The 53,133-nt window shown below is 67.5% G+C and carries 66 protein-coding genes and 2 other RNA genes (2 of these 68 running past the window's edge); 30 read left to right on the forward strand and 38 right to left on the reverse strand.

Translation table 11 applies throughout. The features are described from left to right. The 4 genes in view from mtaB to FFS08_RS03985 are tightly spaced (at most 9 nt apart) and all read left to right on the forward strand, a layout consistent with a single transcriptional unit that may run on beyond the window. On the forward strand, positions 1–347 hold the final stretch of the coding sequence (gene mtaB / locus FFS08_RS03970; RefSeq protein WP_137863307.1) for a tRNA (N(6)-L-threonylcarbamoyladenosine(37)-C(2))-methylthiotransferase MtaB. 871 nt of this gene lie to the left of the window's left edge; the window shows 347 of its 1,218 coding nt (coding positions 872–1,218); its start codon lies beyond the left edge, outside the window; the stop codon is at positions 345–347. Continuing rightward, on the forward strand, positions 344–1,279 hold the full coding sequence (ftsY, locus tag FFS08_RS03975; RefSeq protein WP_137863308.1) for a signal recognition particle-docking protein FtsY: 936 nt from the start codon (positions 344–346) through the stop codon (positions 1,277–1,279). Before mtaB ends, ftsY begins: the two co-directional genes overlap by 4 nt. Then, complete coding sequence (ispZ, locus tag FFS08_RS03980; protein ID WP_249341128.1) at positions 1,272–1,886, forward strand: septation protein IspZ; 615 nt, start codon at positions 1,272–1,274, stop codon at positions 1,884–1,886. Before ftsY ends, ispZ begins: the two co-directional genes overlap by 8 nt. A 9-nt stretch (positions 1,887–1,895) precedes the next feature. Next, on the forward strand, positions 1,896–3,641 hold the full coding sequence (locus FFS08_RS03985; protein WP_137863309.1) for a chloride channel protein: 1,746 nt from the start codon (positions 1,896–1,898) through the stop codon (positions 3,639–3,641). Position 3,642: 1 nt separating this feature from the next. On the opposite strand, the gene FFS08_RS03990 is transcribed toward FFS08_RS03985, so the two are convergent. The 3 genes from FFS08_RS03990 to pspF form a co-directional block, all read right to left on the reverse strand. Continuing rightward, complete coding sequence (locus FFS08_RS03990; RefSeq protein ID WP_137863310.1) at positions 3,643–3,990, reverse strand: hypothetical protein; 348 nt, start codon at positions 3,988–3,990, stop codon at positions 3,643–3,645. Between the two features lie 153 nt (positions 3,991–4,143). Continuing rightward, positions 4,144–4,767 (reverse strand): superoxide dismutase, encoded by a 624-nt coding sequence (locus FFS08_RS03995; protein WP_137863311.1) that lies wholly within the window; start codon positions 4,765–4,767, stop codon positions 4,144–4,146. A 317-nt stretch (positions 4,768–5,084) separates the two neighbouring features. Continuing rightward, on the reverse strand, positions 5,085–6,128 hold the full coding sequence (gene pspF, locus FFS08_RS04000) for a phage shock protein operon transcriptional activator (RefSeq protein ID WP_137863312.1): 1,044 nt from the start codon (positions 6,126–6,128) through the stop codon (positions 5,085–5,087). Positions 6,129–6,525: 397 nt separating this feature from the next. Between pspF and pspA the strand changes: the two genes are divergently transcribed. The 10 genes from pspA (at position 6,526) to FFS08_RS04045 (ending at position 10,009) form a co-directional block, all read left to right on the forward strand. Continuing rightward, on the forward strand, positions 6,526–7,194 hold the full coding sequence (gene pspA, locus FFS08_RS04005; protein ID WP_137863313.1) for a phage shock protein PspA: 669 nt from the start codon (positions 6,526–6,528) through the stop codon (positions 7,192–7,194). Positions 7,195–7,197: 3 nt separating this feature from the next. Beyond that, positions 7,198–7,470 (forward strand): envelope stress response membrane protein PspB, encoded by a 273-nt coding sequence (gene pspB, locus FFS08_RS04010; protein ID WP_137863314.1) that lies wholly within the window; start codon positions 7,198–7,200, stop codon positions 7,468–7,470. Continuing rightward, positions 7,470–7,847, forward strand: coding sequence for an envelope stress response membrane protein PspC (pspC, locus tag FFS08_RS04015; RefSeq protein ID WP_137863357.1), 378 nt, complete (start codon positions 7,470–7,472; stop codon positions 7,845–7,847). Before pspB ends, pspC begins: the two co-directional genes overlap by 1 nt. 33 nt (positions 7,848–7,880) lie before the next feature. Further along, entirely contained in the window at positions 7,881–8,189 is a 309-nt protein-coding gene (locus tag FFS08_RS04020) for a hypothetical protein (RefSeq protein ID WP_137863315.1), read from the forward strand. A 25-nt stretch (positions 8,190–8,214) separates the two neighbouring features. Beyond that, positions 8,215–8,535, forward strand: a complete 321-nt coding sequence (locus FFS08_RS04025) for a hypothetical protein (protein WP_137863316.1) — start codon at positions 8,215–8,217, stop codon at positions 8,533–8,535. 13 nt (positions 8,536–8,548) lie between these two features. Then, positions 8,549–8,821: a hypothetical protein gene (locus tag FFS08_RS04030; RefSeq protein ID WP_171012470.1), complete on the forward strand. Its 273-nt coding sequence runs from the start codon at positions 8,549–8,551 to the stop codon at positions 8,819–8,821. A 50-nt stretch (positions 8,822–8,871) separates the two neighbouring features. Then, on the forward strand, positions 8,872–8,997 hold the full coding sequence (locus FFS08_RS24190; RefSeq protein WP_283214630.1) for a hypothetical protein: 126 nt from the start codon (positions 8,872–8,874) through the stop codon (positions 8,995–8,997). A gap of 31 nt (positions 8,998–9,028) precedes the next feature. Further along, entirely contained in the window at positions 9,029–9,304 is a 276-nt protein-coding gene (locus FFS08_RS04035) for a hypothetical protein (protein WP_137863317.1), read from the forward strand. Between the two features lie 86 nt (positions 9,305–9,390). Then, complete coding sequence (locus tag FFS08_RS04040) at positions 9,391–9,576, forward strand: hypothetical protein (RefSeq protein WP_171012471.1); 186 nt, start codon at positions 9,391–9,393, stop codon at positions 9,574–9,576. A gap of 25 nt (positions 9,577–9,601) precedes the next feature. Then, positions 9,602–10,009, forward strand: coding sequence for a SufE family protein (locus tag FFS08_RS04045; protein ID WP_137863319.1), 408 nt, complete (start codon positions 9,602–9,604; stop codon positions 10,007–10,009). A gap of 24 nt (positions 10,010–10,033) precedes the next feature. Here FFS08_RS04045 and FFS08_RS04050 read toward each other — a convergent pair whose 3' ends face one another. From FFS08_RS04050 to FFS08_RS04100, 11 genes are all read right to left on the reverse strand, one after another. Continuing rightward, on the reverse strand, positions 10,034–10,357 hold the full coding sequence (locus FFS08_RS04050) for a (2Fe-2S) ferredoxin domain-containing protein (protein ID WP_137863320.1): 324 nt from the start codon (positions 10,355–10,357) through the stop codon (positions 10,034–10,036). Continuing rightward, entirely contained in the window at positions 10,342–10,878 is a 537-nt protein-coding gene (locus tag FFS08_RS04055) for a J domain-containing protein (RefSeq protein ID WP_137863321.1), read from the reverse strand. Before FFS08_RS04055 ends, FFS08_RS04050 begins: the two co-directional genes overlap by 16 nt. Positions 10,879–10,936: 58 nt before the next feature. Further along, an RNA gene (rnpB, locus tag FFS08_RS04060) (RNase P RNA component class A) lies at positions 10,937–11,302 on the reverse strand. 40 nt (positions 11,303–11,342) lie between these two features. After that, a complete protein-coding gene (locus FFS08_RS04065) occupies positions 11,343–11,636 on the reverse strand; it encodes a hypothetical protein (protein ID WP_137863322.1) in 294 nt (97 codons plus the stop codon). A gap of 78 nt (positions 11,637–11,714) precedes the next feature. After that, positions 11,715–12,416: an N-acetylmuramoyl-L-alanine amidase gene (locus FFS08_RS04070; RefSeq protein WP_137863323.1), complete on the reverse strand. Its 702-nt coding sequence runs from the start codon at positions 12,414–12,416 to the stop codon at positions 11,715–11,717. A gap of 34 nt (positions 12,417–12,450) precedes the next feature. Then, positions 12,451–13,296, reverse strand: a complete 846-nt coding sequence (locus tag FFS08_RS04075; protein WP_137863324.1) for a CheR family methyltransferase — start codon at positions 13,294–13,296, stop codon at positions 12,451–12,453. Next, on the reverse strand, positions 13,293–14,270 hold the full coding sequence (locus FFS08_RS04080; RefSeq protein WP_249341134.1) for a chemotaxis protein CheB: 978 nt from the start codon (positions 14,268–14,270) through the stop codon (positions 13,293–13,295). Before FFS08_RS04080 ends, FFS08_RS04075 begins: the two co-directional genes overlap by 4 nt. Positions 14,271–14,401: 131 nt before the next feature. Next, positions 14,402–14,767 (reverse strand): response regulator, encoded by a 366-nt coding sequence (locus FFS08_RS04085; RefSeq protein WP_086129096.1) that lies wholly within the window; start codon positions 14,765–14,767, stop codon positions 14,402–14,404. 80 nt (positions 14,768–14,847) lie between these two features. Then, complete coding sequence (locus FFS08_RS04090; protein ID WP_137863325.1) at positions 14,848–15,273, reverse strand: chemotaxis protein CheW; 426 nt, start codon at positions 15,271–15,273, stop codon at positions 14,848–14,850. After that, positions 15,273–17,597: a chemotaxis protein CheA gene (locus FFS08_RS04095; protein ID WP_137863326.1), complete on the reverse strand. Its 2,325-nt coding sequence runs from the start codon at positions 17,595–17,597 to the stop codon at positions 15,273–15,275. The genes FFS08_RS04090 and FFS08_RS04095 overlap by 1 nt, the downstream gene beginning before the upstream one ends. Before the next feature lie 59 nt (positions 17,598–17,656). Further along, positions 17,657–18,775 (reverse strand): serine hydrolase domain-containing protein, encoded by a 1,119-nt coding sequence (locus FFS08_RS04100; protein WP_212741954.1) that lies wholly within the window; start codon positions 18,773–18,775, stop codon positions 17,657–17,659. 214 nt (positions 18,776–18,989) lie between these two features. Here FFS08_RS04100 and FFS08_RS04105 point away from each other — a divergent pair, with 214 nt between their 5' ends. Continuing rightward, positions 18,990–20,339, forward strand: a complete 1,350-nt coding sequence (locus FFS08_RS04105) for a glycosyl hydrolase family 28-related protein (protein ID WP_137863327.1) — start codon at positions 18,990–18,992, stop codon at positions 20,337–20,339. Between the two features lie 48 nt (positions 20,340–20,387). Here FFS08_RS04105 and FFS08_RS04110 read toward each other — a convergent pair whose 3' ends face one another. Beyond that, positions 20,388–21,032 carry a histidine phosphotransferase family protein gene (locus FFS08_RS04110; RefSeq protein ID WP_137863328.1) on the reverse strand — a complete coding sequence of 215 codons (645 nt, stop codon included), beginning with the start codon at positions 21,030–21,032 and terminating at the stop codon, positions 20,388–20,390. Positions 21,033–21,149: 117 nt separating this feature from the next. Between FFS08_RS04110 and FFS08_RS04115 the strand changes: the two genes are divergently transcribed. After that, positions 21,150–22,424 (forward strand): serine hydrolase domain-containing protein, encoded by a 1,275-nt coding sequence (locus FFS08_RS04115; protein WP_171012460.1) that lies wholly within the window; start codon positions 21,150–21,152, stop codon positions 22,422–22,424. A gap of 7 nt (positions 22,425–22,431) precedes the next feature. On the opposite strand, the gene FFS08_RS04120 is transcribed toward FFS08_RS04115, so the two are convergent. Beyond that, positions 22,432–22,578 carry a lmo0937 family membrane protein gene (locus FFS08_RS04120; protein WP_137863330.1) on the reverse strand — a complete coding sequence of 49 codons (147 nt, stop codon included), beginning with the start codon at positions 22,576–22,578 and terminating at the stop codon, positions 22,432–22,434. A gap of 151 nt (positions 22,579–22,729) precedes the next feature. Between FFS08_RS04120 and FFS08_RS04125 the strand changes: the two genes are divergently transcribed. The 3 genes from FFS08_RS04125 to FFS08_RS04135 all read left to right on the forward strand — a co-directional run bounded on the left by FFS08_RS04125 (position 22,730) and on the right by FFS08_RS04135 (position 26,094). Next, entirely contained in the window at positions 22,730–24,715 is a 1,986-nt protein-coding gene (locus FFS08_RS04125; RefSeq protein ID WP_137863331.1) for a sensor histidine kinase, read from the forward strand. Positions 24,716–24,903: 188 nt separating this feature from the next. Beyond that, entirely contained in the window at positions 24,904–25,407 is a 504-nt protein-coding gene (locus FFS08_RS04130; protein ID WP_171015324.1) for a hypothetical protein, read from the forward strand. A gap of 243 nt (positions 25,408–25,650) precedes the next feature. Continuing rightward, entirely contained in the window at positions 25,651–26,094 is a 444-nt protein-coding gene (locus FFS08_RS04135; protein WP_171012461.1) for a hypothetical protein, read from the forward strand. Between the two features lie 3 nt (positions 26,095–26,097). Here the strand turns inward: FFS08_RS04135 and FFS08_RS04140 are convergent, their stop codons facing one another. Next, the gene (locus tag FFS08_RS04140; RefSeq protein WP_249341129.1) at positions 26,098–26,496 is read right to left on the reverse strand and encodes a M67 family metallopeptidase; all 399 of its coding nucleotides are present in this window, start codon (positions 26,494–26,496) and stop codon (positions 26,098–26,100) included. An 18-nt stretch (positions 26,497–26,514) separates the two neighbouring features. Between FFS08_RS04140 and FFS08_RS04145 the strand changes: the two genes are divergently transcribed. From FFS08_RS04145 to FFS08_RS04160, 4 genes are all read left to right on the forward strand, one after another. Continuing rightward, positions 26,515–27,462 (forward strand): RluA family pseudouridine synthase, encoded by a 948-nt coding sequence (locus FFS08_RS04145; protein ID WP_137863334.1) that lies wholly within the window; start codon positions 26,515–26,517, stop codon positions 27,460–27,462. A gap of 55 nt (positions 27,463–27,517) precedes the next feature. Then, positions 27,518–28,420: an RNA polymerase sigma factor RpoH gene (gene rpoH, locus FFS08_RS04150; protein WP_137863362.1), complete on the forward strand. Its 903-nt coding sequence runs from the start codon at positions 27,518–27,520 to the stop codon at positions 28,418–28,420. 246 nt (positions 28,421–28,666) lie between these two features. After that, positions 28,667–29,374 carry a monofunctional biosynthetic peptidoglycan transglycosylase gene (gene mtgA, locus FFS08_RS04155; protein WP_171012472.1) on the forward strand — a complete coding sequence of 236 codons (708 nt, stop codon included), beginning with the start codon at positions 28,667–28,669 and terminating at the stop codon, positions 29,372–29,374. After that, positions 29,374–29,766, forward strand: coding sequence for an NUDIX hydrolase (locus FFS08_RS04160; protein WP_137863335.1), 393 nt, complete (start codon positions 29,374–29,376; stop codon positions 29,764–29,766). The genes mtgA and FFS08_RS04160 overlap by 1 nt, the downstream gene beginning before the upstream one ends. A 3-nt stretch (positions 29,767–29,769) precedes the next feature. Here the strand turns inward: FFS08_RS04160 and FFS08_RS04165 are convergent, their stop codons facing one another. The 9 genes from FFS08_RS04165 to FFS08_RS04205 all read right to left on the reverse strand — a co-directional run bounded on the left by FFS08_RS04165 (position 29,770) and on the right by FFS08_RS04205 (position 35,435). Then, positions 29,770–30,012, reverse strand: a complete 243-nt coding sequence (locus FFS08_RS04165) for a hypothetical protein (RefSeq protein WP_137863336.1) — start codon at positions 30,010–30,012, stop codon at positions 29,770–29,772. Between the two features lie 60 nt (positions 30,013–30,072). After that, complete coding sequence (locus FFS08_RS04170; RefSeq protein WP_137863337.1) at positions 30,073–30,396, reverse strand: YbaB/EbfC family nucleoid-associated protein; 324 nt, start codon at positions 30,394–30,396, stop codon at positions 30,073–30,075. 9 nt (positions 30,397–30,405) lie between these two features. Then, complete coding sequence (locus FFS08_RS04175; protein WP_137863338.1) at positions 30,406–32,037, reverse strand: DNA polymerase III subunit gamma/tau; 1,632 nt, start codon at positions 32,035–32,037, stop codon at positions 30,406–30,408. An 11-nt stretch (positions 32,038–32,048) separates the two neighbouring features. Then, complete coding sequence (locus FFS08_RS04180) at positions 32,049–32,297, reverse strand: hypothetical protein (RefSeq protein ID WP_137863339.1); 249 nt, start codon at positions 32,295–32,297, stop codon at positions 32,049–32,051. 96 nt (positions 32,298–32,393) lie between these two features. Next, positions 32,394–32,491, reverse strand: an RNA gene (gene ffs / locus FFS08_RS04185) — signal recognition particle sRNA small type. 67 nt (positions 32,492–32,558) lie between these two features. Continuing rightward, positions 32,559–32,783, reverse strand: a complete 225-nt coding sequence (locus FFS08_RS04190; RefSeq protein WP_137863340.1) for a hypothetical protein — start codon at positions 32,781–32,783, stop codon at positions 32,559–32,561. 155 nt (positions 32,784–32,938) lie between these two features. Beyond that, positions 32,939–33,274 (reverse strand): 2Fe-2S iron-sulfur cluster-binding protein, encoded by a 336-nt coding sequence (locus tag FFS08_RS04195; protein ID WP_137863341.1) that lies wholly within the window; start codon positions 33,272–33,274, stop codon positions 32,939–32,941. Next, positions 33,271–34,362, reverse strand: coding sequence for a cysteine desulfurase family protein (locus tag FFS08_RS04200; protein WP_137863342.1), 1,092 nt, complete (start codon positions 34,360–34,362; stop codon positions 33,271–33,273). Before FFS08_RS04200 ends, FFS08_RS04195 begins: the two co-directional genes overlap by 4 nt. Beyond that, entirely contained in the window at positions 34,359–35,435 is a 1,077-nt protein-coding gene (locus FFS08_RS04205; protein ID WP_137863343.1) for a cysteine desulfurase family protein, read from the reverse strand. The genes FFS08_RS04200 and FFS08_RS04205 overlap by 4 nt, the downstream gene beginning before the upstream one ends. A 97-nt stretch (positions 35,436–35,532) precedes the next feature. Here FFS08_RS04205 and FFS08_RS04210 point away from each other — a divergent pair, with 97 nt between their 5' ends. Together FFS08_RS04210 and FFS08_RS04215 are read left to right on the forward strand one after the other, a co-directional pair. Continuing rightward, the gene (locus tag FFS08_RS04210; protein ID WP_137863344.1) at positions 35,533–36,189 is read left to right on the forward strand and encodes an alpha/beta hydrolase; all 657 of its coding nucleotides are present in this window, start codon (positions 35,533–35,535) and stop codon (positions 36,187–36,189) included. A gap of 6 nt (positions 36,190–36,195) precedes the next feature. Next, positions 36,196–37,101: an ADP-ribosylglycohydrolase family protein gene (locus FFS08_RS04215; protein ID WP_249341130.1), complete on the forward strand. Its 906-nt coding sequence runs from the start codon at positions 36,196–36,198 to the stop codon at positions 37,099–37,101. Here the strand turns inward: FFS08_RS04215 and FFS08_RS04220 are convergent. The 5 genes from FFS08_RS04220 to FFS08_RS04235 all read right to left on the reverse strand — a co-directional run bounded on the left by FFS08_RS04220 (position 37,088) and on the right by FFS08_RS04235 (position 39,615). Further along, complete coding sequence (locus tag FFS08_RS04220) at positions 37,088–37,306, reverse strand: DUF2093 domain-containing protein (protein WP_137863345.1); 219 nt, start codon at positions 37,304–37,306, stop codon at positions 37,088–37,090. The two genes, FFS08_RS04215 and FFS08_RS04220, sit on opposite strands and share 14 nt — an antisense overlap. Positions 37,307–37,335: 29 nt before the next feature. Then, on the reverse strand, positions 37,336–38,178 hold the full coding sequence (locus FFS08_RS04225; protein WP_137863346.1) for an alpha/beta hydrolase: 843 nt from the start codon (positions 38,176–38,178) through the stop codon (positions 37,336–37,338). Between the two features lie 120 nt (positions 38,179–38,298). Continuing rightward, entirely contained in the window at positions 38,299–38,466 is a 168-nt protein-coding gene (locus tag FFS08_RS23385; protein ID WP_171012462.1) for a hypothetical protein, read from the reverse strand. Further along, the gene (locus tag FFS08_RS04230; RefSeq protein WP_249341131.1) at positions 38,466–38,642 is read right to left on the reverse strand and encodes a hypothetical protein; all 177 of its coding nucleotides are present in this window, start codon (positions 38,640–38,642) and stop codon (positions 38,466–38,468) included. The genes FFS08_RS23385 and FFS08_RS04230 overlap by 1 nt, the downstream gene beginning before the upstream one ends. A gap of 4 nt (positions 38,643–38,646) precedes the next feature. Continuing rightward, entirely contained in the window at positions 38,647–39,615 is a 969-nt protein-coding gene (locus FFS08_RS04235) for a threonine ammonia-lyase (RefSeq protein ID WP_137863347.1), read from the reverse strand. A gap of 151 nt (positions 39,616–39,766) precedes the next feature. Between FFS08_RS04235 and FFS08_RS04240 the strand changes: the two genes are divergently transcribed. After that, positions 39,767–40,990, forward strand: coding sequence for a type III PLP-dependent enzyme (locus FFS08_RS04240; RefSeq protein ID WP_137863348.1), 1,224 nt, complete (start codon positions 39,767–39,769; stop codon positions 40,988–40,990). A gap of 189 nt (positions 40,991–41,179) precedes the next feature. Then, positions 41,180–42,259 carry a 1,9-bis(guanidino)-5-aza-nonane synthase gene (locus FFS08_RS04245; RefSeq protein WP_137863349.1) on the forward strand — a complete coding sequence of 360 codons (1,080 nt, stop codon included), beginning with the start codon at positions 41,180–41,182 and terminating at the stop codon, positions 42,257–42,259. 69 nt (positions 42,260–42,328) lie between these two features. On the opposite strand, the gene FFS08_RS04250 is transcribed toward FFS08_RS04245, so the two are convergent. Both FFS08_RS04250 and FFS08_RS04255 read right to left on the reverse strand, forming a co-directional pair. Further along, positions 42,329–43,084 carry a hypothetical protein gene (locus FFS08_RS04250; RefSeq protein ID WP_137863350.1) on the reverse strand — a complete coding sequence of 252 codons (756 nt, stop codon included), beginning with the start codon at positions 43,082–43,084 and terminating at the stop codon, positions 42,329–42,331. 28 nt (positions 43,085–43,112) lie between these two features. Next, positions 43,113–44,609 (reverse strand): serine hydrolase, encoded by a 1,497-nt coding sequence (locus FFS08_RS04255; protein WP_137863351.1) that lies wholly within the window; start codon positions 44,607–44,609, stop codon positions 43,113–43,115. A gap of 137 nt (positions 44,610–44,746) precedes the next feature. Between FFS08_RS04255 and FFS08_RS04260 the strand changes: the two genes are divergently transcribed. From FFS08_RS04260 to FFS08_RS04270, 3 genes are all read left to right on the forward strand, one after another. After that, the gene (locus FFS08_RS04260) at positions 44,747–45,520 is read left to right on the forward strand and encodes a winged helix-turn-helix domain-containing protein (RefSeq protein WP_137871814.1); all 774 of its coding nucleotides are present in this window, start codon (positions 44,747–44,749) and stop codon (positions 45,518–45,520) included. A 66-nt stretch (positions 45,521–45,586) separates the two neighbouring features. After that, a complete protein-coding gene (locus FFS08_RS04265) occupies positions 45,587–46,168 on the forward strand; it encodes a TetR/AcrR family transcriptional regulator (RefSeq protein WP_137864955.1) in 582 nt (193 codons plus the stop codon). A 59-nt stretch (positions 46,169–46,227) separates the two neighbouring features. Continuing rightward, on the forward strand, positions 46,228–46,659 hold the full coding sequence (locus FFS08_RS04270; RefSeq protein WP_137864954.1) for an MAPEG family protein: 432 nt from the start codon (positions 46,228–46,230) through the stop codon (positions 46,657–46,659). 351 nt (positions 46,660–47,010) lie between these two features. On the opposite strand, the gene FFS08_RS04275 is transcribed toward FFS08_RS04270, so the two are convergent. From FFS08_RS04275 to FFS08_RS04295, 5 genes are all read right to left on the reverse strand, one after another. Next, complete coding sequence (locus FFS08_RS04275) at positions 47,011–48,903, reverse strand: XrtA/PEP-CTERM system amidotransferase (RefSeq protein ID WP_137864953.1); 1,893 nt, start codon at positions 48,901–48,903, stop codon at positions 47,011–47,013. 88 nt (positions 48,904–48,991) lie between these two features. Beyond that, a complete protein-coding gene (xrtA, locus tag FFS08_RS04280) occupies positions 48,992–50,545 on the reverse strand; it encodes an exosortase A (RefSeq protein WP_331483897.1) in 1,554 nt (517 codons plus the stop codon). Between the two features lie 80 nt (positions 50,546–50,625). Further along, positions 50,626–51,876, reverse strand: coding sequence for a TIGR03087 family PEP-CTERM/XrtA system glycosyltransferase (locus tag FFS08_RS04285; RefSeq protein WP_137864952.1), 1,251 nt, complete (start codon positions 51,874–51,876; stop codon positions 50,626–50,628). Continuing rightward, positions 51,876–52,949: a FemAB family XrtA/PEP-CTERM system-associated protein gene (locus FFS08_RS04290; protein ID WP_137864951.1), complete on the reverse strand. Its 1,074-nt coding sequence runs from the start codon at positions 52,947–52,949 to the stop codon at positions 51,876–51,878. Before FFS08_RS04290 ends, FFS08_RS04285 begins: the two co-directional genes overlap by 1 nt. Beyond that, a protein-coding gene (locus FFS08_RS04295; RefSeq protein WP_137864950.1) for an XrtA system polysaccharide deacetylase crosses the window boundary here: on the reverse strand, positions 52,946–53,133 show its 3' portion. Its footprint extends 670 nt past the window's final position; the window shows 188 of its 858 coding nt (coding positions 671–858); its start codon lies beyond the right edge, outside the window — the gene reads right to left on this strand; it ends in the stop codon at positions 52,946–52,948. The genes FFS08_RS04290 and FFS08_RS04295 overlap by 4 nt, the downstream gene beginning before the upstream one ends.

The raw sequence follows: 53,133 nt of genomic DNA on the forward strand, positions 1-53,133 counted from the left end.
GCGAGGCGATGTTCGAGAACACGCTGGCGCTGATCGCGGACTGCAGCATCGTCCATGCCCATATCTTTCCCTACAGCCCGCGCGCCGGCACGCCCGCCGCGAAGATGCCGCAGGTCGGGCCCGAACTGATCAGGGCCCGCGCCGCACGCCTGCGCGCCGCGGCCGCCCGGGTCCGGGACAATTGGCTGCAAAGCCTGGTAGGCAGCACGCAGCAAGTGCTGGTAGAGCGCCCCGGCGACCGCGGCCATGCCGGCAATTTCGCCGAGGTCCGCCTCGCCCCAAGCCAAGTCGGAGAGATTGTGAGCGTTAAGATCGTGGACGTCCGGGACGGGAAGCTGATCGCATGAGCGGCCCCAGCTGGCACGAGCGCCTTCTCGGCGGCTTCCGCAAGACGTCCGACCGGTTGATCGGCAACCTTGCCGGCCTGGGCCTGGCACGGCTGGACGACGCGACGCTCGACGAGATCGAAGAGGCGCTGATAGCTTCCGACCTGGGCCCCGAAACGGCTGCCCGCGTCCGCCGCCGCCTCGCCGACGGCCAGTTCGAGCGCAACATGGAGGAACTCGGCATCCGGCTGGTGGTGGCCGAGGAAGTCGCCAAGGTGCTCGAGCCGGTGGCGAAGAAGCTGGAGATCGAGGCCTTTCCCCGTCCGCAGGTGATCCTGGTCATCGGCGTCAACGGCTCGGGCAAGACCACGACGATCGCCAAGCTCGCCAACCTGCTGATGGAGCAGGATTATTCGGTGATGCTCGCGGCCGGCGACACTTTCCGCGCCGCTGCCATCGGTCAGCTCAGGACCTGGGCCGAGCGGATCGGCGTGCCGATCGTCTCGGGCGCCGAGGGCGGCGATGCCGCGGGCATCGTGTTCGAGGCAGTGAAGAAGGCGACCGAGATCGGCACCGACGTGCTGATCGTCGATACCGCCGGGCGCCTGCAGAACAAGCGCGAGCTGATGGACGAGCTGGCCAAGATCCGCCGCGTGCTGGGCCGGCTCAACCCGGCGGCGCCGCACGACGTGGTGCTGGTGCTCGACGCGACCACCGGCCAGAACGCCTTGAACCAGATCGAAGTGTTCAAGGAAGTCGCCGGCGTCACCGGCCTCGTCATGACCAAGCTTGACGGCACCGCGCGCGGCGGCGTGCTCGTCGCGGCGGCGGAGAGATACGGCCTGCCGATCCATGCGATCGGCGTGGGCGAGAAGGTGGACGATCTGCGTCCGTTCAACGCGCAGGAAGTGGCGCGCATCATTGCCGGCGTGGAGGAGCTTACCAATGGCTGAGAAGAAGGCCGCCACGCCCGGCGTGCGGATGCTGATCGACTATGGCCCGCTCGCGGTGTTCTTCCTGGTCAATTCGCTGGCCCAGGGGCCGGTGCTGGCGCGCATCTTCGCCGCCACCACCGCGTTCATGGTCGCGATGGCCGCCGCGATCGCGCTGAGCTGGTGGAAGACCCGCCACGTCTCGCCGATGCTGTGGATCACCGCAGCCTTCGTGCTCGTGTTCGGCAGCCTGACGCTCTACTTCCACGACCAGACCTTCATCCAGATCAAGCCGACGATCATCTATGCGATGTTCGCCATCGTGCTCGGCTATGGTGTGATCGCCGACAAGCCGCTGCTCCAGATGCTGCTCGAACAGGCCTATCCCGGCCTCTCGGCCAAAGGCTGGCGGCTGCTGACGATCAACTGGGCGCTGTTCTTCGTCGCCGCCGCGCTGGCCAACGAAATCGTCCGCCAGTTCGTCACCTGGGACCAGTGGGTGCTCTTCAAGACCTGGGTGATGATCCCGGTCACGTTGGTCTTCGCGATGCTCAACATCCCGTTGCTGCTCAAGCACGGCCTGCAGCTGGAAAAGCCCGAGGACGCGCCGATTCCGCCCCAGGAGTGAGCGGGCGCGGTGTCGCACGCTCGCTATCGCACGGTCCGCGCGGCCAATTGGCTGCGCCGCCAGATCCGGTCCAACGCCCTGTGGTTCCTGGCGCTGGCATTGCTCGTCGGGCTGGGCGCCGGTCTCTGCGCGATCGCGCTCGGCCAGATCGCGCGCGGCACCCAGCGGCTGCTGTTCGGGCTGGCGCAGGGCGAGCATCTGAGCGCCGCCGAAGCGATCGCGCCCTGGCGGCTGATCGCCCTGCCCATCGGCGGCGCGCTGCTCGGCCTGGTCCTGTGGTTCCTGCGCCGCCGCCAGCCAGTCGACATCGTCGAGGCGAACGCGCTGCATGGCGGCCGCATTCCCGCGCGCGATACGGCGACGGTGGTCGGTACCACCTTGCTCTCCAACGGCTTTGGCGCATCGGTGGGGCTCGAAGCGGCCTATGCCCAGGCAGGCGGCGGGCTGGCATCGTTGCTCGGGCAGCGGATCAAGCTGCGACGAAGCGACCTGCGCACGCTGATGGCGGCAGGCGCAGGCGCAGCGGTCAGCGCGGCGTTCGGCGCGCCGCTCGCCGGCGCCTTCTACGCTTTCGAAGTGGTGCTCGGCGCCTATAGCACCGCCACCGTCGCGCCGGTGATGCTCGCCGCGCTCGCCGCCGCAGTGCTTGCGCGGGCGATGGGCATGACGCCCTATGTGATCGCAACCGGCGGCATGCATCCGATCGGTACTGCCGATTATGCGCTCTACGCGATTCTCGGGCTGCTCTGCGCGGGGCTGGGGATCGCCTTGATGCGGCTGGTCTCGCTGGTGGAGCGCGCCGTGCATCGCTCCCCCCTGCCCGCGCACTGGGCGCCGCTGGTCGGCGGGCTGCTGCTCGTGCCGCTCGGCCTGCTTTCGCACCAGACGCTCTCCGGCGGGCACGGCGCGCTCAACCTCAACCTGATCACCGAAGTGACGGTCGCCGGCCTGGCGCTGACCATCCTGCTCAAGATGCTCGCCTCGGCGGTGTCGCTCGGCTTCGGCTTCCGCGGCGGCCTGTTCTTCGCCTCGCTGTTCCTCGGCTCGCTCGTCGGGCGCCTCTATCAGGTGGTGCTGGCGCAAATTCCGGGCCTCCATGTCCTCGCCCCCGACGACGCGACCGTGGTCGGCATGGCCGCGCTTGCCGTGGCAGTGGTCGGCGGGCCGCTCACCATGTCGCTGCTGGTGCTGGAGGTGACGCATGATTTCAGCATCACCGGCGTCGCGGTGGCCGCCACGCTGATCTCCTCCACCGTAGCACGCGAGACTTTCGGCTACAGCTTCTCCACGTGGCGGCTGCACCTGCGCGGCGAGACGTTGCGCAGCGGCCGCGACGTCGGCTGGATGCGCGCGCTCACCGCCGGGCAGATGATGCGCCGCGACGTCCCGCAATGCGCCGCCGCTGCCAGCGTCGCGGCGTTCCGCGAACGTTTTCCGCTGGGATCGACCACGCGCGTGGTGCTGCTCGATGTGCAGGGCCATTATGCCGGCATCGCCGAGACGGCGGCGGCCTGGTCGCCCGAAGTGGAGCCGGCGGCCGAGATCGGCACGCTGGGGAAGCTTCCCCAGGCTCGGCTTGCGCCGGAAATGGGGATCGGCGCAGTGCTCGAGGTATTCGACCGGGTCGCGGCGGACGATCTGGCGGTGGTCGCGCCGGACGGCAGCGTCCTTGGGCTGATCACCGAACGGCACGCACGCCGCCGCTATGCCGAGGAACTGGAGCGCTCGCAGCGGGAACTCTACGGCGAGGCCTGATCTATCTGCGTTGCCCGCTGCGCTTGGCGATCACATCGCTGCGCAGCGCTTCGCGGCGAGCGAACAGTTCGGCCTCTTCCGCAGGCGAGAGCCCACCGGCGGCGTAGCGCTCCTCCAGCGTATCGATCTGATAGGCCTCGCGCTTGAGCTGCCTGGCCTCGCGCGGGGTCAGCTGCCCGCTGTCGCGGCCGGCGCGGATATCGCTGCGGATCTTTGCAGTCTCGGCGGCGCTCTGGTCGTGGCGCATCGCACTGCCCGACGGACCCTGCATCGCCGGCCCGCCCCAGATCTGCGCCGAAGCCGGCATGGCAGCGAACAGCAAGGGCGCGAGGATCAGATGGCGGCGCATCACGGCTTTCCCCCAAAAGGTGCGGCGGTCAAAGGCTCGCCCATCCCGGTTGAACGCCGACTGAACACCTCCATCGCCACAAGGCGCAGCCCAGGAAAAAGGGGCGCCCGATCGCCCGGACGCCCCCCTTTTCCAGATTCCGTTCGCGAAGGATCAGCTGTCCTGGTCCGCGCGGCTCACGCCGGCGCCGTCGAGGTTCTGCGACACGAAGTCCCAGTTGATGATGTTCGCGGTGATCGTCTCGAGATATTTCGGACGCAGGTTGCGATAGTCGATGTAATAGGCGTGCTCCCACACGTCGATCGTGAGGAGCGGCTTCATGCCCTCATAGACCACCGGCGTGTCGGCATCGTGCAGCGACGTGACCTTGAGCGCGTCGCCGTCGAGCACCAGCCAGCCCCAGCCGTTCGAGAAGTGGTTGATCGATTCCGCGATCAGCTTCTTCACCAGCTCGTCGGTCGAGCCGTATTGCGAAGTGATCAGCTCGGCGAGCTTGCCGCTCGGCGCGGTCTTCTCGCCGGTCAGGCCCTGCCAGAAGAAGCTGTGGTTCCAGATCTGCGCCGAGTTGTTGAACAGGCCCTTGTCGCCGGTGGCCTGCGCATGGGCGATCACTTCGCTGAGCTTGCGGCCCTCCAGGCCCTTCTCCGCGATGAAGCCGTTGGTCTTGTCGACATAGGCCTTGTGATGCTTGCCGTGATGGAACTCGAGCGTCTCCGCCGACATGTGCGGCGCCAGCGCGTCCTTGTCGAACGGAAGCGGGGGAAGTTCGAAAGCCATGCGGGTCTCTCCAGGTCACCAGGGGGTTCACCCGGCCAACGAACCGCCGGGCGATGCGGTCCCTCCCCTAGCGCGCAAAATTCGCCGCTGTCGCGGAAAAATCGTTGCGTCGCGCAAATGAAAATTCCGATCGCGGACGATTGGCGGAATTACTGTTGCAAACGCTAATCATTAGCTTGATTTGCAGGGGCTTGTCTTACGCCGTCATCCCCGCGCAGGCGGGGATCCAGGGCAGCCGAGTGACCTCCTTTGTAACTCTGGATCCCCGCCTGCGCGGGGATGACGAAGAGTAGAATGGAGATGACGACGGGCCGAGGTCACCCCCCCGCCTGGAGCAGCTCATGCCGCTTCAGTGCGTGGCGAAGCTGGTCATAGGTGAGCCCCAGCGCCTCGGCCGTGGCGCGCTGGTTGAACCGATGATCGGCGAGCGCGCGCTGGAGCAGCTCCCTCTCGAAGCGCGCCACCCGGCCCTTGAAGTCGGTCGCCCCCGCAACGATCGCGGGCTGCTCGTCGAGCAAGGCCTGTGCAAGGACGGCCCCGGCGGCGGGCGCCGGCGCGGACGAGGCGCTGCCTTGCATCGGGCGCATCCGCCAGGGCGACTGGAAGGGATCGATCTCGATCGCGTCGATCGGCCCGTCCTGTTCCCAGCGATAGACGGCCCGCTCGACGACGTTGCGCAACTCGCGAACATTGCCGGGCCAGTCATAGTTGGTGAGGATGTCGAGCGCGTGCGGCCCCCAGCCCGGCCAGTCGACCCAGCCGATCTCGCTGGCCATGCGGCGGCCATAGAATTCCGCCAGCACCTCGACATCGTCGCCGCGGTGCCGGAGCGGCGGCAACGTCACCACTTCGAAGCTCAACCGATCGAGCAGATCGGCACGAAAGCTGCCCTTCTCCACGCGATCGGGCAGATGCTCGTTGGTCGCCGCGACGATGCGGACATCGACCTGCACCGGCCGCGACGAGCCGATCCGGGTCACTTCGCCATATTCCACCGCACGCAGCAGCCGCTCCTGCGCGCCCATCGAAAGCGTGCCCAGCTCGTCGAGGAACAGCGTGCCGCGATGCGCTTCCTCGAACCGGCCTATCCGCGCCTTGGTCGCACCCGTGAAGGCGCCCGCCTCATGGCCGAACAGCTCGGCCTCGATCAGCGTCTCGGGCAAGGCCGCGCAGTTCATGGTGACGAGCGGCTGGTCCCAGCGCGGGGACAGGCGGTGGAGGCGCTCGGCGACCAGCTCCTTGCCGGTGCCGCGCTCGCCGATCACCAGCACCGGGCGATCGAGCGCGGCCGCCCGGCTGGCACGTTCCAGCGCATCGAGGAATGCCGAGGACTGGCCGATGACCTGGGTGATGCGCTCCATGCCAAATCCTTGGTGTATTTTCCCAACACTTGGCAAGTGCAATCCCGCACCTGAATGCCGAATGAATGGCAAAAACGGCAGATTTCTGCGGTTTTCATAAATTGGCACGCCCCCTGCAGTGCTTAGAGCAAGCCCGCTGACGGGCCCGGATAAACACCAAGGTTCAGGGAACAGGAACATGAACGCCAACGCCGTCTACTACCGCAACGCCCTCTTCTCGGTGGCTCTTTCGGTAGCCGCCAGCCTGGTCATCATGGCCGGCACGGTCGGACCGGTGATGGCCTGAACGAAAACAGGGTCCCCCCGCTCGCTACCCCTCGCGAGCGGAAACCCACCGGGAGGGGCCACCCCCTAGGCTCCTCCCGGCGGGAAACAGAAACGAAGGAGTAACTACGAAATGGGTATCTTCTCGCGAACCCGGGACATCATCGCCGCGAACGTCACCGATCTGCTCGACAAGGCGGAGGACCCGGCGAAGATGGTCCGCATGATCATCCTCGAAATGGAGGAAACCCTGGTCGAGGTCCGCGCTTCCGCGGCCCGCACCATCGCGGACCAGAAGGAGATGCGCCGCCACATCGCCAAGCTCGAGAAGCTCCAGGAGAGCTGGACCGAGAAGGCGGAGCTGGCGCTCTCGAAGGGCCGCGAGGATCTGGCCAAGGCCGCGCTGGTCGAGAAGCAGAAGGCCGTCGACATGTGCGAGCAGCTTTCGGAAGAGATTTCGGTGCTCGACGAGGCGCTGCGCGCTTCGGAGGAGGACATCAACAAGCTCCAGACCAAGCTGCGCGAGGCCCGTGCCCGCCAGAACTCGATCGTCACTCGCATGGAGAGCGCCAACAACCGGGTGCGCCTGCGCGAGATGACCAATGGCAGCCGCATGCAGGACGCCTTCTCGCGCTTCGACGTGCTGGAACGCCGGGTCGACCTGGCCGAGGGCCGCGCCGATGCCGCCGGCCTGGGCGCCGCGCCCAAGACGCTCGACGAGGAAATCGCCGAACTCCGCTCGTCGGAGAAGGTGGATGCCGAACTCGAAGCCCTGAAGAAGCGCCTCGGCAAGGGAGAGTAAGCGATGGAAGACGTCTTCCTTCCCATCGTCATCGTCGGGATGCTCTTCATCGGGCTCCCCTGGGTGATCATGCACTACATCACCAAGTGGAAGCAGTCGGGCACGATCACCAACGAGGACGAGAAGCTGCTCGACGAGCTGCACTACACCGCTCGCCAGCTCGAGGAGCGCCTGCTCACGATCGAGCGGATCATTGCCGCCGACAACCCCGATTTCCGCCCTGTCCGCGACGTTCGCCCCGAACAGAGCCCCTACGACATTTCCAGGAGGAACTGATCATGTCGAGCCGCACCAAATTCTACCTCGACAAGGCCAACGGCAAGTGGCTGGGCGTGTGTTCGGGCCTGGCGGATTATACCGGGATCGACGTGATCTGGCTCCGCCTCGGCATGGTGCTGGTCACCTTCAGCACCTTCCCGATGGGTCTGGTCGCCTATCTGCTGATCGCCTGGCTGGCCCCGGCCAAGCCCTATGGGCTCTACGAGGGTCCTGAGGAAGCCAAGTTCTGGCAGGGTGTCCGCTCGAACCCGACGCGCACGACCACCGAGGTCCGCTCGAAGTTCCGCGACATCGACCGCCGCCTGGCCGATATCGAGATGTACTATACGAGCCGCAACACCCGGCTCGCCGACGAGATCGACAGCCTGCGCTGAGCCCATCGCCAGGCCGTCAACAGGGAGGATGAAATGAGGGAGTTGAGTTGGCTGGTACCGGTACTGATCGTCGCTGCGGTGATGGCGTCCCGGGCCTTCCAGACCTGGGTCCGCGCCAAGCACGGCTACCCGATCGAGGATGAGGATGGTCGCCGCGGCCGCCGCAGCTTCCGGGGCCAGAAGGGAGACCTGGAGGCAGACCGCAAGATCGCGCTGCTCGCCTCGGAGAATGAGCGCCTGACCGGACAGATCAGCCGGCTGGAGGAGCGGATCGCGGTTCTGGAACGGATCGCCACCGATCCCGCCGAGCGGGTGGCCCGCGAAATAGACAATCTGCGCTGAACGAAGGCCGAAGGAGAGAATGGAGATGGAAAAGGTTCAACTCTTCACCGCCTTCGCCCCGGTGGTCACCATCGTCGGCATCGCGGCGATCCTCGGCTGGGTGTTCAACACCTGGATGCGAATGCGGCATGGCTACCCCCTCGACGGCAGCTGGGGCCAGGCGATCTACCCGCAGAAGAACGACGAGGCGATGGAGCGGATCAAGCTCCTGAGCCAGGAAAATGCCCAGCTTCGCGCCGAACTGGGCGCGGTCAAGGACCGGCTCGCCAATGTCGAGCGGATCGTGACCGACGGTGCGCACATGCTCGACCGCGAGATCGAGCAGCTGCGCGGCCAGCGCAACTGAGGAGGTATCGATGATGGAGATCAGCCCCCTGCTCATCCCGATCCTGGGCATCACCTGTGGATTGGTCGCGATATTGGGTGGCGTGTTCATCAAGCCCTGGATCGCGCTGCAGCAGCGCAAGCTGGAGCTCGAGGCGCAGATGGTCGCTGAAAAGGCCGCCCAATATGCGGCCCAGACCGAACGGCTCGAACAGCGGGTCCGGGTGCTGGAGCGGATCGTGACCGACAAGGGCATCGACCTCTCCGACGAGATCGAGAAGCTGCGGGATGCTCCGCCGCTGAACTGAAGCGTTCCCACGCGGCGCACCGTGCGCCGCCAGTAAGAGGAAAGTCCGACATGATTGCCATCATAATTTTCGCAGTGCTGGCGGCACTGTGCGGGGGAGCTATTGTCCTCGCCGAAAAGCGGGACCGCCCCGTCCGCCGCGCCGAGCGGCTCGCCCGGGCCGCCCAGCAGAACTGATCCGCCGAAGCGCGTTTGAAGGAGTAGTGGAATGAACCCGTTCGAGATGGTTTTCGCGATTATCGTGATCGTCACGATCGGCAGCGTGCTCAAGGCGCGCTACGGCATCCACAAGGACAAGGACGGCAACGAGGTCCATCGCGGCAGCGCCGCCGCGGAAGCCGCCTCCGCCGCCGACAATGCCCGGCTCCGCGACGAGATCCGCGCGCTCAAGGAGCGTGTCCAGGTCCTCGAGCGCGTGATCACCGACACCGAAGGCAGCCTTCGTCTCGACCGCGAGATCGAATCGCTGCGCGACAAGAACTGAATGCGTCAGACCAAGGGAGGCATGACGTGACCCAGGATCCGACTCTCTACCTCACTCTCGCCCTATCCGGCCTAGCCGGGCTGGGCATGGTCGTCGCCGCCGGGCTTTCGGGCTGGCGCGGCTGGCTGGCCCTGAAGCACCAGGAGCTGGATGCGCACCACGCGCCGCAAGCGGCGCCGGCGATGCCCACCGCGGCCTCGCGGATCGAGATCGCCGATCTCAAGGAGCGCATCCGCAAGCTCGAAGCGATCGCGGCCGGGGTGGACCTCTGAGGTCCACCCGGCTAGCGGGCGGGGCATGACCAGCCTCGCCGACCTGCAGGACGAATATGCGTTCCTCGAACCCGATGACCGCTATCGCCTGCTGATCGATCTGGGCCGCGGGCTGGAGGAAATGCCCGATGCGCTCAAGACCGACGCCACGCTGGTCCGCGGCTGTTCCGCCGCGGTGTGGGTCTACCCCACCAGGCGCGACGACGGCCGGCTCCACTTCCTCGCCGATTCGAACGCGGCGATCACCAAGGGCATCATCGCGCTGGTGCTGCTCACGGTGCAGGACAAGGCTCCGGCCGAGATATTGGCGACGGATATCGAAGCCGCGCTGGCGCCCTTCGATCTCAGGAACCAGCTCAGCTCGAACCGGACCCAGGGCATCCCGAACATGATCGCCTTGGTACGCGAGACGGCGCGGCGCTATGCGGGCTGAATTCTCGCGGATGTCGAGTGACTGCTAGGACAGGTTGCGCCCCAGCCCCAGTTCCTCCGCCACCACGTCCAGCTCCGTCCCCTTCGGCACGATCAGCCATTCCCTAGGGCCGCCGGCATCGACCACCGTCACGGCGCCGCGCGGGCAGGCGCCCATGCACTTCGCCTCGACGATCCCCAACTCGGCCTGGCGCCCCTTCTTCAATCCGAGATGCTTGCGCAGCGCCTTGGCGAGCGGGGTACGTCCCTTGGATCCGAAGCCGCCCTTCAGCTTCTTCGAGCATTTCGCGCAGACGAGGACGGTCCGATCCCAGTTGGAGGGAACGCGAAGCTTCAATCGCCCTTCCATGTCCGCCGTTCCTCGGCGGCCTTGAGCACGTCATAGGCCGCCTGGATCGCCTGGAAGCGCTGGGCGGCTTCGGCATCGCCCGGCTTCACATCAGGATGATTCACCTTGGCGAGCCGCCGCCACGCCCCGCGTACCGCTTCGAAATCCGCATCGACTTCGAGCTCGAGCACTTCGAGCGCGCGCATTTCATCACGCGAGCGGCTGCCGTCGCCCGGCCCGGCCCAGCCATTATACTTGGCCTCGGCAAAGCCCGACGCGTCGCGCCGCTCGTCCGCCTCGCGCTTGGCCGCTTCCTCCGCGGTCAGCCCGGCGAAATAGTCCCAGTTGCGATTATATTCGGCGGCATGCGTCTCGCAGAAATACCAGCGCTCGCGGCTGTTGGGCGATTTGGGCGCGGGCCGGTCGCCCGGCTGCTCGCAGCCATGGCGATCGCACAGGCGCACCTTCACGGTCTCGCGCTCGGCGCCATATGCGCGCCAGCGCGGGAATCCCCAGTCGGTCGATCGCGTCTGCCTTGCCATGCCGCCCAGATAGCCCCTCGTTCGGGCGGCGCAAGCGCGACTCCGCTTCGCCGGGTGAAATGCCAGAGGGTCTATAAGCCGGGTTCTGTCCTCGCCTGACGGCGATGTGCGACCATTCCTCTAGGCGACGGATCGCTCCGCCGCTCCAGCAACCAACCCGGGCGACGGGCCGGAACCAGGCCCATGCGCCGCCCCTATTCGGTCTTGCTCCCGGTGGGGTTTGCCATGCCGCTTCCGTTGCCGGTCGCGCGGTGCGCTCTTGCCGCACCCTTTCACCCTTGCCGCTCCCGAGGGAGGTAGGCGGTCTGCTCTCTGTGGCACTTTCCCTGGGGTCGCCCCCGCCGGGCATTACCCGGCACCGTGTTTCCGTGGAGCCCGGACTTTCCTCGCGTGCTTGCGCACCCGCGGCCGCCCAACCCTCTGGCGCAGACCGCTCTAGCGCCCCCGCGCGCGACTGCAAGGGCTCACGGCGCCTCGCGTGGTTCGGCGGCGCGCAGCACGGCGGTGCCCCAGGCCATCACCTCGACGCGCCACATCACGTTCAGGCCCGAGGCGAGTGCCGTCTTGCGATAATCCGATCCCAGGCCGACCACGCCATCGGCTCCGCGCACCTGCGCGATCCGCTGCACGGCTTCGGTCGCCTCGCTGACGGTGGGGATGTTGACGGAAGCGGGCACCCCGCCCCGCGCATCGGCGCGGGCAACGCCGGAAAGATAGGCCTGGACCGGGCCCAGCGATATCGAACCGATATTGCTCAAGACGAAACCACCTCCCCCTTCCTATAGATCATCCTATACTTGCAGAACCCTGCATGGGAATGGTGGACGGCCGCGTAACTATTCGTCCCCCTGGGGCTTGGGCAGCAGCAGGGCGAGCAGGAGGCAGCGGCACTCCATGTCGATCTCGCCATCGATCATCTCGGGACGGAAGCGGCGCTGGAAGGCGATCACCGCGGCCTGCTCGTCGCTCACATCATAGCCGAAGCGCTCGAGCGCCATGATGAAGCCGGCGTCCGGCCAGCCGGGGTCCATCAGGTTCTTCGTGGGCCGGGGCAGTGCCAGGCGCAGCCGGGCGAGCGCATGCCAGTTGAACAGCTCGCCCGGATCCTGCTTGCGCGCCGGCGCCACGTCCGAATGGCCGACAACGTCGCCGCGCGTGATACCGTAGCGCGCCTTGATCTCGGCGACGAGCGGGATCAGCGCGCCCATCTGCTCGGCCGGGAACGGACGATAGCCATGCTCATGGCCGGGATTGACGATCTCGATGCCGATCGAGGCGGAATTCACGTCCGTGATCCCGCGCCAGTGCGAGCGGCCGGCATGCCAGGCGCGCTTCTCCTCCGGCACCAGCCGTCGGATCGTGCCGTCCTCGTCGACCAGATAATGGGCGGAGACCTTCGCCGCGGGATCGCGCAGCCGGTCGAGCGCAGCCGCCGCGCTCTCCATGCCGGTATAGTGCAGCACGATCATGGTGACCGGCAGCGCCCGCTCGTCGAAATTGGGCGAAGGCGCGTCGAGAAAGGCCAGGCCGTTGAACATCGTGCACGACGCTAGCCGGGCAAGGCCGCCGCAATCAACCCGCCGCGCGCAGCGTCCCCGGCCCATCGACCGGGCGATAGAAGCCGCGATAGCGCTCGCAGGGCGTGAAATGATCGGTCTGGCCGATCACCGTCTCGCCCGCACCCAGTGCGAGCAGCCCGCCGGGCCGCATCGCCGAAGCCAGGCTGTCGAACACCTTGCGGCGTACCGCGAGCGAGAAATAGAGCATCACGTTGCGGCACAGGATGATGTCGAACATGCCCGCCGGGGCGGGATCGAGAGTCAGGTTGTGCTGGCGGAACTGCAGCTTGCGGACCAGTTCGGGCTTGGCGGCCCAGTCGGCGCCCACGGTGTCGAACCAGGTCATCATCCGGCGCACGGGCAGGCCGCGCTGAATCTCGAACTGCGAGAAGCGGCCGCTCCGGGCGCGCGCCAGCGCCGCCGGCGAGACGTCGGTCGCCACGATCTCGGGATCGGGCAGCCCCCGCTCGGAGAAGAGCATGGCGAGGCTCAGCGGCTCCTGCCCCGTCGAGCAGCCGGCGGACCAGATGCGCAGCCGGCGAGTACCGATCTCGGCCTGCATCGCCTCTGCTGCGTCCACGATCATGTCGAGCACGGCTGCGTCGCGGAAGAAGCTGGTCTCCTGGTTGAGCAGTGCATCGACCACCAGATCGGCCAGTTCCCCCGTTCGCGCCGCGATGAGCTGGGCCACCAGTTCGTCCAGGCTGGCCAGCCCGCGCGCGCGCAGGATCGGCTTCAATGCGGTTTCGATCCGCCAGGTGCGGTTCGCCGCGATCTGCTGGCCGGCCCGCTGCTCGAGCAGCGCCGCGATCATGTTCATCGCGCCTGCCGAGGCGATCGGCGTGGAGCCCGGGATCATGCCCCGCCTCCGCCGCGGGCGATCAGCCGCCCGATCTCGTCCGGCGGCAATATCGCGCTCGCGCGGCCTGCATTGGCCACCGCGCCGGGCATGCCCCACACCACCGAGCTGGCGCGATCCTGCGCCAGCACGCGCGCACCGGCATCGACCAGGCCCCTGGCCCCTTCGCAGCCATCGCGGCCCATGCCGCTCAGCACCACGCCGAGCGCGCGGCTCCCGAACACTTCGGCGACGCTCTCGAACATCGGATCGACCGAGGGCATGCAGCCGCTCGACGCCTTTTCATGGGTCAGGCGGATCGCCGCGCCGTCGGAAGTGCGGACTACGCGCAGATGCGCATCGCCCGGGGCAACGATGATCCGGCCCGGCCGGATGCGCATGCGGTCGGTCGCGACTTCGCAGGGTCGCCCGCCGAGCACGGCGAGTTGCGCGGCGAAATAGCTCATGAACGAGACCGGCAGGTGCTGCGTCACCAATATCGGCACCTGGAAGCCCGCCGGGAGGGCGCGCAACAGCTGGCTGAGCGCATGGATGCCGCCGGTCGAGGCGCCGATCGCGACCACGTCGAAATCCTCCGGCGCCTGGGCCGGGAACTGATAATGCGCCTGCGGGGCCGCCGGCTCGGGTTGCGCATGCGCATGCGCCTCGAGCAGGCGCGAGAGCCGCTCCTCGAGCACTTCGGCGAAGCGCCCCCCAAAGGCGCCGATACCGGGCTTCACCAGCGTGTCCGCCGCGCCCAGCGCCAGTGCCTGCACAGTCACCGCCGCGCCCTGTTCGGCCGCCGAGGAGACGATCAGCACCTTGGCACCCCGCCCGGCCGCGATCATGTCGGGCAGTGCGGTGATGCCGTCGATCCCCGGCATCTCGATATCGAGCAGGATGATGTCGACGCTGTGCGTCTTGAGATAGTCGAGCGCCGCGCGCACATCGCTATAGGCGGCGGCGACGCGGAAACGCCGCGTGCCTTCCACCATTCGCCCCAGCACCGATCGCGCGACGACCGAATCGTCGACGATCAGTACCTGCGCCGGCCCGGCGGGAGTGCCGCCGAACCCGGTGTCCGCAAGAGATGCGTGCGCCACATGTGGCTCCTTGAGTGCGCCGCTCAGGCGACGCCGACGATCTGCAGCTTGCTTTCCAGCGTCTCGCGGTCGAACGGCTTCATGACATATTCGTCGGCACCGGCCTCGATGGCGGCGCGGATATAGGCCATGCCGTTCTCGGTGGTGCAGAATACCACCTTCGGGCGTTGCGGCAGCCCGGAATCCTTGAGCGCGCGCAGGAAGTCCATGCCGCTCATCACGGGCATGTTCCAGTCGAGCAGGATCACGTCCGGCGGCGTCTGCAGGCAGGAGTCGAGCGCCTCGCGGCCGTCACCGGCCTCGCGCACTTCGAAGTCGAGCGTTTCCAGGATGTGCCGGGCGACCTTCCGGATCACCTTGGAATCGTCGACGACCAGACAAGTCTTCATTTTCCCCTGTTCCCCGCTTTCAGCGCTCTAGGTGGAGTGGACAGTGCACGAAAGGCGTAAGCGCCACGTTAATCGCCAGATTAATTCGGCCCGGCATGGCCGGGCACCAGGCTGGCGAGGTCGATCGCGAGGATCGGCTCTCCGTCGCGCTCGACGATCCCCCGCCCGGCCCCGCGCCAGGCGGGGTCGAGCGTCACGCCATGCGCGAGCGGCAGCAGGTCGAACGGCGCGACATCGTCGAGCGCATCGACCAGCATCGCATAGTGATGCCCCTCGACATGCGTGATCACCGCGCGGCGCGCCGGGCTGCCGCCCGCCATGCCGAGCGCCGACTGGGTGTCGACCACCGTCACCACCCGGCTGCGCAGCGCGGCCAGGCCGCGGACATGCGCTGAGGCACGCGGCACCGCCGTCACCTCGCCGATATCGACCACCGATTCCACCTGCTCGGAATCGATCGCCACGGCGCGCCCGGCGATCTGGGCAATGAGATAGAGATGCGACATCAGCGACCTGCCTTGCCGGAAACCCGGGCTTCGAGCGCGGAAAGCAATCCCGCACGATCATATCTATAGACGCTGTCGTCGCCCGAGCCGCCCGCAGCGCGCTTCTTTCGCAGCCGGACGATCGGCGCCGGCACGGCGACAGTCTCCTGGCCCTCCTCGGTCGAGAGGATCACGGCGGGAGTCTCGCCCGGCGCCAGACGAAGCGCGACGCGGTAGCCCGACGCCTCCAGCAGAGGCTTTACGAACGAGGCCATCCAGCCATCGTCGTCGCCCGCGATCAGGCAGAGCGGCGGGCTGTCCTCCACGTCGCGCTCGGCATGCTCGTCGAAGATCCACAGCATGTCGACCAGTTCGATCTGCTCGCCCTCCACCAGCACCACGCCGGCGATCGGCCCCGGCTCGCGGGCCGGCGCGATCTCTTCGGGCAGCATCACGATGTCGGCGGCTTCGTCGATCGCATAGCTGACTTCGTTGGTGCCGTCCTTCAGGCGCAGCACGTTGATCCGCTCCAGTCCGTCCAGGTCGCCATGCGCGGCAAGCGGCAGGATGCGGTCGTCGATCGTCACCCGGAAACGGCCGGCGGCGAAGCGGACATTGCCGGCATCGACCTGCTCCACCCGGTCGACCGCCGCCAGCGGCACCGCGCGGCGCACGCCGTCCAGGTCGCGGAACAGCAAGGCGGGCAGGCCCGGCGCGGCCTCGGCCTCCTCTTCCTCCTCGAAGATCTGCTGGGCGTCGCGGCTGAAATCCAGGCTCGCCGCCTTGGCCATGCCGGCGCAATCGAGCAGCAGCATCGGCAGGCCCGAATCCGGCAGCGTCTGGCCGGCATAGAGGCCGGTCGACATCACCGCGGGCGAGGCCGGCTTGATCACCAGTTCCTCATTGTCCAGCACCGTATCGACCGCGAGCGCATAGCTGCCCTCGCTGACGCTGACGATGGCGAGCATCTGGCTGCCCTCGTCGCGCGCGACGGCGGCAGGGAGGCCGAGCATGTCGGCGAGATGGATCAACGGCATGCGGCGCTCGCGCACGGTCGCCACCGGGGAGCCGCCGACCAGATCGACGCGGATCGCCTCGCCCCGCTCGGTGACGATCTCTTCGATCGACTGGCGCGGAATGGCGAAGCGCTGGCCGTCCACCCCGACCACGATCGTCGAGATGATCGAGAGCGTCAGCGGCACATGGATAGCGATGCGCAGACCCTTGCCCGGCGTGCTGTCGAGCTCGACGCGCCCGCCGATCTGCTCGATCGCGGCGCGCACCACGTCCATGCCCACGCCCCGGCCCGAAATCTCGGTCACCACGTCCCTGGACGACAGCCCCGGCTCGAACACCAGGTCGAGCTTGGCGCGCGCCGAAAGGCTGCGCAGCTTGGCCTCGTCGCGGCCATTGGCGGCGAGCTTCTGGATCAGCCGCTCGGTATCGATGCCGCGGCCATCGTCCGCGATCTCGATGATGATCTGGTTGCCCGACTGGCGCGCGGAGACCGACAGCCGGCCATTCTCGCGCTTGCCGGCCGCGCGGCGCTCGGCCGGCGTCTCGACGCCGTGGTCGATCGAGTTGCGGATGATATGGACCAGCGGGTCGCGCATCACTTCGATCATCTCGCGGTCGAGCTCGACGTCCGAACCGTCGATCTGGAGCATCACCGACTTGCCCAGCCCCGCCGCCGTGTCGCGCACCATGCGCGGCAGCGCGGAGAAGAGCGCGTCGATCTTCTGCATGCGGGTGCGTGTCACCGTGTCGCGCATCTCGCCCACGGTGAGCGACAGGCGCTCGAGCGCCGCTTCGATCGCGGGATCGATCTCGCCGTTCCGCAGCCGGCGGGCCAGCTCGTTGCGGGCAAGCACCATGTCCGACATGCCGGACATCATCCGGTCGAGCAGGTCGACGTTGAGGCGCACGCTGCGCGAAGGTGCGCGGCTGACGATCGGGCCGGCATGCGCGATTTCCTCGGCACCCTCGGCCAGCGCGGCAACCAGCAGATCGTCGCCGCTGTCATCCAGGCTCGTGCCCGATTCGATCGCTTCCACCAGCTCGCCGATCCGGTCGACCACCGCGAGCACCGCGTTGACCAGCCCGCGATCGGGCGCCCGCCTGCCCTCGCGCACCTGGGCCAGCACGTCCTCGGCAGCATGGCTGAGCCGGCCGAGACGCGGCAGGTCGAGAAAGCCGCAGCTTCCCTTCACCGTGTGCACGAAGCGGAAGATCGCATCGAGCCTGGCGCGGTCCGCGGGATGCGCCTCCCACGCGACGATCTCGCCCGAAAGCGCTTCGAGCGTCTCGCGCGTCTCGGCGATGAATTCCTGCAGCAGGTCGTCCATGGGGCCCCGGAAAAGCAAATTTGCGGGGCCGTTCTGCGGGATGGGTGGTTAAAAGGGCGTTAGTGCTCGGAGAAACAGCCGGTCGCGCATCGCGACATCTGCTCCCCGGCGCCATAGCTCGCATCGAGCAGTGCGGTACCGAGGTCGCCGAGCTCCCGATAGTCGTAGCTTGCATTGGTGAAAACGATCACCGTGTGCCCGTCGGCGAGCACGCGACGGGCGAGCATGCGGAAACCGCCGTTCGAGCCATCCTCCCAGGCCGCCTCGCGCTCCACGCCCCCGATCCTCTCGGTCCGCACCCGGCCGCCAAGGGCATAATGCTGATCGGGCATCAGAGTCGTCATCAACGCCTTGCGCGCGGCCGCACTGAGCAGCTTGCCATCAAGCACTGCGTCCATCAGCTTCATCAGGTCGGGTGCGCTAGTATAGTAGCCGCCCGCCATCGCCATGAAATCCGGCACCGGATTGGATTTGCGCACCGGCTCGGGGAGCAGCCCGGCATAGCCCTGCGCCATCCCCCTCACCGCACCGGAATCGCCGTGGTAGATGCCGCTGTCCTTCAGCCCGAGCGGCCTGACCAGCAGCCGGTCGACCAGCGCGGCATAGGGCTGGCCGGAGACTCGCTCGACGATCGCCTTGGCGATCAGCCAGTTGGAGTGCGAATAATCCCATTCGGTGCCGGGTGCGAAGGCGAGGTCGCCACTGGCGTAGCGCCGCACCGCCGCCATCTGGTCCATCTCGATACCGCGCGTCGCGGGATCCTTGCGCGCCGCCTGGATATCGTTGGGCACGCCGCTCGAATGGCTCAGCAACCGCCGGAGCGTGAGGCGTGCGCCAGTGTCGGCGCGATAGTCGGGCAGATAGCGGGTGATTGGCGTGTCGAGATCCAGCCTGCCCTGGTCCACCAGCTTGAGGACGACGATCGAGGCGATCCATTTGGACACCGATCCGGTCTCGAACCGAGTGTTCGCCAGCATCGGCACGCCATTCGCGGCATCGGCCCGGCCGATTCCCTCGACGAAGCGCACCTGCTTGCCGGTGCCCACCAGCACGACACCGTTGAAGCCTTCACGCGCATCCACCAGGTCATGATAGGCCGGATTGCCTTGGGATTGCGCCGCGCGGGGCATCGACACCCCGAGCGCCAGCATCGCCGCCGCGATCTTCAAGCAACGCATGCGCATCTCCCACGTCCCCGGAAACCGCGAACATGTCATGCCGGGGTCCAGCGATCAACTACAACTGTAGTCAATTCTTCCCGGCGCGCTCCGGTCCGGCGCCACGCGATTTGGGGATGGCAATGTAGGATTCTGCCCCATAGTTCCTCTTTTGTTCCAGTTCGATGCCGAGCCTCGGCACGGATTTCAGGACCATTGCACGGAGGATTCGAGGATGATCTCAGTCAAGGATTTCGGCGCCGTGGGTGACGGCACGACTGACGACACCGCGGCGCTCAACGCCGCATTTTCGCAAACCGGGCACAGCATCTACATTCCGAAGGGATGCTATCGCCACGACGAGCTCGATCCGCCGGTCTGCGCACAGATTATCGGCGAGAGCGAGTATCACGCGATCCTCAAGCCGACATCGGGTGTCACTACGGCGCTGTCCATTGCCGGAGGCGTAAACTACCCCGCGAAGCTGGCGTCGTTCCAAATCGACGGTTCCGCGACGTCCGGCGCCACGGGGCTGTTCCTGGGGCAAACGTCCAGTGCGGTTCAGATCGACGGCGTTCGAGTGGCGAACTTCAAAGGCACCGACGGCGTGGGCCTGCGCGTGGGCGATCTGCTCAAATCGACCATCCGCAAGTTCACTTCCGAGAAGAATACCCTGAACCTGCTCCTCGAGAAGGTGACGGATCTGTTCCCGACCACCCTCCATTTCGATTCCTGCGTGTTCAACGAGGCGGAAACCCAGGGCGCCAAGCTGATCGACGGGTGGAACATCCTGTTCACCAATTGCGATTTCGAGAGTTCCGGAGAGGAGGGAACGCTGCTCCTGCCGTCCGCCGGGGGCCATTTGGAACAGATCATCTTCGACAGCTGCTGGTGGGAACACAATCACGCCGCCGGCACAACTGCCCATCAGTTCGTGGCAGGCGATGGTACGGCACGCGGCGGGGCGGTGATCCACACCGGCTTGCGCAACCCGCGCTTCTCCACCGATCAAAACTCCGCCAAGGCCGTGCGAATGAATGGCCCGGCCGTGCAGGGCTTCGTCATCACGAACCCCAGGATCTACTCGGCCGTGATCGGCGCGGTCTCGATCGAAAACGGCGCCTTTGGCGAAATCAACGAATGGCAGACGATCGAAGGCATGCTGTTCGAAGACATCGTGCATGACGCCCAGAACAAGTGCGCGTCGCGCGGTTCCGCGGGATTCCGCTCCTGGAGCCCGACTCTCGCTGCGCTCGGCTCGGGCGTCGCCTCGTCGAGCATTTCGACTGCCGATTACCGACAGGAGGGCGCCACGGCCATCCTTCAGCTCGACTTCTCCGTCGTCCTGGCATCGGCCGGCACGCCGTCGGCGATCACCGCAACCTTGCCGGCGGGGCTTACCCCCTCGCAGCCCAGGATATGCTACGGCTTCGTCACCGAAGACAGCGGAGGTAGCCTGACATACAGCCCCGGCATCCTCGCTCCGTACACCGATGGCATGCTGTACGCGCGCAAGGCCGACAATTCGCCGTTCGCCGCCGGCACCACGGTCAATTTCCGCGGCGTGGCGATCTACGAGAGGTAACCTGCATTCTCGGAGCGGCTGCCTTCCCCGGATCGGGAGGGTGGCCGTTCACCCTACCCGGAACGACGCCCCGAACAGCAGCACCTCGGCATCGGGCGGGCTCACCTGGAGCATGCCGCCGCCCTGGGTGACCAGCGCGTGGATGAGATAGGCCGCCGCGGCGCGCGGCGTGATCGGCATGTCGTCCTTGCCGCCGGCAAGGGCGCCGCGAAGCTCGGGATCGAGCACGATGCGCGGGCCGTCGGCGCGCACGACGATCTCGATCTGGCCATCGATGATCTCGGCACCGATATCGAGCTGACCGCCGCGGATCAGCGCGTCGCCGCCGATCAGCGCCAGATTCATCAGCACCTTGATCGCCTGCTTGGGCAGCACCGGATCCTCGACCATCCAGCCGACATTGACGCGGTGGTTCTCGCCGAACAGCCCCTCGATCGCCGCCTGCGCCTCGCGCGTGTCGACCGTCTCGCCAAACCCGCCCGCCGCGCCGAAGGCCAGACGGAAGAACTTCAGCTTGTTGGCGCTCGCCTTGGCGCTCTCGTTGAGCAGTTCCAGGCAGCGGGCCCGCATCTCCGGGTCATGCTCGTCGGCGAGCAGCTCCAGCCCGTTGTTGAGCGCGCCCACCGGGCTCAGCAGATCGTGGCAGAGCCGCGAACAGAGCAGGCTGGCGAAATCGGTCGGGCTGATGTTCAACGTGCTTGCTCCCCGGCAGGTGCAGCCTCTTTGGCGCAGGGCGCGCAATGCTGCAAGCGCATGCCTGTACGCGCTGCCCGGGTAACGCTACCATCCCCGGAAAACACGGGAGTGACCATGCGATCGGCCCTGCCTTTCCTCGCCGCCCTGCTGCTGGCCGCGCCCCTGCCCGCAGCGGCGCAGGAAGAGCCCGCGGCGAGCCCCGATTTCCGCATCGACAGGGCCCGCATCGATCGCGCGCTGGCCGAGATGGTGTCGAGCGGCCGCGCGGCGGGCGTCTCCGCCCTGATCTGGAAGGACGGGCGCGAAGCCTATTTCGGCGCCACCGGCCTCGCCGATCGCGAAGCGAGCCGCGCGATGCGGCGCGACACGCTCGTCCAGATCTATTCGATGACCAAGCCCATCACCGGCGTCGCGCTGATGCAACTATGGGAACAGGGCAGGTTCGGGCTGGACGATCCCCTATCCGGCTATCTTCCCGAATTCGCGACCATGCTGGTGCAGGACGGCAGCGACGCCGCCGGCCGGCCGGTGTGGCGCCCCGCGAAGCGCCCCGTGACGATCCGCGACGTGCTGCGCCACACCGCCGGCTTCGCCTATGGCGGCGGGCCGAGCGCGGCGGAAAGGGCCTTCGCCGCCGCCGATCCGCTCGGGCTGGACCACGGCCTCGCCGAATTCGGCCGCCGCCTCGCCCGCGCGCCGCTGCTCTTCGACCCCGGCAGCGCGTGGCGGTACAGCGCGGCAGTCGATGTGCAGGCGCTGCTGGTCGAGCAGCTTTCGGGCGAGAAGTTCGAAGACTATGTCCGCCGCCACGTCCTTGATCCGCTCGGCATGCAGCAGGCCGGCTGGACCCAGCCGGCGGAGCGGCTCGAGCGCTTCGCCGCCACCTATGTGCTCGGCGCGAACGGAAAGCTGGTCCGCGAGCCCGACGCGGTCACCCGCGCGCGCAACTTCCCCAAGCCCGCGATGACGATGGGCGGCGCCGGCATCGTCGCGCCGATCGACGATTACATGCGCTTCGCCCGCATGCTGCTCGGCCAGGGGAGCCTGGACGGCGCGCGCATCCTCAAGCCTTCCACCGTGCGGCTGATGGCGACCGACCAGCTCGATCCGCGCATTGACGACAGGTCCTGGCTGCCGGGCAAGGGCAATGTCGGCTTCGGCATCGACTTCGCCGTGCGCACCGGCCGGCCGAAGACGCCCGAGGAAAATCGCGGCGCGGTCGGCGAGTTCTTCTGGGACGGCGCCGCCTCGACTCTGTTCTGGGTCGATCCGGCGAACCGGCTCGCCGCGGTGTTCTTCGTCCAGACCAAGCCCTTCCAGGCAACGCTGCACCGCGACTTCCGCCGCGCCGTCTATGGCGACGCCTATCTGGGGCCGCGAGGCGACTGAGCGCCCGTTAGATCACCTTGCGGCCGGTGAAGAGCTGGATCAGACCGATCACGATGGCGATCACCAGCAGGAGGTGGATGATCCCGCCGGCGACGTGGAAGGTGAAGCCGAGCAGCCAGAGGATCAGGAGGATGGCGACGATGGTCCAAAGCATCTTGATATGCTCCGTTTAGCGTTCGTCCATCAACGGGTTGCGTGGCCGAAACGTTCCCCGGCCGCCTGCGGTTTTTCCGGATTACGCACCATGCGGCACTTGCTGCTACAATGCTGCCGGGCAGGCGCTGGCCCGGGACCTGGAACGATCCATGACAAGCAGGGCCGCAGACGGAAAGCACGAGACGATCCCGGGCCTGGGTCAGGTCGGTATCGGCATGGCCGCCCTCCCGCAATGGATGACCGGGATCGGCTGCATCATCCTGTCGCTGCCGCTGCTCGGCTGGCTGCTGGACCTGCCCTTGCTGCGCGGCTTCGGCAATTCGCATTACGCGGTCGCACCGCTCAGCGCGATCAACGGCTGCAGCGTCACCCTTGCGGCGTTCCTGGCAGTAAGCGGCCACCCTCGCCTGGCGCGCCTCGCCATCGTTCCCGCCGCGATCCTGCTCAGCCTCATCATCTTCCAGTATCTCACCGGCGCGATCGCCATGGAGCGCCTCTTCTTCTTCGAAGCGGTGCAGCGTCTCGGCGTGCGCAACGACGGCCTTAGCCCGGGCGGCACGGTGGCGGTGCAGGCGCTGGGCGGGCTCGCCGCGATCGCCGTCACCGTGGATCGCCGGATCTACCGCATCATCGGCATCATCCTGGCGAGCGGAACCGTCGCGCTGACGCTGCTGGCGACGACCGCGCTCGTCAGCGAGCCGGGCGGGATCTCGCCAGCCTTTCTCGGGCGCTCGGCGATCTCGAGCGCGATCGCCCTGCTCCCGGCCGCCGGGCTCATCCTCCACGCGATGCGGCACGAGCCCAACGAGCGGGGATGGCATCTGCTGGTGCGGCTGGCACCAGCGATCATCATCCTTCCCGCCATTCCCTCGCTGCTCGGCTTCGCGGCATATCAGGCCGACCTGCTCGGCTTCGGCGCCGCCCAGTTCGTCGTGCTCGCGACCAATGTCGTGATCCTGGCAGGGGTGCTGATGCGCGCGATCGGCCATGCCGATGCGCAGGGCCGCGCGCTGGCGATCCGCGAGGCGAAGCTGAGCGCGGTGCTGATGATGGTCCCCGACGCCGTGATCCTGATCGACGAGGACGGCACGATCCTCGACTTCAGCGCCGCCGCCGAGCGCCTGTGGGGCTATCGCGCCGAACAGGTCGTCGGCGAGCCGGTCACCCTGCTCTCTCCCGCCGCGCATGCCGAGCGCACCCGCCAGGAGCTGGCGGACCTGCGCGAGCGCGAGCTGAACCCATGGAACGCCGAGCCGCTCAGCGCCGTCGGCCAGCGCAGCGACGGCTCGCTCTTCCCGCTCGAGGCACGGGCCGGCCGGGTGCAGGCGGAAGACGTGGCCTACCTGACCATCTTCGTGCGCGACATGTCGGCGCAGTTCGGCGCCGAGGACCAGGTCGCCCAGCTCAACGCCGAGCTCGCCCATCTCGCGCGCCAGAGCGCGATGGGCGAAGCCGCGGCCGATCTCGCGCACGAGCTCAACCAGCCGCTCACCGCCGCCGCCAACTATCTCTCGGCCGCCGCCATGCTCGCGAGGAGCAGCGGCACCGAGGGGCCGGGCACCGAGATGGTGGACCGCGCCCGCGAGCAGGTGATGCAGGCCGGCGAGATCATCCGCCGGGTGCGCAGCTTCACCGAGCGCAACGATACCGAGCGGAGCGTCGAGCCGCTGCGCCCGATGATCGAGGACGCCGCGCGGCTGGTACTGGTCGGATCGAGTCGTCTCGCCGCCCAGATCGACTGCGCCGTCGTCCCGGCGGAACTGTGTGCCTTTGTCGATCGCGTCCAGATCCAGCAGGTGCTGGTCAACCTGATGCGCAACGCCGTGCAGGTGCTGCGCGAGAGCGGGCAACGGGATCCGCGCATCTGGATCACCGCCCGGCGGATCGACGGCCCGATGATAGAGCTGCGCTGCCGCGACAACGGCCCCGGGCTTCCGCCGGAGACGCTCGATCGTCTCTTCCAGCGCTTCTCGGCCAGCCGGACGAGCAGCGGCATGGGCATCGGCCTTTCGATTTCGAAGCGCATCATCGAACTGCACGGCGGCACCTTCTCCGCCGGAAATGCACCCGAGGGCGGCGCCACCTTCGTCTTCACCCTGCCGACGCTCGACGAGCAGGGCGCGGACAGCCCCTAGGGTCGGGGCTCGTTGATCAAGGCCGGAAGATGACGGTTACGGCGATGGCGACGGGACGTCCATTGAGGACAGGCAACACCTCGAAGGCACTCGAAATTCCCCGTCCGCGCGACTTGACCGATACCATCGCCGGCGGATCAGCTTGCCGGATATGACGAAAGGGAGCATGATCATCCCATGGTGGGAGAATGAAGATGAGAATGGCGACAAGTGGCTTATTGCTTGTTTTCGTCCTCAGCCTGGTGGCTTGCAATAAATCAGATCCGTCAAACGTACGAGAGGCGCAGAAGACTGCGGCAGTATTGAGCGGAGATGACAAGGGTGAGGCCGCGAACAATCCTCAATGCAAGATGTTCACCGTCGCCGAGATTGCGAACTATGGCGGAGGCCCGGTCAATCCCGGCCGGAATGCGGCAATGGGGACCGGCTGCCAATGGACCGGGGTAAAGGACGATGGCACCGGCACCGTGATGCTGCAGATCGTATCCGCCGACTATCATTCGCCCCCATCGGGCGCGCCGGGCTTCCGCAAATTGCCCGATGTCGGAAAGCAAGGCTTTGTCGCGCCGGAAACAGGCGGATGGCAGGCAGGCGCGATACAAGGCGAGCGTTCGATCAACGTCTCGGCTGGCGGCAGCGAAGCCAAGACGATCGATTTTCTTCGCGAGGCCATGAAGCGGGCAAATCGGTAGAAACGCGCCCGCCTTCAAAAGCTTCTGCGCCCCCGAAGCCCAGGACCGGGTCGAAAACTCAAACAAGTGCCCGATTCTTCGATGGTCACCTCGGCCCAAAGCCGGGATGACGGACGAAGAATATGGGTCCTGACCCTGGCCGCCGACAAATTGCGACAATTTCGCCCCCCGGCGGAGAAACCTTCGCGACAGGATCGGCCTATCCCCAGTCTCGTCCAGATGCCTCTGGAGCGGAGAAAACGCATGATGAAATTGAAGCTCGCCGCGCTGTTCGCTGCAGGCGCGATCACGTTCGGTGGAGGCGCCGCGCTGGCTGCCCCCGCACAGCAGGACCAGGCGGCACCCAAGGCCCAGATGGCGCGCCGCCCCCATCACAGCCCGTTCGACAAGGACGGCATGATCACTCGCGACGCATGGATGAAGGCCGCCGCCGCGCGCTTCGAACGGTTCGACGTCAACAAGGACGGCAAGATCTCGCGCCAGGAGTTGCGGTTCGGCCGCTTCGAGGAGCGCATGCACCGCCGCCATCGCCAGGGCTGGCACCATGGCGGCGCGCATCGCGGCCCCGGCTTCGGTCCCGGCCGCGAAGGCCCGGGCGGACCCGGCGGACCCCATCGCCGCTTCGGCCCGCCCCCGGCCGGCCAGCCCGCGCCCGCGGCACCCGCCACGCCGGCGCCCGGCAATTGAGCGTCAGGCGATCGTCACCGGATCGAAGCGCCCGTGGAGTTCCCCCCGCTCCACGGCGCGCCAGGCGGTGACGGTGTCTCCCCCGACGACCAGCCAGAGCTTGCCGTCGGGGGCAGCCATCGCCGCATCGATCACCGAAGGAGCCGCGTCGCCGCTCGGATGCGAATGCCAATAACCCTGGAGCTTCGGCCCGCCCCCGCGCTCGGCCCGAAGTGCTGCGAACAGCGCGGCGGGATCTATCTCGAAATGTCGATCCGGCGCTTCGTCAACATTTTCAACAGCTTGATAGCTGGTGATTGCGCTGCCCGAACCGAACAGCAGTCCGCACGCCTCAAGCGGCGCGAAAACCGCGGAAATCTGTCGGATACCGATCAGTACAGATCTTGAAATCGCGATCTTCATGCCCATCTACCGTAAAACATGAATCCGGGGGTTTCCATCATCGAGGCACGTATCGCGGACACAGCCGATGGCTGGCGTCTGGATCGTGCGCTCGCCGACGCCGTGCCGACCCTGTCGCGGGAGCGGCTGAAGGCGTTGATTTCCTCGGGCGCGGTCACCGGTCCGCAGGGTCTGGTCCGCGATCCGGCGAAGAAGGCGCCCGCGGGCGCGCTGTTCAGCGTCGCGGTGCCCGAACCCGAGCCCGCGCACAACGAAGCGCAGGAAATCCCGCTCAAGGTGGTGTTCGAGGACGAGCATCTGATCGTGATCGACAAGCAGGCCGGGCTGGTCGTCCATCCAGCGGCGGGCAATCTGGACGGGACGCTGGTCAATGCGCTGCTCCACCATTGCCAAGGCTCGCTCTCGGGCATCGGCGGCGTCGCGCGGCCGGGCATCGTCCATCGGATCGACAAGGATACGTCGGGCCTGATGGTAGCCGCCAAGACCGATCGGGCGCACGAAGGATTGGCCAAGCAGTTCAAGTCCCATTCAATCGACCGGCGCTATCGTGCAATTGTGTCAGGACTTTTGAGACTATCCGAAGGTACGGTGGATGCGCCGCTCGCGCGTTCGCCGCACAATCGCAAAAAGGTCGCGATCGTGAAGAACGGGAAGCGCGCGGTCACGCATTGGCGCAAGCTTCGCGAACTTCAGGATGCGACGCTGGTCGAATGCCGGCTGGAAACGGGCCGCACCCATCAGGTGCGAGTCCATATGGCTTCTCTGGGTCATCCGCTGGTCGGCGATCCGGTCTATGGCAGTGTCCGCAAGGGGCACCGTCAACTTCTGGAAACCTTGAATTTCCGGCGCCAGGCCTTGCACGCGGCACATCTGGGGTTCATTCACCCCATCAATAGCACCGCTTTGGCGTTCGAAAGCGAAATCCCTGCCGACATGCAGGAACTGTTCGATAACCTCATCGTATGATTCCGGGCGGCACTGCCTTCGGGCAGGTGCGCCCCAAGTGAAGGGAGAAATGATCATGGCAAGCGGCAGCAACGTCCCGGCGACGATCCCCGCGCTCGGCGGTGAGGCCAGCCTCAACCGCTACCTGGCCGAGATCAAGAAGTTTCCGATCCTGAGCCCCGAGCAGGAGTTCATGCTCGCCAAGCGCTTCCAGGAGCATGGCGACACGGACGCCGCGGCTCAGCTGGTCACGTCGCATCTGCGTCTCGTGGCGAAGATCGCCATGGGCTATCGCGGCTATGGCCTGCCCGTCTCCGAACTGATCTCGGAAGGCAATATCGGCCTGATGCAGGGCGTGAAGAAGTTCGAGCCCGATCGGGGCTTCCGCCTGGCCACCTATGCCATGTGGTGGATCCGCGCCTCGATCCAGGAATTCATCCTGCGCTCGTGGAGCCTGGTGAAGATGGGCACCACCGCTGCGCAGAAGAAGCTGTTCTTCAACCTGCGCCGGATGAAGGCCAAGCTCGACGCGTTCGAGGACGGCGATCTCAGCCCCGAGCATGTCGCCAAGATCGCCACCGATCTCGGCGTCACCGAGGAGGAAGTCACCTCGATGAACCGCCGGATGGCGATGGGCGGCGACACGTCGCTCAACGTGCCGATGCGCGAGGATGGCGAGGGCCAGTGGCAGGATTGGCTGGCCGATGAGGACCAGTTGCAGGACGAGCGCGTCGCCGAGGCCCAGGAAGCCACCGTCCGCCACGAGATGCTCGTGTCGGCGATGGAGGACCTCAACGAGCGCGAGCGGCACATCCTCACCGAGCGTCGCCTGACGGACGATCCCAAGACCCTCGAGGAACTCTCGCAGGTCTATGACGTCAGCCGCGAGCGCGTCCGCCAGATCGAGGTGCGCGCGTTCGAGAAGCTGCAAAAGGCAATGATGCGCATCGCCGGCGAGAAGCGCCTCCTCCCCGCCTGACGCCTGCGCATGGCGGACGATGATCGCAACGATGCGGGGCCTCCGCATGTCCCGGAAGCGCCGGCGGGCATCCCGCCGGCGCCTTCCGATTCTGCGTCCCGTCCGCGCGACTGGACTCCGCGCGCGACGACGGCGCGGCAGCCCGAACTCGGGACCGCACCGATGCCGGATCTCAAGCCGCTCGGCGAGGAACCCGATCCCTTCGCATCGCGGACCGAAGCGCCTCTGCGGCCTTCGCCCAGGCGGATGGAACGCGCGGCCAGACCGCGCAAGCCGTTGCTGCGCCGGATCCTGTTCTGGATCCTGAAGGCCGTCCTCGCCTTCCTGGCCGTCTCGATCGGCATGGTGGCGATCTACAAGTTCGTGCCGCCGCCGATCACCTGGACGCAGATCGGCGACATCATCGGCGGCCATGGCGCCACCAAGCGCTGGATGTCGCTGGACCGGATCGATCCGAACATGCCCCGCGCCGCGATCGCCGCCGAGGATGCGCGCTTCTGCACGCATGACGGCTTTGATTTCACTGCGATCGAGCAGGCCTATGCGCGCAATCAGAAAGGCGGCCGCATCCGCGGCGGCTCGACGATCAGCCAGCAGACCGCGAAGAACGTCTTCCTGTTCCAGGGCGGCGGCTATGCCCGCAAGGCGCTGGAGGCCTATTTCACGGTTCTGATCGAGAATATCTGGGGCAAGCGGCGGATCATGGAAGTCTATCTGAACGTCGCGGAGACCGGGATCGGCACCTATGGCGTGAATGCCGGCGCGATGCGCTATTTCAAGCACGACGCCTCGCGCCTGAGCCCACGCGAGGCCGCACAGATCGCCGCGGTGCTGCCGCTGCCCAAGAAGCGCGCCGGCATCGATCCGCGCGGCTTCACCCGGCGCTACGGCAACGCGATCAGCGCGCGCATCGGCACGGTGCGCGGCGACGGGCTGGACAGCTGCCTGCGCTGATGGAGCCGATCCGCATCGCCGCCGCGCTGATCGATGACGGTGCCGGCCGGATGCTGCTCGTCCGCAAGGCCGGCAGCCGGGCCTATATGCAGGCCGGCGGCAAGATCGAACCGGGCGAAGCGCCGCTCGACGCGCTCCGCCGCGAACTGGCCGAAGAGATCGGCCTCGAAATCGCCGATGCGCCCTGGCTCGGCCGCTTCCAGGCGCCCGCCGCCAACGAACCCGGCCGCATCGTGGAAGCGGAGCTGTTCCACCTGACCATGGTGCATGATCCCGCGATCGCCGCGGAGATCGAGGAAGCGCGCTGGGTGGAAATCGCCCAGGCCGGCGAACTCCCGCTCGCGCCGATGACGCGCGACCATGTGCTGCCGATCGCCTTGAAGCTGGCCTGAGCCTTACCGGATCCTGTTGGCGGCGCTCTTCGCCGCACCGCCGACATCCTTGGCCGTATCGCCCACCTTGTCGGCGGCAGCGCCGACTGCGTCGGTCCTCGCATCCTCGCGACTATCCTGGTTGAACAGATAGATGGCGCCGATCACCACCGCGACCAGCAGCGCCAGCCCGATCAACAGGCCGGCACCGCCGCCGCGGCGCTTGGCGGCTACGCCATCGCTACGCCCGGTGACAGGCTCGACCATTGTACTTCTCCTCGAACTTGCCCGTCAGCAACCGAGAAGGCGTTGTAATGGTTCCGAAAATCAGAAGGGCAACTTGAACCCCGGCGGCAGCGGCAAGCCGCTCGTCATCTTCGACATCGCTTCCTGCGAAGCGGCGTCCGCCTTGGCGCGGGCATCGTTGAACGCGGCTGCGAGCAGATCCTCGAGCATGCCCTTCTCGGCCGGGTTGAGCAGCGAATCGTCGATCTGGATGCCGATGATCCGTCCCTTGGCCGAAGCCTGGACCGTGACCAGCCCGCCGCCCGACGCGCCTTCCACCTCGATCTTGTCGAGATCGGCCTGCGCCTTGGTCAGCTCGGCCTGGACGTTCTGCGCCATGGCCATGATTTCTTCGAGACTCTTCATCTGTACTTCCTAACTTCCGGTCTTGCTCCAGCCGATCAGCTCGGCATCGGGAAAGGCTTCCATCGCGGCGGCGACCATCGGGGAGGCGAGCACCGCGTCGCGCTCGGCCTGCTCGTTCGCCGCCTGCTCCTCGCGCAGCGTCATCGCCTGGGCCGGCACGTCGACGCACAGGAGCTTCCAGTTGGTGCCGGTCAGCTCCTTGAGCGCGGCCCCCAGCTCCTTGATGAAATCATAGGGCAGCGGCCGCGCGGCGGCGAACTCGACCTCGGTGCCTTCGAAGCGCACCGGGCGCAGATAGTCGCGCACCTGGGTGGCGAGCTGGAAACGGCGCTTCTCCTCGAGATAGTCGGCGAGCTGGCCCAGGCTGGTGGGCATGGCCGAACCGCTCGCCCCCGGAGCCGCGGGTGCCGCCCCGCCCGAAATGGCGACGCTGCCACTGGCGATCTGGCGCGCCAGCTCGCCCGGATCGGGCAGCTGCGACGCGTGGACGACGCGCAGCAGCGCCATCTCCGCTGCCTCGATCGGCAATATCGCCTTCGCCACTTCGTCATGCCCGCGCAGCACCAGCTGCCACAGCCGATGGAGCGCAGGAAAGCCCAGCCCCGCCGCCCAGCGCTCGAGCGCCTTCAGCTCCTCCGCCGACTGGCCCGCATTGGCGTCGGTCCCGAGCTTGGCGAGCGTGACGGCATGCACCGTCTCCAGCAGCGTACGCAGTACCGCCTGCGGATCTACGCCAAGGTCGTACTGCCCCCGGAGCGAGGCCAGCGCGCCGGGCGCGTCCCCCTCCAGCAGCAACCCGAACAAGGTGCGGATCGCGCCGCGGTCCGACAGGCCCAGCATCTGCCGCACCGCCTCGGCTTTCACGCCCTCGCCTTCGAGCCCCGCATGGGCGATCGCCTGGTCGAGGATCGACAGGCCGTCGCGCGCCGATCCCTCGGCTGCACGGGCGATCAGCGCCAGCGCCTCTGGTTCAGCCTCGAAGCCTTCGGCCTGGGTCACCCTGGCGAAATGCTCGGCGAGCAGTTCGGCCGGGATGCGGCGCAGGTCGAAGCGCTGGCAGCGCGACAGCACCGTCACCGGCACCTTGTTCACTTCGGTCGTGGCGAACAGGAATTTCACATGCGCCGGCGGTTCCTCCAGCGTCTTCAGCAGCGCGTTGAACGCGCTTTTCGAGAGCATGTGGACTTCGTCGATGATGTAGATCTTGTACCGCGCCGACACGGCCGAATAGCGCGACGCCTCGATGATCTCGCGTACGTCGTCGACGCCGGTATGCGATGCGGCGTCCATTTCGATCACGTCGATATGGCGGCCCTCGGCAATCGCGCGGCACGGCTCGCAGACGCCGCAGGGATCGATCGTCGGCCCGCCCTGCCCGTCCGGCCCGATGCAGTTCAGCGCCTTGGCGATCAGCCGCGCGGTCGATGTCTTGCCCACGCCGCGGACGCCGGTGAGCAGGAAGGCGTGCGCCAGCCGGTCGCGCTTGATCGCGTTGCCGAGCGTGGTGACCATCGCGTCCTGGCCGATCAGTTCGGAAAAGGTCTGCGGCCGATATTTGCGCGCCAGCACGCGATAGGCCCCGGACGCATTCGGGTCGCGCGGCTGTGGGGGTTCGTCGAGGCCAAGCAGGGAATCGGACATCGTCTGCGTTCCTAGCGTGTTCTCGTCGCCGCGTCCAAGCCGATGGACCAGCCCCGGGCTTCGGCTAGCGGATGCGCCGCCACGTCACCGCACGCCGGGCCGGCCGTCGGGGCGAGATAGACGTGCGTCTCCGTCTCGGTATCGCGGTCCGGCGCCACGGTTTGGATTCGCGTCGTGCCGGGCGTGCCCGCCTTGCTCAGCCCCATGATCAGCATGTTGGGCTCGGGCGTGGTGAAGGAGACATGGCCCAGCCCATCCATCCGGCGCACTCCCTTGCAATCATTCGGTTGCAGGCAAGGCTAGCCGCTCTCCGGCGCTACGCCAACGCGCGCCTGCAAGCTTCGTCGATTTGAGGATGCGGTGGGAGCCGGAACGACCCGCAGCGAAATCGTTGTGGCTGCTTCCTTCCGGATCTGACCAGGTTGGCGACGACTGCGTCCGCCCGACTCCCGCGGCGCATATGGGCAAAGTCAGGCGGTTAGGCAAGGGCGGGAACGCAGATGCGCCCCCGCCCGGAACCCTTAGCGGTGGACGCGCACCTTGCGGCACACGCGCTGGCGATGGCCATGGTGCCACTTGGTCTTGCACACCGTGCGCCACTGGGGCCGCTTGCGATGGTTTGGCCGGTGATGCTGGATGTCCGCCTTGCCGGCGATCGCCGGTGCCGCCGGAGCGGCAGCAGCGTTGGCGGCCGGAATGGCGAGCGTCGCAGCCGCAGCGGCCGCGAGGATCGGAAGCAATTTCATATCTTCTCTCTCCTGCTTGCGGGGGAAAGAACCCCCCATGTCGGAAACCGGAAAGATCGTTTCGGTTCCATGCTCCATCCTGAAATTGAACCGATTTCGACAGGCTGAACGGATCGCTCAGCAAGAAGTCATCCGAAATCCGCTCGCAGGGTGCGTCAGCGCCCCTGCATGTCGCGGTGGCCGGCCGGCATGCGCACCACCAGCCCGTCCAGCTCCGGCGTAAGCAGGATCTGGCAGGCGAGCCGGCTGGTGCGCACCGCTCCCACCGCCAGGTCGAGCATGTCCTCCTCTTCCTCTGCCGCGCGGGGCAGCCGGGCGAAATGCTCGGGATCGACGATCACATGGCAGGTCGAGCAGGCCATCTGCCCCTCGCAGGTGCCCTCCAGCGGCTGGCCGTCATTCTGCGCCACTTCGAGCAGGCGCAGGCCCGCCTCGGCCTCCACTTCATGCCGGTCGCGCCCGTCCGCGCTGACAAAGGTGACGCGGATCATGCGGCGCGGCTCTGCCGCCGGGCAGCAGCGACGATCCGGTCGATCGCATGGAGCAGCGCGTCCTCGGTGGTGTAGCGGCCGAAGCCGATGCGGATGCTCGCACGCGCCTGGGCGTCGCTCAGTCCCAGAGCCCGCAGCACATGACTGGGCCGCCCCGATCCGCTCGCGCAGGCCGAGCCCGCGGAGAAGGCGATGTCACGCAGGTCCGACATCAGCCGGGCGACGTCGAGCCCGTCATGGCGCAGATTGAGATTGCCCGGATAGCGATCGGCCTGTGCGCCGTTGAGCACCCAGTCGCCCGGAACGCGCGCAAGCGCGGCGCGGAACAGCTGCTCGGCATGGGCATGGTCGACGCCGAAACGCTGCTTGGCGAGCCTGGCGGCCGCGCCGAACCCCGCGCACAGCGCCGGCGAGAGCGTGCCCGAGCGCCCCGCCGGTTCCTGCCCGCCGCCGTGCAGCAGCGGCGCCAGCGCCACGCCGTCGCGGATCCACAAGGCGCCCACGCCCTTGGGCCCGTGGATCTTGTGCGCCGAGACCGCGATCAGATCGCAGCCGTCCGGCATGCGCACCCGGCCATAGCCCTGCACCGCATCGCACAGGAACAGCGCGCCCGCGGCATGGGCGAGATGCGCCAGCTCCTCGATCGGCTGGATCACGCCGATCTCGTTGTTGACCAGCATCGCCGCGACCAGGCCGATTCCCGGCCGGATCGCGGCCCGCGCGGCAGCGAGATCGACCAGCCCTTCGGGACCGACCGGCAGCACCACCGCTTCCCTGCCCCGGCGCCGCTCCGCCTCGACCGTGTCGAGCACCGCGGCATGTTCGGTCGCGATCGTCACGATCCCGCCGCTCGCGCCCTTGATCGCCCAGTTGAGCGCCTCGGTCGCGCCGCCGGTGAAGCTCACCGTGCCGCCCGGGGGGAACAACGCGGCGACATCGTCGCGCGCCACTTCCACTGCCGCCCTTGCCGCGCGACCCTGGGCATGGGTGGAATGCGGATTGGCGAAATTGCCTTCCAGCAAGGGCAGCATCGCGGCCAGCGCTTCGGGCGCGAGCGGTGTGGTCGCCTGATAGTCGAGATAAGTCATGCGGCTCTGGTTCTGGCCTCGATCGCGATCTGACGCCAGAGCGTCGTGAAGGCATCCACCTCCGCTTCGGTGGTACCGCGCCCGAAACTCACCCGCACCACTTCGCGCAAGGCCGGCTCCTCCCAGCCCATCGCAGTGAGGACGTGGCTCGGCCGCATGCTGCCCGAGGAACAGGCGCTGCCCGCCGAGACCGCGAAGCCGGCCAGGTCGAAGCGGATCAGCTGCGCAGCGGAGGAGGTGCCCGGCATGCGATACGCCCCGATCAGGGGGCTGCGCGGCCGGGTCGAGCCTATGACCTCGCCCCCCTCTTCCACGATCGCCCTTTCCAGCCGCACCCGCAACGCGGCCATGCGCGCCAGATTCTCGGGCGCCGTAACGGCGGCAGCATAGCCGAGCGCGCCGGGGAGGTTCTCGGTCCCCGCGCGATAGCCCCTTTCCTGCCCGCCCATCGGCAGCAGCACGCCGAAGTCGCGGACCAGCAGCGCGCCGATCCCCGGCGGCCCGCCGCGCTTGTGCGCCGAGACCGCGACGAGATCGGCATGGCGCAGCACTGCCTCGTCGGCACGTGCAGGCATCTGCGCGGCATCGACCAGCAGGATGGCGTCGGCCGCGTGCACGATATCCGCGATCTCGGCGATCGGCTGGCGCACGCCGGTCTCGCTGTTCGCCCATTGCACGCCGACGAGCGCACGCGGCCCCGCCACCAGCGCGGCGCGCAGCGCGTCGAGATCCAGTATCCCGTCCCGGTCGACCGGCAGCACCTGCGCCCCCTCCGAATGGCGCAGCACCGAATCATGCTCGACCGCGCTGATCAGCCGGCGCGGCGCCATCGAGCGGCCGAGCGCCATGTGCAGCGATTCGCTGGCACCGCTGGTGAAGATCAATTCATGCGCCCAGCCATAGGCGGCGGCGACTTCGACGCGCGCCTTCTCCAGCGCGGCGCGGGCGGCGCGCCCCTCGGCGTGGGGCGAGCTGGGATTGGCCCAGTGCCGCATGCCCGCCTCCACCGCCGCCAGCGCTTCGGGCAGCATCGGAGTGGTGGCGGCATGATCGAGATAGATGCGGTCGGCCAAGTTGCTCTCGTAATAATTGCGTAAAGGGGCGCGCTGCCTATATAGCGCCCAACTCACCGCGCTCCACCGCGCGCCTCCAATTCAAAGCAGGTCTGCCTTGCCCGAAGTCATCTTCCCCGGCCCCGAAGGGCGCCTCGAAGGCCGTTTCGCCCCCGCTCCCAAGCCGCGCGCGCCGGTCGCCATGATCCTCCACCCGCATCCCAATGCGGGCGGCACGATGAACAACCGCATCGTGCAGGAAGTCTACAAGACCTTCCAGCGTCGCGGCTTCGCGACGCTACGCTTCAATTTCCGCGGCGTCGGCAAGAGCCAGGGAACGTTCGACAACGGCATCGGCGAACTGTCCGACGCCGCGAGCGCGCTCGACTGGGTGCAGAGCTTCCATCCGGAGGCGAGCAGCACCTGGGTCGCCGGCTTCGGCTTCGGCGCCTGGATCGGCATGCAGCTGCTGATGCGCCGTCCGGAGATCCGCGGCTTCATCTCGATCGCCCCGCCGGCGAACATGTTCGACTTCACCTTCCTCGCCCCCTGCCCTTCCTCGGGCATCATCATCCAGGGCGAGAATGACGAGGTGGTGACGCCGAGCGCGGTGCAGAAGCTGGTCGACAAGCTGCGCACGCAGAAGCACATCACCATCCATCACGACACCATCCCGGGCGCGAACCACTTCTTCGAGCACGAGATGGACGACCTGATGAAGAGCGTCGACCGCTATCTCGACATGCGGCTCGACCCCAACTCGCCGATCCGCTGAGACGATGTGCCGACCACGATGATCGCGGATCGCGCGGCCGGCGCATTGCTCGGTCTCGCGGTCGGCGACGCTATCGGCACCACGCTCGAATTCAGCCCCCGCGATAGCCGGCCGCCGCTCACCGACATGATCGGCGGCGGCCCGTTCAACCTGCGCGCGGGCCAATGGACAGACGACACCGCGATGGCAGTGGCACTGGCCACCAGCCTTGCCGAGTGCGGCCGCTTCGACCCACACGACTGCATGAGCCGGTTCGTCAACTGGTTTCGGCGGGGCGTGTACAGCTGCACCGGCACCTGCTTCGACATCGGCATCGCGACACGCGGCGCGCTCACCCGCTTCGAGGAGGACGGCGACCCCTTTGCCGGCTCCACCAATCCGCTGAGCGCCGGCAACGGATCGCTGATGCGGCTGTCGCCCGTGGCGATCTGGGCGGCCCCTCGCGGCGCGGACTTGGTCGCGGAGACAGCCCGCGCGCAAAGCCGCCTCACCCATGCCGCCGAGGAATGCCAAGCTGCCTGCGCAGCTTATGCGCTGCTCACTGCCCGCGCTATCCTGGGCGCGTCGCGCGAGGCGGTGCTTGCGCCGATGCCCTTTGAAGGGCCGTCGAGGATCATCGGCATCCTTGCCGGCGAATGGCGCGGCAAGGCACGCGGCGACATCTCGTCGAGCGGCTATGTAGTCGATAGCCTGGAGGCGGCCCTATGGTGCGTCGGCGAGACCGGGAGCTTCGAAGCCGCGGTGCTGCTCGCCGCCAATCTGGGTGATGACGCCGATACGGTTGCGGCGATCACGGGCCAGCTCGCGGGAGCGCTCTACGGCGCTTCGGCGATCCCTGGGCATTGGCGTGATCGGCTCGCCTGGCATGACGAGATTGCCGCTCTCGCGCTGCGGCTGCTCAATCCTTCCTGAGATTCTTCGCCCCACCCGCCAGGATCGCCGCAGTCGCCTCGGCCGCGCCGCGATAGGCTTCCTGGAATTCGGCGCTCCAATATTTGAGCTGGTCGAGCGGGATCGGCTCGCCGCTGACGGCGCAGACGACATGGGTGCCCGGACGGATCACGTCGAAATCGGACGCGTCGTAATGGAGTTCGGCGAGAAGCGACATGCCGCTCATCTAGGGGCTCGCGCCTCCTACGCCAATGCTCAGCGCGCCAGCACGCCGTCGATCCAGCGATCCACCACGGCGGTCGCGGGATAGCCGGGGTCGCCCAGCTCGCGGTTGATCTCCATATGGCCGCGCAGTCCCCGGCCGGCAAAGCCCTGTACCGTCACCCGCGCTCCTGCCGCCGCAAGCGCACGCCCCAGCGCTTCGGACTGGCGGCTGCTGTCGGCGCGCTCCACGTGCAGGATCAGGAAGTCCCGGGCATTGGGCGCGGCGGCCTGCAAGGTCGGCGAGAGCCTGCGCTGGCGGGCGGGATCGCGGCCGAATGCGGCATCATAGGTGCCGCCCATGATCCGCGGACCATCCGCCATCTGCACCGGCACGTCATAGGCGGCGCCATCGAGCAGCACGACCCCGGCGAGCTTGTCGAGACCCCACCCCGCCTTTCTGAGATAGGCGGGATCGGTCGCGACCAGCGCGGCCAGATGCGCGCCGGCGCTATGCCCCATCACCACGATCTTGCCGGGATCCACGCCCAGCGCGCGGGCATGCCGAGCCAGATAGGCCAGCGAATCGGCGACGTCCTGCGCCTGCTGCTCCACGGTCGCGCCCGGCACGAGCCGATAGTTGACGCTGGCAAAGGCGAAGCCGCGCCCGGTGAAATGGGCGATCTTGGCCGCGCCGGTCGCATTGCCCTTGTCGCCCCGCTTCCAGCCGCCGCCATGGACGAACACCACCAGCGGCGCCGCATCCCCCGCCCCCCTGTAGAAATCGAGTTTCTGCAATTGCGCCGCGCCATAGGCGATTTCGCGGGCCGGCGCCGATTGCCCGAACGCGGGCACTGTGGCGAGAAGCAACGGCAGCAGGATCAATGACTTGCGCATCACACACCTCATCGGGCGAATGCGCGCAGGATAGGAAATCGGCCCAGGGGCGTCCAACGCTCTTGTGTAACCATATGTAACGGGAGCGCGCGGCAACCCCGGGACGAAGCGGCGCGGAACTCAGATCCGCAGGATCAGCAGATTGCCGAGGATCACGACGGCGCAGACCCACATCAGGATCGCCTTGGTCCGGTCCACGCGGAACTGCTTCCACCCGCCCCAAACGAGCGCGGCCATGGCAATCACCGCGATGCTCAGCCAGAGCGGCTCGAGGCCGGGATCGGGCATCAGCGGGCGATCAGCCAGGCGAGCAGCGCGCTTCCCCCGATCACGCCGCCGAACAGCGCGATCATCCGGGGGTCGCCGCGATAGGCGATGCGCAGCACGCCCCAGAGGAAGTAACCGAGCGCACGCGCGCCGACGCTCATGACGTTCGCGATCACGGCGCCGAGGCGGGTGGCCACCGGGTCAGTCTTTCCCGGCAAGGACTTGGGCATAGGCATCGGGATCGGCATTGCCCCCGGAAAGGATCACGAGCAAGCCCGGCTTCACGTCCAGCTTGCCGGCGAGCAGCGCCGCCAGCGCCACCGCGCCGCCCGGCTCCACCACCACGCGCAGTTTCGCCGCCGCCCAGCGCTGCGCCGCGCGCACTTCCGCCTCGCTCACTGCCAGCCCGGTCGCGCCTCGCCGCGACAGCACGTCGAAGGTAAGCGGCGAGACGCGCATGGTCTGCAGCGCATCGCATGCCGTGGGCGGCGGATTCTCCCCCACCGGCTCGATCCACCCCGCGTCGAGGCTGCGGCGCATGTCGTCCCAGCCCTCGGGCTCGACAGTGACGATCTCGGCATCGGGCAGCGCCAGCGCCAGGCCCGCCGACAGCCCGCCGCCGCCGCAGGGCACCAGCACGTTCGTGAAGTCGGGCAGCCGGGCCTCGACGATCTGCGTCATCGCCTCGATCCCGGCGCTTCCCTGCCCCTCGATGATCCAGGGATCGTCGAAGCTCGGCACCAGCGTCGCGCCGCGGGCATGGGCGAGATGCGCGGCGATCTTCTCGCGGCTCTCGGTCATCCGGTCATAGGAGACGATCTCGGCGCCCGTCGCGAGCGTGGCGTCGCGCTTCACCTTGGGCGCGTCGGCGGGCATCACGATCACCGCCGGGATGCCCAGCTTGCGCGCCGCCCAGGCGACTCCCTGCGCATGATTGCCCGATGAGAAGGCGACCACGCCCCGCTCGCGGGCCGGATCGTCCAGCGCAGTGAGCCGATGCCAGGCGCCGCGAATCTTGAACGCACCGATCGGCTGAAGGCACTCAGCCTTGAAGCACACCGGCACCCCGCGAATTTCCTGAACGAACAAAGGGGTTTGCGGCAGGATCTCCGCGACCTTGGAGGCGGCGTCGCGAACGCCCGCGCGCGTCGGTTGTCGCACAATTGTCACAATTCACCCCTGCCATGAAATTCCCGGTCTCGAATCACTTTACACCCCGATCCAACGTCCTTATGTGCCGCCTTCCGCTGCCCCATGGGACTTCCAACCGCAAGGCAGCTTTTGTCAACGATCGCCGTAAGGCACTTGGAGGTCCCTTGAGTTGCACAAGCATCATAGCGCGCTGGGGTTAGCGACCGTCCCCACCGGCAATGTCCGCATTGCCGACATCGTGAAGGCTCGTCCGGTTCAGCCGGTCACGCTCGTCCGTCCGCACGCCGCGGCACGGGCCGCCCGTTTCTTCGTGGAGAAGTTCCCGGGCCGGTCCATGTATGCGGTGAAGGCCAATCCGAGCCCCGAGCTGCTGCAGGTCCTCTGGGATAACGGCATCACGCATTACGACGTGGCGTCGATCGCCGAGGTGCGCCTCGTTTCCCGCACCCTGCCGGAAGCGACGCTTTGCTTCATGCACCCGGTCAAGGCCGAAGAAGCGATCGCCGAGGCGTATTTCACGCATGGCGTCCGCACCTTCAGCCTCGATTCGATCGAGGAGCTGGAGAAGATCGTCGCGGCCACCAAGGGCGCGAGCGACCTGACGCTGTGCGTCCGCATGCGCGTCTCGTCGGATCATTCGAAGCTCAGCCTCGCGTCGAAGTTCGGCGTCGGCCCGGGTGAATCGAAGGAGCTGCTGATGGCGGCCCGCCAGGTGGCGGATGCGCTCGGCATCTGCTTCCATGTCGGCTCGCAGGCGATGTCGCCGGATGCGTACTCCAACGCGATGGAGCGCGTGCGCGTGGCGATCGTCGAGGCCGGCGTGACCGTGGACGTGATCGACGTCGGCGGCGGCTTCCCCTCGACCTATCCGGGCATGGAGCCTCCGCCGCTCGAACTCTATTTCGAGACGATCCACCGCGCGTTCGAGAGCCTGCCGGTCTCCTATTCGGCCGAGCTCTGGGCCGAGCCGGGCCGTGCGCTGTGCGCCGAATACAGCTCGATCATCGTGCGCGTCGAGAAGCGCCGCGGCGACGAGCTCTACATCAACGACGGCGCCTATGGCGCGTTGTTCGATGCGGCGCATATCGGCTGGCGCTTCCCGGTCCGCCTCCTGCGCGAGCCGGAGTCGAATGCCCGCGACGTGGCGTTCAGCTTCTACGGCCCGACCTGCGACGACCTCGACCACATGACCGGCCCGTTCGACCTTCCGGCGGACGTACATGCCGGGGACTATATCGAGATCGGCATGCTCGGCGCCTATGGCTCGGCGATGCGCACTGCGTTCAACGGCTTCGGCTCGGACGAGATCGTCGTGATCGACGACGAGCCGATGGCGTCGCTCTACCTGCCGCAAGCGGAACGGCCGCTCCACTCGAACGTCGTGAAGCTGTAACGTCACAACGCTTTAAACCGTCATTCCCGTGAAGACGGGGATCCAGAGACACAGGCGAGGAATTGCTTGGCTCTGGATCCCCGCCTTCGCGGGGATGACGGATATGTCTTTGGGGTCTAAGTGCCCCGAATATCGGGTTACCGCGTCCCCTTTGAATGACGGCGGCATGGCAAGAATATGGGAGATCCCATGACCGACACCCTCACCAAGACCGCGGCGGCCAACGCCCCGATCAACGACACCCGCAAGGCGGAGCTGCTGTCGAAGCAGGTCAAGCACATCGACATCAAGTCGTTCGACGCGCGCCCGATCGTCGACGCGATGGCCGATATGAGCTTCACCAGCCGCGACCTCGGCCGCGCCACCAAGATCTACAACGAGATGCTGGCCGACAAGGACTGCACCGTCGTCCTGGTGATCGCCGGCTCGACCTCGGCCGGCGGCTGCATGGACCTCTATGCCGAGCTGGTGCGCAACAACATGGTCGACGTGATCGTCGCCACCGGCGCCACCATCGTCGACATGGATTTCTTCGAGGGCCTCGGCCACAAGCACTATCAGGCGCTCGAGATCCCCGACGACGACACGCTGCGCTCGCTCTACATCGACCGCATCTACGACACCTATATCGACGAGGAGCAGCTCCAGGACTGCGACCACACGATCAACAAGATCGCGGAATCGCTCGAGCCCAAGCCCTATTCGTCGCGCGCCTTCATCCGCGAGATGGGCAAGTATCTCGTCGAGCACGGCAAGAAGGACAACAGCCTGGTCAAGCTCGCCTATGAGCATGACGTGCCGATCTTCTGCCCGGCGTTCGTCGACTCGTCGGCCGGCTTCGGCCTGGTCAAGCACCAGGTGGACGCGGCCAAGGAAGGCCGTCCGTACATGGTGCTCGACGCCATCGCCGACTTCCGCGAGCTCACCGAGATCAAGATCCAGGCGGGCACCACCGGCCTGCTGATGATCGGCGGCGGCGTGCCGAAGAACTTCATCCAGGACACCGTCGTCTGCGCCGAGATCCTCGGCCATGAGGACGTGGAAGTGCACAAATACGCTGTGCAGATCACCGTCGCCGACGTGCGCGACGGCGCCTGCTCGTCCTCGACTCTCCAGGAGGCGGCGAGCTGGGGCAAGGTCAACACCGGCATCGAGCAGATGGTGTTCGCCGAAGCGGGCTCGGTCATGCCGCTGCTGGCGTCGGACGCCTATCACCGCGGCCATTGGCGCGAGCGCGTCAAGCGCGGCTGGGCGAAGCTCTTCGCCTGATCCCTCGCGATCGCTGCGAAACAGGGCGGTCGGGGACATCCCCGGCCGCCCTTTCCTTGCCGGCCCCGCCTAGCGAACGAAGAAGGCAGTGCGCGCCACGCCCGCATTGTTGGTCGGCGCCATCCAGGCGCGGACCTCCACTTCGTAGAGGCCGGAGACCGTGGCCGGAACCGCCGCGCCATAGGTGCCCGACTTGGCATCGAACCGCAGCGTCACGGGCTGGGAGGCCACGCCGTTGACGGTCACATGCGCCTCGACCTCCGTATCGCCCGCCCGCCAGGGGCCGCCTTCCGAGATCGTGCAGCCGCACAACATGGTCACGCCCACGCGAAGCTGCACCGTCTCGCCCTTGCCGACCCACCGATAGGCGATGGGATCGGCGATATCGACGATCAGCCCGGGCAGCTCCATCAGCCATCCGTCCCCCGCGGTCAGGTGGCGGCCCGGCAGGACCCATTGGGTGCTTGTGGCGGTCGTGGTCGCCTGGGGCTGGCTGAGCGGGCCGGTCACCTGCAACGTCACTCGGCGCGGGCGATCGATGTCCAGCCTCGTCCGGAACACCGCCGAGCCTGCATCGGACTTCGCGGCGCCCTTCTCGCCGCCCATGATCCGCTGCGTGTCGCCGGTGGTGCCCGAAGTCGTTCCCCTGGCGAGGGTCTCGCCGGTATCCGCGTCGGTCATGACGATCAGGACGGGCGCGGCATAACCGCCGAGGAACTTGGCGCCGCGCGCGATTACGCGGACTTCCACATCGGTCGGGTCGGCCATTGCCGGCTGGGCCAGGAGGATCGCCGCGCACGTCGCAAGGCCCGGGAAGAAACGCATCGTCATGCTCCTCGAAGATTGAACCATGTCATTTGGCGGCGGACGGCGGGGCGAGATCCCCGACGATCGCCTTGATTCGGGCATTGCCGGGATCGAGCGCCAGGGCACGCGCATAGCTCGCACGCGCCGCGTCGATCCGCCCGGTCGCGCGATAGGCTTCGCCCAGGCTGTCATGCGCGTTCGGCGAGCGGGAAAATTCGCGCACATTCCATTCGAACGGCGGAAGCGCGGTTTCGGCATCGAGGATCTGCATCGCATCATAGCCGACGCGATTCACGATTTCCTCGACGAGTTGCGGAGGCGTCGTCGCCTTCAACCCGGCGATCGCCGCATCCCAGCGCCCCGAAGCGAGCCCGCGGAACAGCGCTTCCTCCCGCAGCTCGGTCGCGCGCGCCGCGCCCGGCATCACCAGATCGGCCAGCAAGGTCACCAGCCGGTGCCGGTCGAAAGTCGATCGCCCGCCATTGTCGAAATAGATCGCAGTCGCGCAATCGTCCGGATCCGCCGCCCGGAAGAAGTGCCGCCAGACCAGCCGGACATCGCCGCCATGGCCGACGATGGTGACGTCGCCGTGCCGATAATATTCCCAGCCATGCGTGTGCCATGCCGCCGCGCCGGACGGCATCGCGAACGGCGCCCAGGAGGCGCGCAGGGTTTCGAGCGGCAGCAGGTCGCCGCGCAGCAGCGCCTGGCTCCACCTCACCATGTCGGCCATCGTCGTGAAGACCCCCGTCGAGCCGAACGTATAGGCCGGCATGGACGGCAGCGCGAATGGAGCCGGCGGTCCGTCGCGCCCTGGAACCGGCCGATAGCTCGATACCAGCCCCGGCAACCGCACTGCGCCGCGCGGATAGCCGGTATGATAGCCGGTGTGGCGCAGCCCGGCCGCGCGGAACTGGCTGGCGGCCAGCACGGTCAGCGGCGCGCCCGCCGCCTGCTCCAGCGCCTGGCGCGCGAACAGCATGTTGGTCTGGTTATAGTCGTTCCGCGTCCCGGTCGCGAAGCGCAGCGGCTTGTCGCGGATGGCGGCGAGCGCCCCTTCCTCGGTCGGCGCGACGAAGTCCGGAATATAGTCCGGCAATCCCGAGACATGGGCAAGCGCCTGGGCGAGCGTGATCCGGCGCCACGCGTCGGGCAGCCCGTCCCGGATCCTGCCTAGCGACATCGACGGATCGAGCACTCCGCGCCGGGCAGCCTTGAGCAATTCGACGACCAGGAATAGCTTCGACACCGAGAAGATGGGATAGACGGACCGGTCCGTGATCGGTGCGCCGGTGTCGCGATCCGCCAGTCCCGCGTGGCGGAGATGGACGAGCCTGCCCCGCCGCAGCACGGCGACGGAATAGCCGACCGTGCCATAGGCCGATGCCGTAGCATCGAGCAGCGCGTCCAGCTGCGTCGCTATCGACTCCCCCGCGAACGCGCGTGCGCCCGGCATGCGCATCGCCGGCGCCGCCACGCCTGCCAGGCCGAGGCCCAGGACATGGCGCCGGTCGGACAGAAGGAGATGATCTTGTGATGGCACGGAGCGATTTCCTTGCGTGGTGCGTGTCGAACGGGAATCGGCTATCGCGTCCGGTCGAAAGCGCCGAATGACATCTCGTGACCTGGTCTGACATTCGGCGATCGGCCGCGCCTTGGCGCTTGTTGGTGGACGATGTGATGCTTCGCTTCGACGATTTCCGTCTCGATCCTGCCGCGCTGCAGATCTTCCGGGGAGACGCGCAGCTCGATGCGCCGCCGCAGGTGGTGGAGGTGCTGGCCTATCTGATCGACAATGGCGGACGGACGGTCGGACGGCGGGAGCTGCTCGATCGGTTCTGGCCGCGCGCCGGCACCGGCGGCGACGCGTCGCTCAACACCTGCATCCGCCGCATCCGGGCGCTGCTCGGCGACGAAGCCGATGCCCCGCTCTATATCCGAACCCGGCCGCGATCGGGCTATCGCTTCATCGGCACCGCGGATGCCCCGCCCGCGGCCAGGCCCGCCCCCCGTGCCGGCCGCCTCGCGATCGCGGGGGGCCTGTTCGCCGTCCTCGCCGCCAGCGGCGCCGTCTGGGCGCACGGCACGGTCTTCCCGCCTCGGCACCGCATCGCCATCGAGCCGGTCCAGGGCCTGTGCGAATATGTGCTCTTCCCCAAGTTCAATGCGGGTCTGCGCGAGAGCTTCGTGGCCGAGGTCAGCCCCCTGCTGCCCAAGGGCTACAGCGTCGCCGCCAGCAGTGCCGGCGCCGATCTCCATGCGCGCGTCAGCGTGCGGCAGACGCCCCGGCAGACCGTCGTGGTGGTCAATCTCGTCGACAGCGACGGCGGGCGCCTGCTGTGGTCGGGGCAGTTCGCCGCGGCGACCGATACGGAGGACTATCTGCCCCTGCAGCGCGCCTTGGCCCGGCACATGGCGAGCGGGCTCCGCAAGGCCCTGGCCGAACGCGGCTGAAGCGGCAGCAACATCGCGGCATCAATCCGGTTGCAGTGCAACGGCCGACGCATCAGTGAGAGATGAATGCCCCGTCTGACCGAAGCGACCGCCGCCAAGCGGCGCATGCACATATTGGACGCGACCGCGCAGTGTCTGTTCGAGCGCGGGCTGCTCGCCACTTCCGTCGATGACGTGTGCGCCCAGGCCGGAATCAGCAAGGGCGCCTTCTACAGCCACTTCCCGAGCCGGGACGCGCTGATCCACGCCGTGACCGACATGCTCGCCGCCGAACTCGGCCCGATCGAGGACGGCAGCATCGCGGCACTCGCCGATTCGGTGTTCGAGCGCCAGATCGCCCCCGCCCTGCCCCCGGCCCATGCCCGGTTCGGCATCGAAGTCACCGCCGCCAGCGCCGGGGACAGCGGCCTGCGCGAGCGCAACACCGCCAATCTCGAGCGCCTTCGCCATGCAGTGGAAACTGCGGCCCGCAGCCTGATCGCCACCGGCAAGGCGCGTGCCGATGCCGATGCGACGGCGGTGGGCTGGCTGGTCCAGGCGCATGTGATGGGCGTGCTCTGTCGCAACGCGGTCTGGCCCGCGCAGGACGAGGCGGCGCTGCGCCGCGGCACGCATCTGCTCCTCGAAGGCGTGCTCGCCCCGATTTAGTTGCATTTACGAACCGATTTTGGCAGCCTTTCCGCCACGACGCAGCGGAGGGGACTGCAATGCATAGTGAGATTCTCGCGCCGGTCGTGGCGCTGGTCGCCTGGACGCTGGCGATGCTGGTCTGGATGCTGGCGCTGCGTCTGTCGGCGATGCGCAAGGCCGGCGTCGATATGGGCAAGCTCGTCGGCACGCGCGGCGCCGATGCGGACAAGGTGCTGCCGGCCCAGGCCCAGTGGAAGGCGCACAACTATAATCACCTCCACGAGCAGCCCACGCTGTTCTACGCGGTCGCGCTGACGCTGGCGCTGCTCGGCCAGGGCGATGGCCCCAATTTGTGGCTCGCCTGGGCCTATGTGCTGCTGCGTATCGCCCACAGCCTGGTGCAGGCGACCTTCAACAGGGTCTCGATCCGCTTCCTGTTCTTCCTGCTCTCCACGCTGGCGCTGGTGGCGCTGACGGCGAGCGCGGGGATGGCGGTCTTGGGTCGCTAGACTGAGAACCCAAACAAGTATCTGATTTTCCTTCGTCATCCCCGCGCAGACGGGGATCCAGGGTAGCAGGGGATACCGGCGCCATCATGCGAACGCCGTCCGAAGAGGGCAGGACGTGCCGCACCCGCTCCACACATAACTCCGTCATCCCCGCGCAGGCGGGGATCCAGGGTGATACGGGATATCGATGCCATCACCCGAACGCTCTCCGGAGAGGGCTGGATCTGCCGCACGCGCCCGCCCTTGGCCCTGGATCCCCGCCTGCGCGGGGATGACGAAAGAGGGACATTTGTCTGAAGAGGACAATCGCCACACAAATTCAGGATGACGGCGGATTTGCAGGGTGCCGCGCTATCCGAACAACCGCGTCATACTGCGCTCCAGCATCAGCAGCTGCCACAGGGTCCGGCCATGCTCGGCCCGTCCCGCCTTGTGGTCGGCTGCGAGCTTCTCGATCGCGTGCAGGTCGAACCAGCCGGTGCTGGCGAGCAGCCTGGAGCGTCCCAGCGCGGCCGCCTCATCGGCCAGCGCCTTGCGGAACCAGGCACTGATCGGCGTCACGAAGCCCATCTTCGGCCGATAGAGCACATCCTTGGGCAGATAGGGCTCCAGTGCCTTCTTCATCAGCCACTTGCCCTGCCCTGCCCGGATCCGCAGCGACGGCGGCAGCGTCGCCATGAACTGGACGAGCCGATAGTCGAGCAGCGGCTCGCGCGCCTCCAGGCTCACGGCCATGCTCGCGCGATCGACCTTGGTGAGGATGTCCCCCGGCAGCCAATGCTGGATATCGGCATATTGCGCCCGGTCGAGCCCATCTCGCGCCGGCGCCTGGCGCATCGTGTCGACATAGCGCTGCTCGGCGCGATGCCCAGCCAGCGCCTTGCGCATCGCGTCGCTGTAGAGCGTATTCCGCAGCGCTGGGCCGGTGACGCCCACGGCCTTCGGATAAGCGAACTCGCCCCCTTCCGCGAGCGCCAGCAGCGTGGTCTTCGCCCGGAACGGGCGCGGCGCCCAGTCCGCCTTGGGATAGAGCCGGCCGAGCGTGCCGAACAGGCTCTCGCGCACGCCCTGCGGCAGCAGCCCGCGCATCCGCTCCTCGGCAGCGAAGAACCGGTAGCGGCGATAGCCGGCCAGCGCCTCGTCCGCGCCATCGCCCGACAGCGCCACCGTCACGCTCTCGCGCGCCAGCTCGCACACCCGGTAGGTCGGCAGCGCCGACGCATCGGCAAAGGGCTCGTCGAACGCGCCGACCAGCGTGTCGATCAGGGCGAAGTCGTCCGCCGCCACCTTGCGCGTCCGATGCGCGGTGGCGAAGCGCTCGGCGACCATCCGCGCATAGGCCGTCTCGTCATGATCCGCCTCGTCGAAGCCGATCGTGCAGGTCTTCACCGCTGCCTTGCTCGCCTCGGCCATCAGCGCAACCACTGCCGAGCTGTCGACGCCGCCCGAGAGGAATGCGCCGAGCGGCACGTCCGCGATCATCCGCGCGCGCACGGCGCCGCGCATCAGATCGATCAGCTCGGCCTCGAGGTCGCGGACCTTGCCGCTCGCGCGCCGCGAGAAGTCGATGTCCCACCAGCGCTGCGGCTTCGGCACCGGCTTGCCGCGCTCGAGCAGCAGGAAATGCCCCGCCGGCAGCTTGCGCACCCCCGCCAGGATCGAGGCGTCGTCGGGCACATAGCCGAGCCCCAGATAGTCCTCGACCGCCTTGAAATCCGGCGTGCGCCGGAACAGCGGATGCGCGAGCAGCCCCTTCAGCTCGGAGGCGAAGGCGACCGCTCCGTCCGACAGCTCGGCATAATGGAGCGGCTTCACGCCGAACCGGTCGCGCGCCAGGAACAGGCTCTGCGCACCGGCATCGTAGAGCGCGAAGGCGAACATGCCGTTCAACCGCTCGAGCATCCTGGGGCCCCAGGCGCGCCAGCCGTGCAGCAGCACCTCGGTATCGCTGTCGGTGGCGAAGCGCGCGCCCTTGGCCTCCAGCTCGGCGCGCACTTCCTGGAAATTATAGATCTCGCCATTGTAGGTGACGACCACGCCCTGGTCCGGCGTGGCCATGGGCTGGATGCCGCCCTCCAGGTCGATGATCGCGAGGCGCCGATGCCCCAGCCCCACCCCCGCGCTGGTCCACACGCCCGATCCGTCGGGCCCGCGATGCACCAGCGCATCGGTCATCTGCACGATGCGCGCGGGATCCACCGGCTTGGCCAGCGCGGGATAGTAAAGGCCGGCGATGCCGCACATTCAGCGAAGATTCCTCATATGTGCCGGCTTAGCCCGCCTCCCTTGCTTCGTCATCCCTGCCTTCGCTGGGATGACGGGAAGAGGGAAGTCAGCGCCCCCCTGCCATGCGATCGGCGAGGTTCTCCACGGGACCAAGCGCTGCCAGGAAATCCTGGATCGCCGCATGGGCGCCCTTGTCGCTCCCCTGCTCGGCCGAGAGCAGCACCGCGACACCCGCCTGGTTGCCGCCGAGCAGCTTGGTCTTGAGCGTTTCCAGCTTCACCCGCTTGTCGCTGCCGGTCAGCACGCCGCCGATCCGATACCAGGTGACGACCTCGCGCTCGACGCGGCCTGGGCCGGTCATCCGCAGCGCCGCACCGCGGCGGACGGGGCCGAGATCCTCGATCTTCACCCAGCGATCATTCTCGCGGATCGCCCCGATGCCGAAGCCGACCAGTTCGCGCCCCTCGTGCTGCGTGGCATAGACCGCCACCGCCAGGTCGACGCTCCGCCCCGTCGCATCGGCATAGCGGCCGATCAGGAAATGGTCCGCGCCCGGGAAATTGGGAGACCAGGCCGCGCGCATGCCGGCCGGCACCCGGTGCCAGCCCGGCACCTGCGGCAGCGCCACCTGCGCCGGCACCGGCGCCGCGCGCGCGTCGTTGAGGCTCGACCAGCCGAGGAACAGGCTTGCCACCAGCAGCACCAGCAACCCCGCGACCGGCGCATCCACGCGGCGGGCCGGCACCGTCTGCAACCTGGCGGGATCGAACCAGCGCGCATCGGGGTCGCGATCGAACCATTTCCAGCCGATCGCCAGCACCGCGGCCATCACCAGCGCGAAGAACACCCAGCCATAGACGATGTGGTCGAACCCCGTCGCCGCCTCCACCGAAGTCCACCAGGCGGCATAGATCGTTCCGAAGGCGCGCATGCCGTTGGCGAGGATCGGCACCACGATCGCCGCGACCATGAAGGCCGCGCGCCGGCGCCACGAAATGTAGCAGACATTGGCCACCAGCACCCCGAACGCGATCATCGCAATCACGAACTTGGCACCCGAACACGCCTCGGCCACTTCGAAATAGCCGTTGGAGGTCGTGATCAGCACGCCGTCCACGCTGGCCGGCACGCCGAACAGATGCAGCATCGGCATCACCATCGCGATGGTGATGTCCTGCAGCGGCCCCTCGAGGAAATCGCCGAAGGGCACCAGGAACGCCATGTAGCAAAGCGGGAAGAGCAGCGCCCGGGCGACATTCGGCCCCAGCACGGCCACCACCGCGCCCTGCAGCATCAGGACCAGCCCGGCATGGCGGAACAGCGCCACGCCCGCGGCATCACCCACCATCCAGCCGAACCCGCCCGCCGCAACGATCGCCAGGCCGGGCCACCAGCCCTGCGGCGCCACTTCCGAAAGCTCCACCCGGCGCTGCCACACCAGCCAGCCGATCACCGGCGCGATGAACAGGCAATGCCCGAAAGTGGTGTTGGTCCAGTAGATCCTCGCCAGATCCGCGGTATCCCGGTGGAAGATCGCCAGCAGCGCCAGCCACACGCCCGCCAGGATCGCGGCATGCCGCTTCCAGCGCGCGTCGAACACGGCGATTGCGGGGCCCCTGCTGCCGGCGCCTACGCCTGAGGGGATCGATATCTCGGCCAAGCAGATTCTCCAGTCATCCCCGCGGGGACGCCGGGAGAATAGCCGGGAATGACGAAGAAAAGGGTAACGGAGGCAGCGAATTACGCCGCCCGGCGCGGCTTCTTCGGCACGTCGGTGACGCGCGCCACACGCTCTTCCTTCGCGGGGCGCAGCGGCTGGCCGAGCACTTCGTCCAACGGGCTCAGCCGCGCTTCCCAGCTGTAGCGGTCGATCACGCGCTGCCGCGCCGACTCGCCCAGCTCCGTCGCCTTGCGGCGATTGGAGAGCAGCCGGGTGACATGTTCCGCCATCTCCCCCACGGTCGCGCCGACCAGGATCGTGCCGCCATGATCGATGCCCGTCGCGGCAGCCTCGGACGCCACCACCGGCCGCGCCATCGCCATGCCCTCCAGCACCTTGTTCTGGATGCCCCGCGCCAGCTTCAGCGGCGCGACCACGACGGCCGCCTGCGCCAGCCAGCCGCGCACGTCGGGCACCTCGCCGATCACCGCCACGCCCGGATGCTTGGCCAGAGCCTTCACTGCATCGGTCGGGTTGCGGCCGACGATGATGAAGCGGGCATCGGGATGGACCAGGCGGATGTGCGGCAGGATCGTCTCGACGAACCAGGTCACCCCTTCGATGTTCGGGCGATAGTCCATCTGCCCGGTGAAGACGATCGTCGATCCCATCACGTCGACGCGCTTGAAGTGCGCCGAAGGGTCGAAATAGGCCGTATCGATGCCGTTCTCGATCACGTGCACCCGGTCGGCGCCGGTGCGCCGGCGGAACAGCTCCGCCTCCGCCTCGCTGACGAACAGGTTCGCATCGGCGCGCTGTGCGATCGCCTTTTCATGCGCGAGCAGCAGCCGTGCCTCGCGGCCGAGCATCCAGCCCATCGGGCCCTTGCTGCTCTTGGCATAGGCGGCAAACTTGGCCGAATCCATGTCGACGAAGTCCATGATCACCCGCTGGCGCGGCCGCGGCGGGAGATATTGCGCCATCTGGCTCGAGAAGACGTAGATCGTGTCGATCCGGTGGCGATCGAGGATGTTCGCCACTGCCTGGCGCAGCGCATCATTGTCGAACGCAGTGAGCGACACCGGCCGGTGCTGGACCAGCGCCTGGAACCCCGCCACCAGCTGCGACTTGGCACGCCACACGATCGAGCGGTTGCCGGTATATTTGGTCAGCCCGCCCTTCTGCTTCAGATCGGCGGGATCGTCGGCAAAGGCGATCAGGTGGACGCGCTTCTTCGTCGAGAGATATTTCAGGATGTGGAAACCGCGGATCTTGTCCCCCCGGTCGGGCGGATAGGGCACGCGGTGCGCGAGGAAGAGGATGTCGCCCATCAGCCGAGGCCCTTCGCGATCAGGGGCCCCGCGCGGTTGGCGACCCACAGGGGGAGCTTGCTCCAGACGCGTATCTGGAGCGAATATTTCGGGTTCACCGGGCTCGCGTCGCGCGCCTTGGCGCCCTCTGCCACCCGCTCGTAATAAGTCAGCGGCTGCGGATCGAAGCCCCAGTTCTTCTTGAAGGCGGCCGCGCCGGTGCCGGTCTTGGAGCGGCCGAAGTCGAAGCGCGTGCAGCCGCGGATACGGGCATGGCGCATCAGCTCGAAATACATGCGGTCGTTGGCGCGCAGCGCGCGCGCATCCCGGGAGCCGCCTCCCCAATAGGGATACACCGTGCCGTTCCAGTAAAGGCTCAAGACGCTCGCCACTGCCACCCCGCCACGGCGGACTATAAGCACGTCCGCCGATTTGCCAAATTCCCGTAAAACCTCGGAAAACAGAGTCCGGGGAAATACGGGCGTGCCGAGATTGCGGACCGATTCGGCATAGACGGCATAATGGGCGGCCGTGTCTTCGGGGTTACAGCCGATCGAAATATCGAGATCGTTCTCGAGCGCCTTGCGCACTTCGGCACGTTGCTTGCGCGGGATCGCGGCGAGCTGGGCGTCGTCGTCCGCCGCCAGCGCGCGCACGAAGCCGAGATAGCGCGTGTCGTCCACGCGCCATTCGGGGCCGGGCAGCGGGCCGCCGCGCACTTCCATCACCGGGCACTTGCGCCGCCGCGCCAGCGTCCACGCCGCCTCGGCAAGCTGCGGGACCATGCGCGGATCATGGGTCAGGATGCCGCCGCCCACGCCGAACCCGGCCGAAGCCATCACATTGCCGAACAGTGGCGAGCGGACTTCGGTGAGCGGCATCACCCCGGCCAGGTCGCCCCTGGCATTCTCGGCGACCAGATAATGGCTCCGCTGCCCGCAGCCCCGCGCCACCGCGACGCTCCAGGCCGGCAGGTGGAATGGCGTGCCCTCCGGATGATCGTGCACGAACGCGCCGATCCGTGCGCGCTCGATCGCGTCGCCCAGATCGGCAACGCGCAGCGCCACGGGCTTGGCCAGCAGGGGGGCGTTCACTGGCGCCTTTCCGCCTTCAGCCGCGCCGCTTCGCGGCTCGCGATCTCGTCCATCCGTCCCCATGCGTGCCCCGCGATCAGCGTCTCCAGCTTGCCGGCCATCGCGCCCAGCCGGCTGTAATGGCGCAGCTTCGACTTGAACGGCGCATCCTGCACCCGCGGCTGGCCCGGGTCGATCTCCCAGG

Origin of the sequence: Sphingomonas sp. 1F27F7B (assembly GCF_005503355.1) — a bacterium.
Classification (GTDB): domain Bacteria; phylum Pseudomonadota; class Alphaproteobacteria; order Sphingomonadales; family Sphingomonadaceae; genus Sphingomonas.

Bases quoted from the DNA above. Each gene is read 5' to 3' on its own strand.
- FFS08_RS04125 (WP_137863331.1), top strand. From the start codon at position 22,730: ATGACAAGCAGGGCCGCAGACGGAAAGCACGAGACGATCCCGGGCCTG.
- FFS08_RS04170 (WP_137863337.1), bottom strand. From the start codon at position 30,396: ATGAAGAGTCTCGAAGAAATCATGGCCATGGCGCAGAACGTCCAGGCC.
- FFS08_RS04075 (WP_137863324.1), bottom strand. From the start codon at position 13,296: ATGATCCCGGGCTCCACGCCGATCGCCTCGGCAGGCGCGATGAACATG.
- rpoH (WP_137863362.1), top strand. From the start codon at position 27,518: ATGGCAAGCGGCAGCAACGTCCCGGCGACGATCCCCGCGCTCGGCGGT.
- FFS08_RS04105 (WP_137863327.1), top strand. From the start codon at position 18,990: ATGATCTCAGTCAAGGATTTCGGCGCCGTGGGTGACGGCACGACTGAC.
- FFS08_RS04135 (WP_171012461.1), top strand. From the start codon at position 25,651: ATGATGAAATTGAAGCTCGCCGCGCTGTTCGCTGCAGGCGCGATCACG.
- FFS08_RS04085 (WP_086129096.1), bottom strand. From the start codon at position 14,767: ATGAAGACTTGTCTGGTCGTCGACGATTCCAAGGTGATCCGGAAGGTC.
- FFS08_RS03995 (WP_137863311.1), bottom strand. From the start codon at position 4,767: ATGGCTTTCGAACTTCCCCCGCTTCCGTTCGACAAGGACGCGCTGGCG.
- FFS08_RS04180 (WP_137863339.1), bottom strand. From the start codon at position 32,297: ATGGATGGGCTGGGCCATGTCTCCTTCACCACGCCCGAGCCCAACATG.
- FFS08_RS04165 (WP_137863336.1), bottom strand. From the start codon at position 30,012: ATGGTCGAGCCTGTCACCGGGCGTAGCGATGGCGTAGCCGCCAAGCGC.
- FFS08_RS04120 (WP_137863330.1), bottom strand. From the start codon at position 22,578: ATGCTTTGGACCATCGTCGCCATCCTCCTGATCCTCTGGCTGCTCGGC.
- FFS08_RS04275 (WP_137864953.1), bottom strand. From the start codon at position 48,903: ATGTGCGGCATCGCCGGCCTTTACTATCCCGCGCTGGCCAAGCCGGTG.
- pspF (WP_137863312.1), bottom strand. From the start codon at position 6,128: ATGGAGCGCATCACCCAGGTCATCGGCCAGTCCTCGGCATTCCTCGAT.
- FFS08_RS04090 (WP_137863325.1), bottom strand. From the start codon at position 15,273: ATGTCGCATCTCTATCTCATTGCCCAGATCGCCGGGCGCGCCGTGGCG.
- ftsY (WP_137863308.1), top strand. From the start codon at position 344: ATGAGCGGCCCCAGCTGGCACGAGCGCCTTCTCGGCGGCTTCCGCAAG.
- FFS08_RS04175 (WP_137863338.1), bottom strand. From the start codon at position 32,037: ATGTCCGATTCCCTGCTTGGCCTCGACGAACCCCCACAGCCGCGCGAC.
- FFS08_RS23385 (WP_171012462.1), bottom strand. From the start codon at position 38,466: ATGCCCGATCCCGGCCTCGAGCCGCTCTGGCTGAGCATCGCGGTGATT.
- FFS08_RS04160 (WP_137863335.1), top strand. From the start codon at position 29,374: ATGGAGCCGATCCGCATCGCCGCCGCGCTGATCGATGACGGTGCCGGC.
- FFS08_RS04265 (WP_137864955.1), top strand. From the start codon at position 45,587: ATGCCCCGTCTGACCGAAGCGACCGCCGCCAAGCGGCGCATGCACATA.
- FFS08_RS04080 (WP_249341134.1), bottom strand. From the start codon at position 14,270: ATGGTGGAAGGCACGCGGCGTTTCCGCGTCGCCGCCGCCTATAGCGAT.
- FFS08_RS04245 (WP_137863349.1), top strand. From the start codon at position 41,180: ATGACCGACACCCTCACCAAGACCGCGGCGGCCAACGCCCCGATCAAC.
- FFS08_RS04140 (WP_249341129.1), bottom strand. From the start codon at position 26,496: ATGAAGATCGCGATTTCAAGATCTGTACTGATCGGTATCCGACAGATT.
- FFS08_RS04285 (WP_137864952.1), bottom strand. From the start codon at position 51,876: ATGGGCGACATCCTCTTCCTCGCGCACCGCGTGCCCTATCCGCCCGAC.
- FFS08_RS03990 (WP_137863310.1), bottom strand. From the start codon at position 3,990: ATGCGCCGCCATCTGATCCTCGCGCCCTTGCTGTTCGCTGCCATGCCG.
- FFS08_RS04190 (WP_137863340.1), bottom strand. From the start codon at position 32,783: ATGAAATTGCTTCCGATCCTCGCGGCCGCTGCGGCTGCGACGCTCGCC.
- FFS08_RS04200 (WP_137863342.1), bottom strand. From the start codon at position 34,362: ATGACTTATCTCGACTATCAGGCGACCACACCGCTCGCGCCCGAAGCG.
- FFS08_RS04030 (WP_171012470.1), top strand. From the start codon at position 8,549: ATGGAGATCAGCCCCCTGCTCATCCCGATCCTGGGCATCACCTGTGGA.
- FFS08_RS04070 (WP_137863323.1), bottom strand. From the start codon at position 12,416: ATGTTCAACGGCCTGGCCTTTCTCGACGCGCCTTCGCCCAATTTCGAC.
- FFS08_RS04260 (WP_137871814.1), top strand. From the start codon at position 44,747: ATGCTTCGCTTCGACGATTTCCGTCTCGATCCTGCCGCGCTGCAGATC.
- pspA (WP_137863313.1), top strand. From the start codon at position 6,526: ATGGGTATCTTCTCGCGAACCCGGGACATCATCGCCGCGAACGTCACC.
- FFS08_RS04225 (WP_137863346.1), bottom strand. From the start codon at position 38,178: ATGCGCAAGTCATTGATCCTGCTGCCGTTGCTTCTCGCCACAGTGCCC.
- FFS08_RS04045 (WP_137863319.1), top strand. From the start codon at position 9,602: ATGACCAGCCTCGCCGACCTGCAGGACGAATATGCGTTCCTCGAACCC.
- FFS08_RS04270 (WP_137864954.1), top strand. From the start codon at position 46,228: ATGCATAGTGAGATTCTCGCGCCGGTCGTGGCGCTGGTCGCCTGGACG.
- FFS08_RS04050 (WP_137863320.1), bottom strand. From the start codon at position 10,357: ATGGAAGGGCGATTGAAGCTTCGCGTTCCCTCCAACTGGGATCGGACC.
- FFS08_RS04040 (WP_171012471.1), top strand. From the start codon at position 9,391: ATGGTCGTCGCCGCCGGGCTTTCGGGCTGGCGCGGCTGGCTGGCCCTG.
- FFS08_RS04115 (WP_171012460.1), top strand. From the start codon at position 21,150: ATGCGATCGGCCCTGCCTTTCCTCGCCGCCCTGCTGCTGGCCGCGCCC.
- FFS08_RS04055 (WP_137863321.1), bottom strand. From the start codon at position 10,878: ATGGCAAGGCAGACGCGATCGACCGACTGGGGATTCCCGCGCTGGCGC.
- FFS08_RS04020 (WP_137863315.1), top strand. From the start codon at position 7,881: ATGAGGGAGTTGAGTTGGCTGGTACCGGTACTGATCGTCGCTGCGGTG.
- ispZ (WP_249341128.1), top strand. From the start codon at position 1,272: ATGGCTGAGAAGAAGGCCGCCACGCCCGGCGTGCGGATGCTGATCGAC.
- mtgA (WP_171012472.1), top strand. From the start codon at position 28,667: ATGGAACGCGCGGCCAGACCGCGCAAGCCGTTGCTGCGCCGGATCCTG.
- FFS08_RS24190 (WP_283214630.1), top strand. From the start codon at position 8,872: ATGATTGCCATCATAATTTTCGCAGTGCTGGCGGCACTGTGCGGGGGA.
- FFS08_RS04035 (WP_137863317.1), top strand. From the start codon at position 9,029: ATGAACCCGTTCGAGATGGTTTTCGCGATTATCGTGATCGTCACGATC.
- FFS08_RS04130 (WP_171015324.1), top strand. From the start codon at position 24,904: ATGAAGATGAGAATGGCGACAAGTGGCTTATTGCTTGTTTTCGTCCTC.
- FFS08_RS04220 (WP_137863345.1), bottom strand. From the start codon at position 37,306: ATGAGCGGCATGTCGCTTCTCGCCGAACTCCATTACGACGCGTCCGAT.
- pspB (WP_137863314.1), top strand. From the start codon at position 7,198: ATGGAAGACGTCTTCCTTCCCATCGTCATCGTCGGGATGCTCTTCATC.
- FFS08_RS04195 (WP_137863341.1), bottom strand. From the start codon at position 33,274: ATGATCCGCGTCACCTTTGTCAGCGCGGACGGGCGCGACCGGCATGAA.
- FFS08_RS04250 (WP_137863350.1), bottom strand. From the start codon at position 43,084: ATGCGTTTCTTCCCGGGCCTTGCGACGTGCGCGGCGATCCTCCTGGCC.
- FFS08_RS04100 (WP_212741954.1), bottom strand. From the start codon at position 18,775: ATGCGTTGCTTGAAGATCGCGGCGGCGATGCTGGCGCTCGGGGTGTCG.
- FFS08_RS04145 (WP_137863334.1), top strand. From the start codon at position 26,515: ATGAATCCGGGGGTTTCCATCATCGAGGCACGTATCGCGGACACAGCC.
- FFS08_RS04025 (WP_137863316.1), top strand. From the start codon at position 8,215: ATGGAAAAGGTTCAACTCTTCACCGCCTTCGCCCCGGTGGTCACCATC.
- FFS08_RS04095 (WP_137863326.1), bottom strand. From the start codon at position 17,597: ATGGACGACCTGCTGCAGGAATTCATCGCCGAGACGCGCGAGACGCTC.